Annotated in this window: 58 protein-coding genes and 1 pseudogene (2 of these 59 running past the window's edge); 15 read left to right on the top strand and 44 right to left on the bottom strand. The window is 71.8% G+C overall.

Annotated elements, in window-relative coordinates:
• From VFV67_RS16010 to VFV67_RS15985, 6 genes are all read right to left on the bottom strand, one after another.
• Window positions 1-917: the start of a hypothetical protein gene (locus VFV67_RS16010; protein WP_326470834.1), read on the bottom strand. 1606 nt of this gene lie to the left of the window's left edge; 917 of the gene's 2523 nt are visible here — the first part of the coding sequence; its start codon is at window positions 915-917; the stop codon falls past the left edge of the window.
• Between the two features lie 3 nt (window positions 918-920).
• Window positions 921-1229 carry a hypothetical protein gene (locus VFV67_RS16005; protein ID WP_326470832.1) on the bottom strand — a complete coding sequence of 103 codons (309 nt, stop codon included), beginning with the start codon at window positions 1227-1229 and terminating at the stop codon, window positions 921-923.
• Between the two features lie 150 nt (window positions 1230-1379).
• A complete protein-coding gene (gene glmM / locus VFV67_RS16000; protein ID WP_326470831.1) occupies window positions 1380-2714 on the bottom strand; it encodes a phosphoglucosamine mutase in 1335 nt (444 codons plus the stop codon).
• Window positions 2715-2858: 144 nt separating this feature from the next.
• Window positions 2859-3320, bottom strand: coding sequence for a 30S ribosomal protein S9 (gene rpsI / locus VFV67_RS15995; RefSeq protein ID WP_326470830.1), 462 nt, complete (start codon window positions 3318-3320; stop codon window positions 2859-2861).
• Window positions 3317-3763: a 50S ribosomal protein L13 gene (gene rplM, locus VFV67_RS15990; RefSeq protein WP_326470828.1), complete on the bottom strand. Its 447-nt coding sequence runs from the start codon at window positions 3761-3763 to the stop codon at window positions 3317-3319. Before rplM ends, rpsI begins: the two co-directional genes overlap by 4 nt.
• Before the next feature lie 128 nt (window positions 3764-3891).
• The gene (locus tag VFV67_RS15985) at window positions 3892-4632 is read right to left on the bottom strand and encodes an SDR family oxidoreductase (RefSeq protein WP_326470827.1); all 741 of its coding nucleotides are present in this window, start codon (window positions 4630-4632) and stop codon (window positions 3892-3894) included.
• 61 nt (window positions 4633-4693) lie between these two features.
• Between VFV67_RS15985 and VFV67_RS15980 the strand changes: the two genes are divergently transcribed.
• The gene (locus tag VFV67_RS15980; RefSeq protein WP_326470826.1) at window positions 4694-5584 is read left to right on the top strand and encodes a hypothetical protein; all 891 of its coding nucleotides are present in this window, start codon (window positions 4694-4696) and stop codon (window positions 5582-5584) included.
• Between the two features lie 63 nt (window positions 5585-5647).
• Here VFV67_RS15980 and VFV67_RS15975 read toward each other — a convergent pair whose 3' ends face one another.
• The 4 genes from VFV67_RS15975 to eccCa form a co-directional block, all read right to left on the bottom strand.
• On the bottom strand, window positions 5648-5944 hold the full coding sequence (locus VFV67_RS15975) for a WXG100 family type VII secretion target (protein WP_326470825.1): 297 nt from the start codon (window positions 5942-5944) through the stop codon (window positions 5648-5650).
• Window positions 5945-5997: 53 nt separating this feature from the next.
• The gene (locus VFV67_RS15970; RefSeq protein WP_326470824.1) at window positions 5998-6306 is read right to left on the bottom strand and encodes a WXG100 family type VII secretion target; all 309 of its coding nucleotides are present in this window, start codon (window positions 6304-6306) and stop codon (window positions 5998-6000) included.
• Between the two features lie 342 nt (window positions 6307-6648).
• Window positions 6649-8400 carry a type VII secretion-associated protein gene (locus tag VFV67_RS15965; RefSeq protein WP_326470823.1) on the bottom strand — a complete coding sequence of 584 codons (1752 nt, stop codon included), beginning with the start codon at window positions 8398-8400 and terminating at the stop codon, window positions 6649-6651.
• Window positions 8397-12395 carry a type VII secretion protein EccCa gene (gene eccCa / locus VFV67_RS15960; protein ID WP_326470821.1) on the bottom strand — a complete coding sequence of 1333 codons (3999 nt, stop codon included), beginning with the start codon at window positions 12393-12395 and terminating at the stop codon, window positions 8397-8399. The genes VFV67_RS15965 and eccCa overlap by 4 nt, the downstream gene beginning before the upstream one ends.
• A 159-nt stretch (window positions 12396-12554) precedes the next feature.
• Between eccCa and eccD the strand changes: the two genes are divergently transcribed.
• Both eccD and mycP read left to right on the top strand, forming a co-directional pair.
• Complete coding sequence (eccD, locus tag VFV67_RS15955) at window positions 12555-13952, top strand: type VII secretion integral membrane protein EccD (RefSeq protein WP_326470819.1); 1398 nt, start codon at window positions 12555-12557, stop codon at window positions 13950-13952.
• Between the two features lie 3 nt (window positions 13953-13955).
• Entirely contained in the window at window positions 13956-15386 is a 1431-nt protein-coding gene (gene mycP / locus VFV67_RS15950) for a type VII secretion-associated serine protease mycosin (protein ID WP_326470817.1), read from the top strand.
• Window positions 15387-15584: 198 nt separating this feature from the next.
• Here mycP and VFV67_RS15945 read toward each other — a convergent pair whose 3' ends face one another.
• The 13 genes from VFV67_RS15945 to VFV67_RS15885 all read right to left on the bottom strand — a co-directional run bounded on the left by VFV67_RS15945 (window position 15585) and on the right by VFV67_RS15885 (window position 28413).
• Window positions 15585-16439, bottom strand: coding sequence for an ESX secretion-associated protein EspG (locus VFV67_RS15945; RefSeq protein WP_326470816.1), 855 nt, complete (start codon window positions 16437-16439; stop codon window positions 15585-15587).
• Window positions 16440-16442: 3 nt separating this feature from the next.
• A complete protein-coding gene (locus tag VFV67_RS15940; RefSeq protein ID WP_326470814.1) occupies window positions 16443-16805 on the bottom strand; it encodes a hypothetical protein in 363 nt (120 codons plus the stop codon).
• A 19-nt stretch (window positions 16806-16824) separates the two neighbouring features.
• Window positions 16825-18612, bottom strand: a complete 1788-nt coding sequence (locus tag VFV67_RS15935; protein WP_326470812.1) for a WXG100 family type VII secretion target — start codon at window positions 18610-18612, stop codon at window positions 16825-16827.
• A gap of 97 nt (window positions 18613-18709) precedes the next feature.
• The gene (locus VFV67_RS15930; protein WP_326470811.1) at window positions 18710-19516 is read right to left on the bottom strand and encodes an ESX secretion-associated protein EspG; all 807 of its coding nucleotides are present in this window, start codon (window positions 19514-19516) and stop codon (window positions 18710-18712) included.
• 10 nt (window positions 19517-19526) lie between these two features.
• Complete coding sequence (locus VFV67_RS15925; RefSeq protein WP_326470810.1) at window positions 19527-20033, bottom strand: hypothetical protein; 507 nt, start codon at window positions 20031-20033, stop codon at window positions 19527-19529.
• A 24-nt stretch (window positions 20034-20057) separates the two neighbouring features.
• On the bottom strand, window positions 20058-21188 hold the full coding sequence (locus VFV67_RS15920) for a hypothetical protein (protein WP_326470809.1): 1131 nt from the start codon (window positions 21186-21188) through the stop codon (window positions 20058-20060).
• Between the two features lie 108 nt (window positions 21189-21296).
• The gene (locus tag VFV67_RS15915; RefSeq protein WP_326470807.1) at window positions 21297-22220 is read right to left on the bottom strand and encodes a hypothetical protein; all 924 of its coding nucleotides are present in this window, start codon (window positions 22218-22220) and stop codon (window positions 21297-21299) included.
• A 132-nt stretch (window positions 22221-22352) separates the two neighbouring features.
• Window positions 22353-23261, bottom strand: coding sequence for a hypothetical protein (locus tag VFV67_RS15910; RefSeq protein WP_326470805.1), 909 nt, complete (start codon window positions 23259-23261; stop codon window positions 22353-22355).
• 220 nt (window positions 23262-23481) lie between these two features.
• Window positions 23482-24000: a general stress protein gene (locus VFV67_RS15905; RefSeq protein ID WP_326470803.1), complete on the bottom strand. Its 519-nt coding sequence runs from the start codon at window positions 23998-24000 to the stop codon at window positions 23482-23484.
• Between the two features lie 38 nt (window positions 24001-24038).
• Entirely contained in the window at window positions 24039-25235 is a 1197-nt protein-coding gene (locus VFV67_RS15900; protein WP_326470802.1) for an acyl-CoA dehydrogenase family protein, read from the bottom strand.
• Between the two features lie 362 nt (window positions 25236-25597).
• Window positions 25598-26398 (bottom strand): slipin family protein, encoded by an 801-nt coding sequence (locus VFV67_RS15895; protein ID WP_326470800.1) that lies wholly within the window; start codon window positions 26396-26398, stop codon window positions 25598-25600.
• 55 nt (window positions 26399-26453) lie between these two features.
• Window positions 26454-27344 carry a CoA ester lyase gene (locus VFV67_RS15890; RefSeq protein WP_326470799.1) on the bottom strand — a complete coding sequence of 297 codons (891 nt, stop codon included), beginning with the start codon at window positions 27342-27344 and terminating at the stop codon, window positions 26454-26456.
• Complete coding sequence (locus tag VFV67_RS15885) at window positions 27337-28413, bottom strand: CoA ester lyase (RefSeq protein WP_326470797.1); 1077 nt, start codon at window positions 28411-28413, stop codon at window positions 27337-27339. The genes VFV67_RS15890 and VFV67_RS15885 overlap by 8 nt, the downstream gene beginning before the upstream one ends.
• A gap of 141 nt (window positions 28414-28554) precedes the next feature.
• Between VFV67_RS15885 and VFV67_RS15880 the strand changes: the two genes are divergently transcribed.
• Entirely contained in the window at window positions 28555-29835 is a 1281-nt protein-coding gene (locus tag VFV67_RS15880) for a magnesium transporter MgtE N-terminal domain-containing protein (protein WP_326470795.1), read from the top strand.
• Complete coding sequence (locus VFV67_RS15875) at window positions 29828-30370, top strand: DUF1003 domain-containing protein (protein WP_326470793.1); 543 nt, start codon at window positions 29828-29830, stop codon at window positions 30368-30370. Before VFV67_RS15880 ends, VFV67_RS15875 begins: the two co-directional genes overlap by 8 nt.
• A 7-nt stretch (window positions 30371-30377) precedes the next feature.
• Here VFV67_RS15875 and VFV67_RS15870 read toward each other — a convergent pair whose 3' ends face one another.
• The gene (locus tag VFV67_RS15870; protein ID WP_326470791.1) at window positions 30378-30833 is read right to left on the bottom strand and encodes a MarR family winged helix-turn-helix transcriptional regulator; all 456 of its coding nucleotides are present in this window, start codon (window positions 30831-30833) and stop codon (window positions 30378-30380) included.
• Window positions 30834-30921: 88 nt separating this feature from the next.
• On the opposite strand from VFV67_RS15870, the gene VFV67_RS15865 reads away from it, so the two are divergent.
• A complete protein-coding gene (locus VFV67_RS15865; RefSeq protein WP_326470790.1) occupies window positions 30922-32076 on the top strand; it encodes an Mrp/NBP35 family ATP-binding protein in 1155 nt (384 codons plus the stop codon).
• A 963-nt stretch (window positions 32077-33039) separates the two neighbouring features.
• Here VFV67_RS15865 and tatB read toward each other — a convergent pair.
• The 4 genes from tatB to sigE are packed head-to-tail and all read right to left on the bottom strand — an operon-like array spanning window position 33040 to window position 36261.
• Window positions 33040-33432, bottom strand: coding sequence for a Sec-independent protein translocase protein TatB (gene tatB / locus VFV67_RS15860; protein ID WP_326470789.1), 393 nt, complete (start codon window positions 33430-33432; stop codon window positions 33040-33042).
• A 44-nt stretch (window positions 33433-33476) separates the two neighbouring features.
• Window positions 33477-35042 (bottom strand): trypsin-like peptidase domain-containing protein, encoded by a 1566-nt coding sequence (locus VFV67_RS15855; protein WP_326470787.1) that lies wholly within the window; start codon window positions 35040-35042, stop codon window positions 33477-33479.
• Between the two features lie 47 nt (window positions 35043-35089).
• Window positions 35090-35689 carry a zf-HC2 domain-containing protein gene (locus VFV67_RS15850; protein ID WP_326470785.1) on the bottom strand — a complete coding sequence of 200 codons (600 nt, stop codon included), beginning with the start codon at window positions 35687-35689 and terminating at the stop codon, window positions 35090-35092.
• Window positions 35686-36261, bottom strand: coding sequence for an RNA polymerase sigma factor SigE (sigE, locus tag VFV67_RS15845; protein ID WP_326470885.1), 576 nt, complete (start codon window positions 36259-36261; stop codon window positions 35686-35688). Before sigE ends, VFV67_RS15850 begins: the two co-directional genes overlap by 4 nt.
• 222 nt (window positions 36262-36483) lie before the next feature.
• Here sigE and VFV67_RS15840 point away from each other — a divergent pair, with 222 nt between their 5' ends.
• Complete coding sequence (locus VFV67_RS15840) at window positions 36484-37131, top strand: O-methyltransferase (RefSeq protein WP_326470783.1); 648 nt, start codon at window positions 36484-36486, stop codon at window positions 37129-37131.
• Between the two features lie 8 nt (window positions 37132-37139).
• Here the strand turns inward: VFV67_RS15840 and VFV67_RS15835 are convergent, their stop codons facing one another.
• A complete protein-coding gene (locus tag VFV67_RS15835) occupies window positions 37140-37421 on the bottom strand; it encodes a hypothetical protein (RefSeq protein ID WP_326470781.1) in 282 nt (93 codons plus the stop codon).
• Window positions 37408-38634, bottom strand: a complete 1227-nt coding sequence (gene glgC, locus VFV67_RS15830) for a glucose-1-phosphate adenylyltransferase (RefSeq protein WP_326470779.1) — start codon at window positions 38632-38634, stop codon at window positions 37408-37410. The genes VFV67_RS15835 and glgC overlap by 14 nt, the downstream gene beginning before the upstream one ends.
• 57 nt (window positions 38635-38691) lie before the next feature.
• Between glgC and glgA the strand changes: the two genes are divergently transcribed.
• On the top strand, window positions 38692-39855 hold the full coding sequence (gene glgA, locus VFV67_RS15825; protein WP_326470777.1) for a glycogen synthase: 1164 nt from the start codon (window positions 38692-38694) through the stop codon (window positions 39853-39855).
• Here glgA and VFV67_RS15820 read toward each other — a convergent pair.
• Together VFV67_RS15820 and VFV67_RS15815 are read right to left on the bottom strand one after the other, a co-directional pair.
• Complete coding sequence (locus tag VFV67_RS15820; RefSeq protein ID WP_326470775.1) at window positions 39825-41363, bottom strand: M17 family metallopeptidase; 1539 nt, start codon at window positions 41361-41363, stop codon at window positions 39825-39827. The two genes, glgA and VFV67_RS15820, sit on opposite strands and share 31 nt — an antisense overlap.
• A 106-nt stretch (window positions 41364-41469) precedes the next feature.
• A complete protein-coding gene (locus VFV67_RS15815; protein WP_012783412.1) occupies window positions 41470-41637 on the bottom strand; it encodes a DUF3117 domain-containing protein in 168 nt (55 codons plus the stop codon).
• A gap of 181 nt (window positions 41638-41818) precedes the next feature.
• Here VFV67_RS15815 and VFV67_RS15810 point away from each other — a divergent pair, with 181 nt between their 5' ends.
• A complete protein-coding gene (locus VFV67_RS15810) occupies window positions 41819-42607 on the top strand; it encodes a PaaX family transcriptional regulator C-terminal domain-containing protein (protein ID WP_326470772.1) in 789 nt (262 codons plus the stop codon).
• A 16-nt stretch (window positions 42608-42623) separates the two neighbouring features.
• Window positions 42624-43418 carry an enoyl-CoA hydratase-related protein gene (locus VFV67_RS15805; RefSeq protein WP_326470770.1) on the top strand — a complete coding sequence of 265 codons (795 nt, stop codon included), beginning with the start codon at window positions 42624-42626 and terminating at the stop codon, window positions 43416-43418.
• A 7-nt stretch (window positions 43419-43425) separates the two neighbouring features.
• On the opposite strand, the gene VFV67_RS15800 is transcribed toward VFV67_RS15805, so the two are convergent.
• The 5 genes from VFV67_RS15800 to VFV67_RS15780 all read right to left on the bottom strand — a co-directional run bounded on the left by VFV67_RS15800 (window position 43426) and on the right by VFV67_RS15780 (window position 46980).
• Window positions 43426-43977, bottom strand: coding sequence for a DNA-3-methyladenine glycosylase I (locus tag VFV67_RS15800; protein WP_326470768.1), 552 nt, complete (start codon window positions 43975-43977; stop codon window positions 43426-43428).
• Window positions 43974-44291 carry a DivIVA domain-containing protein gene (locus tag VFV67_RS15795; protein ID WP_326470767.1) on the bottom strand — a complete coding sequence of 106 codons (318 nt, stop codon included), beginning with the start codon at window positions 44289-44291 and terminating at the stop codon, window positions 43974-43976. Before VFV67_RS15795 ends, VFV67_RS15800 begins: the two co-directional genes overlap by 4 nt.
• Window positions 44292-44327: 36 nt before the next feature.
• Window positions 44328-45239 (bottom strand): glucosyl-3-phosphoglycerate synthase, encoded by a 912-nt coding sequence (locus VFV67_RS15790; protein WP_326470884.1) that lies wholly within the window; start codon window positions 45237-45239, stop codon window positions 44328-44330.
• Window positions 45239-46108 (bottom strand): dihydropteroate synthase, encoded by an 870-nt coding sequence (folP, locus tag VFV67_RS15785; protein WP_326470765.1) that lies wholly within the window; start codon window positions 46106-46108, stop codon window positions 45239-45241. The genes VFV67_RS15790 and folP overlap by 1 nt, the downstream gene beginning before the upstream one ends.
• Window positions 46109-46194: 86 nt before the next feature.
• A complete protein-coding gene (locus VFV67_RS15780) occupies window positions 46195-46980 on the bottom strand; it encodes a TIGR00730 family Rossman fold protein (protein WP_326470763.1) in 786 nt (261 codons plus the stop codon).
• Between the two features lie 75 nt (window positions 46981-47055).
• Here VFV67_RS15780 and VFV67_RS15775 point away from each other — a divergent pair, with 75 nt between their 5' ends.
• Entirely contained in the window at window positions 47056-47517 is a 462-nt protein-coding gene (locus tag VFV67_RS15775) for a hypothetical protein (RefSeq protein WP_326470761.1), read from the top strand.
• Here VFV67_RS15775 and dapE read toward each other — a convergent pair.
• Window positions 47514-48593, bottom strand: coding sequence for a succinyl-diaminopimelate desuccinylase (dapE, locus tag VFV67_RS15770; protein WP_414636261.1), 1080 nt, complete (start codon window positions 48591-48593; stop codon window positions 47514-47516). The two genes, VFV67_RS15775 and dapE, sit on opposite strands and share 4 nt — an antisense overlap.
• A gap of 49 nt (window positions 48594-48642) precedes the next feature.
• Between dapE and VFV67_RS15765 the strand changes: the two genes are divergently transcribed.
• From VFV67_RS15765 to VFV67_RS15750, 4 genes are read left to right on the top strand one after another with little or no spacing between them, the layout of a single operon-like run.
• Complete coding sequence (locus tag VFV67_RS15765) at window positions 48643-48900, top strand: DUF6364 family protein (protein ID WP_326470758.1); 258 nt, start codon at window positions 48643-48645, stop codon at window positions 48898-48900.
• Entirely contained in the window at window positions 48897-49331 is a 435-nt protein-coding gene (locus tag VFV67_RS15760) for a PIN domain-containing protein (RefSeq protein ID WP_326470756.1), read from the top strand. Before VFV67_RS15765 ends, VFV67_RS15760 begins: the two co-directional genes overlap by 4 nt.
• A gap of 5 nt (window positions 49332-49336) precedes the next feature.
• Window positions 49337-50323: a 2,3,4,5-tetrahydropyridine-2,6-dicarboxylate N-succinyltransferase gene (gene dapD, locus VFV67_RS15755; RefSeq protein WP_326470883.1), complete on the top strand. Its 987-nt coding sequence runs from the start codon at window positions 49337-49339 to the stop codon at window positions 50321-50323.
• A 39-nt stretch (window positions 50324-50362) separates the two neighbouring features.
• Window positions 50363-51334, top strand: coding sequence for a CHAD domain-containing protein (locus VFV67_RS15750; protein WP_326470754.1), 972 nt, complete (start codon window positions 50363-50365; stop codon window positions 51332-51334).
• Between the two features lie 126 nt (window positions 51335-51460).
• Here VFV67_RS15750 and dapC read toward each other — a convergent pair whose 3' ends face one another.
• From dapC to VFV67_RS15720, 6 genes and pseudogenes are all read right to left on the bottom strand, one after another.
• Window positions 51461-52564, bottom strand: coding sequence for a succinyldiaminopimelate transaminase (gene dapC, locus VFV67_RS15745; RefSeq protein WP_326470753.1), 1104 nt, complete (start codon window positions 52562-52564; stop codon window positions 51461-51463).
• The gene (fdxA, locus tag VFV67_RS15740) at window positions 52561-52890 is read right to left on the bottom strand and encodes a ferredoxin (protein ID WP_326470751.1); all 330 of its coding nucleotides are present in this window, start codon (window positions 52888-52890) and stop codon (window positions 52561-52563) included. Before fdxA ends, dapC begins: the two co-directional genes overlap by 4 nt.
• A gap of 161 nt (window positions 52891-53051) precedes the next feature.
• On the bottom strand, window positions 53052-53423 hold the full coding sequence (locus VFV67_RS15735) for a hypothetical protein (protein WP_326470882.1): 372 nt from the start codon (window positions 53421-53423) through the stop codon (window positions 53052-53054).
• Window positions 53424-54298, bottom strand: a pseudogene (gene mshB / locus VFV67_RS15730) (N-acetyl-1-D-myo-inositol-2-amino-2-deoxy-alpha-D-glucopyranoside deacetylase); the annotation flags it as partial.
• Window positions 54299-54314: 16 nt separating this feature from the next.
• Complete coding sequence (locus tag VFV67_RS15725) at window positions 54315-55340, bottom strand: oligopeptide/dipeptide ABC transporter ATP-binding protein (protein WP_326470749.1); 1026 nt, start codon at window positions 55338-55340, stop codon at window positions 54315-54317.
• On the bottom strand, window positions 55337-55521 hold the final stretch of the coding sequence (locus VFV67_RS15720; RefSeq protein ID WP_326470747.1) for an ABC transporter ATP-binding protein. It continues 856 nt past the right edge of the window; the window shows 185 of its 1041 coding nt (coding positions 857-1041); its start codon lies off the right edge, out of view; the stop codon is at window positions 55337-55339. The genes VFV67_RS15725 and VFV67_RS15720 overlap by 4 nt, the downstream gene beginning before the upstream one ends.

Raw genomic sequence — 55521 nt, 5'->3', positions numbered from 1 at the left:
AACTCGAGCCCGGCGACGGCGGCGATCGCGCCGAGCGGTCCGCCGGCCAGGTAGCCCAGCGCACCGGTGATGAGCGAGAGCAGGTTTCCGGAGAAGTTCTCCAGGTCCGAGATCACCTCGGGCAGGCGCTCCTTGCCCTCGATGACGGCGTCCAGTTCGGCCGGGGTCAGCTGCGCCATCCGGCCGTCGCCCCACTGGTTGTGCAGATGCTTGGCGTAGTCGGTGACCTGCTTCTGAATGGTCTCCGACGCCGAGGTCAGCGCCCCGGGAACCGGCTTGATCCCGGCGTCCAGCGTGGCGATCGCGCCGTCGAACTTCGCCTTGTACTGGTTGGCCGACTCCGCCGCCGGGCCGGTCCACCCGGACAGGTTGGTCGACCACGCCTGCGCCAGATGGTTGCGCGAATCGTCCACACCGGACACCACCTCGTTCACCGAGGACGCGTCCGTCGCGAACGCCCGGAAGTCGATCCCGCGCAGCTCGTCGACGGCCCGGCGCAGCCCGTCCGGATCGACCGGTTGCTCGCCGCCGGCCGAACCGCCGACCCGGGTGAACCGCGGGTAGAACTCGTCGAAGATCTTCAGCCCGACGATGCCGTCGTCCAGGATCGCGTCCGAGGTCGGCGACGACGTGCTGTCCGTCAGGTTCGCCCAGCTCTGGCCCAGATCCTGGTCGATGTGGGCCTGCCGGATGTGCTCGTCGTGCGGGTCGAGATCGATGGTTTCGTCGACCAGCTCGACGGCATCGTGGAGGTCCGTCATCTCCTCTTCGGACATCCCCAGGTCCCGCGCGTACCGGCGCAGCTCGTCGTCGTTCGACTCCGTCATCGCGGCGAGGTCGCGCAGCAGCTGCTTCTTGGTGCCATTGGCGACGTGCGGATCGTCGAGCAGCCGGCGGATCTCGTCAGCGCTGGCCACGAATCAGCCCCCCTGCGCCTGCATGTTCCGCTGACCGCTCGCGTCGGTGCCGGAGTAGCTGGTCGCCACGTCGCCGAGCTGGACCGAGGTGGCCACGGCCGCCGACCCGAACGACTTCACCGAAGCGTTGATCAGCGCGAACATCTGCGCGTACTGCGGGACCACGGCCTGGAAGTGCTTACCGACCTGGCCCTTGCTCACGGCCGGATCTTCGACCTTGCCGGCCAGCTGACCGATCGCCTCCCCCTCGGTCCTGAACTGGTTCGCGCACTGCTGCACCTGTCCAGCCTCGACGCCGAAACCGTCCGCCATGACATCCCCTCGATTCCCACGACCGTCACCGGCACGATCCCTACGACGCACCCACCCGACCCGCGGTGCCGTCGCAGACGCAAACCGAAACTAGCCCACCGCCGGACGCGGGGGGACGGGGAACCGAAAGTTGCGAAAGTTCGCCGGGACTCAGCCGGCCGAGGAGACCACGCCGGCCAGCCGGTTGGCGGCGGCCTCCGCGGTGTCGTGGGTCGGCGCCTCGACCATCACCCGGATCAGCTGCTCGGTGCCGGACGGGCGGAGCAGCACCCGGCCGGTTTCGCCCAGCTCGGACTCCACCGCCGCGACCGCCTCGCTCACCGAGACCGACGCCGCCACCGCGGCCTTGTCCGCGACCTTCACGTTCACCAGCACCTGCGGCAGCCGGCGCATCACCCCGGCCAGGTCGGCCAGCGTGCGCCCGGTGTCGGTCATCCGCGCCATCAGCCGCAACCCGGTGAGCAGCCCGTCGCCGGTGGTCGCGTGGCCGGGCAGCACCACGTGCCCGGACTGCTCCCCGCCGAGCGAGAACCCGCCGCCCCGCAGTTCCTCGAGCACGTACCGGTCGCCAACCGCCGTGGTGCGCAGCTCCACGCCGTGCTCACGCATGGCCAGATGCAGCCCCAGGTTGCTCATCACGGTGGCGACCAGGGTGTCGTCGGCCAGGTCACCGGCCTCCCGCATGGCCAGCGCCAGCACCGCCATGATCTGGTCGCCGTCGATCAGCTCGCCGGCCGCGTCCACGGCCAGGCACCGGTCGGCGTCGCCGTCGTGCGCGATCCCCAGGTCGGCCCGCTCGGCCAGGACGGCAGCCCGCACCGCGTCCAGGTGGGTCGACCCGCAGCCGTCGTTGATGTTCTCGCCGTCCGGCAGCGCATGGATGGCGATCACCTCGGCGCCGGCCTCCCGGTAGGCCTGCGGTGCCGCGGCCCAGGCGGCTCCGTTGGCGCAGTCCACCACCACCCGCAGGCCGTCCAGCCGGTGCGGGGTGGCCTTCAGCAGGTGCGCGATGTAGCGGTCGAGCGCGTCGCTGATCTCGTAGATCCGGCCCACCCCGGTGCCGGTCGGCCGGGTGCCCGGCCGGCCAACCAGGGCCTCGATCTCGTCCTCGATGGCGTCCGGCAGCTTGTGCCCGCCCGCGGCGAACAGCTTGATGCCGTTGTCCGGCATCGGGTTGTGCGACGCGGAGATCATCACCCCGAGGTCGGCGTTCAGCTCGGCGACCAGGTGCGCGATGGCCGGCGTCGGCAGCACCCCGACCTGCATCACGTCGGCGCCGGCCGAGGTCAGCCCGGCGCACACGGCGGCCTGCAGCATCTCGCCGCTGGCCCGCGGGTCCCGGCCGACGACCGCGACCGGACGGTGCGAGCTGTCGTGCGCGACCAGCACCCGAGCCGCCGCGGCGGACACCGTCAGGGCCAGTTCGGGGGTCAGGTCACCGTTGGCGAGACCGCGGATTCCGTCGGTACCGAACAGGCGTGCCATGGTCGGTGTCTACCTCCTCGAATGCCGGGGACGCAGATGCGCCATGCCCGGTGCATCTGGTGCGGCGAACGTGGTGTTACCGACAGTGTCCAAGGCGACTCTGCCCACGCCCTGGAGCCGCGGGTGCGGTGCCGAGAAATCCGGTCAGCGCTTGCTGTACTGCGGCGCCTTGCGGGCCTTCTTCAGGCCGTACTTCTTGCGCTCCTTGACCCGCGGGTCGCGGGTGAGGAACCCGGCCTTCTTCAGGGTCGGCCGGTCGTCGCTGTCCAGCTGGATCAGCGCCCGGGCGATGGCCAGGCGCAGCGCACCGGCCTGCCCGGTGATGCCGCCGCCCTTGAGGTTGGCCCGGATGTCGAACGCCTCGGGCTTCTCCAGGATCACCAGCGGCTCACGGATGAGCTGCTGGTGCACCTTGTTCGGGAAGTAGTCCTCGAGGGACTTGCCGTTCAGCACGAACTGACCGCTGCCCGGGGTGATCCGCACCCGGACCACGGCTTCCTTGCGGCGACCCACCGTCTGCGCGGTCTCGGCGGTCACCCGGGGGGCGCGCGGCTCGGCCGGCGGCTCTTCGAGTTCGGGCGTGGTGGTCACGTACTCTTCAGTCACTGCTTCTCGACCTTCGCGATCTCGAACGGCTTGGGCTGCTGGGCGGCATGTGGGTGGTCCGGGCCGGCGTACACCTTCAGCTTCTTGCCCTGGGCGCGGCCGAGCTTGTTCTTCGGCAGCATCCCCTTGACGACCTTCTCGAGCAGCCGGTCCGGGCGGGTGTCGAGCAGCTCGCCGAACGAGCGCTTGCGCAGGCCGCCGGGGTAGCCGCTGTGCCGGTAGGCGAACTTGTTGTCGCGCTTGTTGCCGGTGAGCACCACCTTGCCGGCATTGACGACGATGACGAAGTCACCGGTGTCCACGTGCGGGGCGAAGGTCGGCTTGTGCTTGCCGCGCAGCAGCGTGGCGACATGCGTGGCAAGCCGGCCGAGCACCACGTCCTCGGCATCGATCACGTGCCAGGTGCGGGCCACCTCGCCGGGCTTCGGGCTGTACGTGCGCACGGGTCTACCTCGTCATCAATGTCTCTGGGGTCTGTGCGTGCCTCACTGAGCGTCGCGCTCCGCGCCGCACAACAACGTAAGAAGATACCCGGCGCGGCGGGACACGGTCAAAGCGGGGTGACCCATGCTCAGCCGCGGCCGATGAACGGCATGGTGGTGGCCGTGATGGTGAGGTACTGGACGTTGGCGTCCAGCGGCAGGCCGGCCATGTAGCGGACCGCGTGCGCCACGTGCACGGGGTCGAACACCGGTTCGGCCAGGACCGTGCCGTTGGCCTGGGGCACGCCCTCGGCGAACCGGGCGGTCAGGTCGGTGGCGGCGTTGCCGATGTCGATCTGGCCGCAGGCGATCCGGTACGGCCGGCCGTCCAGGGACAGCGACTTGGTCAGGCCGGTGATGGCGTGCTTGCTCGCCGTGTAGGCCACGCTGGCCGGCCGGGGACTGGTGGCCGAGATCGAGCCGTTGTTGATGATCCGGCCACCCTGCGGCCGCTGGTCGCGCATCAGCCGGAACGCCTCCCGGGCGCACAGGAACGAGCCGGTGAGGTTGGTGTCCACCACCCGGCGCCAATCCTCGACCGAGAGGTCGGCGGCGGTGCCGGGCAGGCTCAGGCCGGCGTTGTTGAACAGCAGGTCGAGCCGGCCGTGCTCGGCGCGGACCGCGTCGAACAGGGCGGCCACCGACTCGGCGCTGGTCACGTCGGTGGGCACCGCGGTGGCCGGCGCGCCGGCCGGGGCGGCGGCCACGGTCTCCCGCAGCCGTTCCGCCCGGCGCCCGGCGAGCACGACGGCGTACCCGGCGTCCAGCAGGGCGAGCGCGACCACCCGGCCGATCCCGGAGCCGGCCCCGGTGATCACGGCAACTGGCATGGGTCCAGTGTCACAGAAGATCGCCGGCGCGTTACCGTGATCGCGCCGAACAGGGGGTGCCATGACGAGCCGACGACCCATGCTCCCGGTCGCCGCCGCCGCGCTCACGATCACGCTGGCCGGCTGCGCCCAGGCGGTGCCCGGCACCGCGCAGCCCGACCAGGTGGCCGCCGCCAAGGCGATGGAATCCGCCTACACCAAGGGAATCAGCGAGTTCCAGACGCACTTCGGCCGGCTCGGCGACGAGCGCGCCAAGGTCTACAACTACCTGTACCTCGGGGACTCCAAGCACATCAACGAGTTCGAGTCGGCCAAGTTCGGCAACCCGCCGATGACCGTGGTGGTCAAGCATCCCGGCGCCGACGACAAGGACGTGCAGATCTTTCTGCACACCCCGAACTCCGATGTGGACCTGGTAAAGCTGGACAGCCGGCACGCCGCCCTCGCGCCGACGCCGTGGGTGTCCACGCCGACCTTCCAGCTCAAGGACGGCTTCGACCCGTACCTGATGCTCACCTCGTGGGTGGCGGTGAAGCTGGACGGCGCGATCACCCAGACCAAGCTGGACGCACCCGATCAGCAGCGGCGCTCGGTGACTCCGAAACAGGGCGGCGGTTACGAGCTGCGCACCGGGGTCACCCTCGAATCCATGATCGACGGCGGCATCGCGTCGGTGCCCGTGGCGCTGCGGGACAAGGTCACCGCGGAGATGAAGGCGACCGTCCTGCCGGTGCGGATGGACTTCGAGCCGGACTGGCGGTTCCGCGGGTTCGAGGTGCTCGGCACGGTGCCGGGCGATCCGCAGCTGCGCATCCAGCTCGGCTACGAGGTCACCGGCCGGGCGTCGCGCGAGGACTTCCCGCAACCGCCGGCGCCGCAGGAGATCACCGCGATCACCGACAAGGACGCGGTGGCCAAGTTCTACGACGACCTCGGCGACGCCGACGGCTGATGGACAAACAACGGCCCCGGGAGAATGCTCCCGGGGCTTCGTTGTCCGTAACCGAAGGGCGGCTCAGCCCCAGCGGCCGGTGTTCAGCCGCTCGGTGTTCTGGGCGTCCTCGTTGGTCTTGTTCACCGCGACCGCGATCCGGGCCAGCACAGCGTTGAGGCTGTCGGCCGCGGAGTTCCACGTGGTCCGGGTCTGCTGGAAGCCGGCCGAAGCGGCACCCTCGTACATGCTGGACAGGTTGTCCACCTTGGCCCGCAGGTCCTCGACCAGCGTCTGGATCGCCTGCACTCGGCCGTTGATGCTGCCGGCAAGCTCACCGATCGCGTTGAAGTCATACCGCATGTAGCCGTCGCCGTTCATACTTTCCTCTCTCAAGTCTCAGGTTGGGTTGTCGGGAAGGTTCGCGGAGCGGATCAGATGCCGTCGAGGGCGCTCGTGATCGCGGACAGGTCGCTCTGCGCCTGCTCGTCCTGAGCCTGGTAGGCGGTGGACGACGCGGCGATCTCCTCGGAGATCCGCATCAGGCTGTCGTTCAGCTTCTGGGTGTCCTCGGCGAACTTCGTCATCAGGCTCACGAACGCGACCTTCGCGGCACCATCCCAGACGACGGCGTCGATCGCCGCGGCGAGCTGCCGAGCCTGGTCCATGAGCTGCTCGTTGGTGTCCACCATTTCCTGGCCGGCTCGGGTCAGTTCCGGTGCTCCGGCGGCGAACATTGCCATGAGGTCAAGCCCCCTTCTTCGGGTCGGTACTCCGTACTCTGATCGTTTCGTACGGTGTTACGACGACACCCTGCCAGGTCCGGTTCCGCGCTGTCCCCGGTTACGGGCAGGTCGTTGCTAGCGTGAACGCCGCATCCGGTAACCGATGCCGCAACGATGGGCGAACGCGGCCGGTCCCAGGCGTGTGCGAAAGCGCACACTTCTGCCCCGGAAAACGCGGCGCAGGCCGGCTAGCTGCGGGTTCACCACCGGCGCGGATTGCCCTACCACATCGCAGATCGACGGAAATTGTCGGGCCCAATGGTCAACTGAGGGGCCGATTCGCGGTTGCGAAATGTCTCCTCATTCGGTGATCTTCATCGTCCGCACGACGGTCTCGCAGGCCGGCCGGACCGTCCGCGCACCGGACTCGGTGTACTGGCAACCGATGTTGACCTGGGTGTGCGCGTCAAACAGGACGTACCAGTCCACCCGGCTGTTCGGCAGATTCTCCCGATAGCTGATCACGTTCCGGCCGGCGAAGCTGGCGTTCTCCTGGTAGTCGCTGAACGAGCCGGCGTTCTCGAAGTCCGAACGCAGCTTGTTCAGCACCCGAGGCCGGTCGGTGCGGCTGTCGAAGGCCAGCCGCCGCTGGTCGACCAGGATCCGGTCCTGGCCGCTCTCGGCCCCCACCGGCTTGACCTCGGTCCGCAGCTTGCCGGCCTCGCCGCCGGTCTGGGTCCAGCCGGACGGCAGGCTGAACTGGTACTCGTACTGCGCGATCAGTCGGCCCGGCGGTGGCTCGTCCCCGCCGCCAAGGGTGAGCAGCAGGGTGATCGTGGTGCCGGCCAGCACCGCCACCGCGGCGGCGGCGAGCCAGACCAGCCGGCGGCGGCGCGGCGCGGACGTGGGCGGCGGCGGGAGCGCCGGGCCCGGTGGCGGCGCGGGCGCGCGGGCGGTGACCCGGGCGGTCGGCCGCTCGGCCGCGGCCACGGTTGCGGCCCCGACCACCCCGGTGCGGTCCGGCTCGGCGCCGACCGCGCGCAGCGCACCCCTGGCCACCACGGTTTCCGGCTGGTCCAACGTGGTCGGCACCACCCCGAGGCGCCGGTGCACCAGCCGGGCGATCATCGGGATCCGGCTCGACCCGCCGACCAGGAAGATCCCGGACAGCTGGGCCGGGGCGAGCCCCGCGGTCCGAATGGTGGCCTCGGTCAGCTCGGCGGCCCGGGACAGCTGGTCGCCGATCAGCCGCTCCAGGTCGGCCCTGGTGACGTGCGCGTCCGGGAACGGCGGCGGCAGCGGAACGTCGGTGTAGGCGTGCCGGGACAGGGTTTCCTTGGCACCGCGGACATCCTGGTGGATCACCCGCCGGCGTCTGCGGTCCGGCAGTTGCCGGCCCTCGATCAGGGACCGCCAGGCGTCCGGGTCGATGTTGGACACCAGCGCGCCGACGTGCTCGAGCAGCAACTGGTCCACGTCCGCGCCGCCGAAGCTGGGATCGCCGCGGGTGGCCAGCACCTGGTAGGCCGGCGGCCGGCCGCCCACCGCAGGCGCCCGGCGCACCACGCTCACGTCCACCGTGCCGCCGCCGACGTCGAGCACGGCCAGCGCCCGGTCCGGCGCGCCGCGGGTGGGTGGGAAGCTCGCCGCGTGGAACACCGCGGCCGCCACCGGCTCCGGCACCAGCACGATCGTCGTGGCCAGCCCGGTCGCCGCCGTCCGCAGCACCCGGGTGCGCACCCCGCCCCAGTCCGCCGGATGGGTGAGCACCAACTGGTCCACCGCCGCCCCGCCGGTCACCCGCCGGGCCTCGGCGACCGCGCGGCCGAGCACCGCGCGGATCACCTCGCGCACCGCGATCACCGTGTTGCCGAGCAACAGCTCCGGCTCGTCGATCCGGCGCTTGGGGTGCGGCTCGTAGCGCGACGGGTCGATCGCGGCCTGCCGGTCCGCCTCCTGGCCGACGAACAGCGTGCCCTGCGGCGCGGCGTAGACCGCCGAGGACATCAGCGGGTTTCCGTCCACCGCGACCACCTGCGGCTCGCGGCCGTTGACCGACACGGCGATGCAGGTGCTCGACGTGCCAAAGTCGACCGCGACCCGAACCGTCACTCGGGCTGGATCCAGGCGACGTGCATCAGCTGCTGGCCCACCTTCCGACTGACCAGGGTGCCCCGGCCGGGCGGCATCGCGGACGGCTTCACGTTGCCGAGCAACGGACCCTCGTCCTTGCTGCCGCTGCCGATCAGGCCGGGGCTGGCGATCTCCTTCAGCTTGCCGAGCACCGGGTCGTACATGGCCCGGCCGGCGCCACCGGTGCGCCGCACGGCCACCACGTGCAGGCCGACGTCCTTGGCCTGGGCCAGGAACTCCGCGATCGGCTGCAGCGGGTTGCCGGCCTGGGTGGCCACCAGGTCGTAGTCGTCGACCACCACGAACAGCTCCGGCCCCTTCCACCAGGACCGGTTGCGCAGCTGCTCCTGGGTCACGTCCGGCCCGGGCAACCGTTTCGTCATCGAGTTGCGGATGTCACCGACCATGCCGCCGAGCTGGTTGGAGGACACCGCGTAGCCGAGCAGGTGGTCGGACTCGACGAACCCGAGCATGGTCCGCCGGTAGTCGACCAGGATGATGACCGCCTCCTTGGCGGTGTACCGCTCGGTGATGCCGCGGACGATCGTGCGCAGCAGGTTGGTCTTGCCCGACTCGCCGTCCATGAACGCCATGAAGTGCGGCTCGGCGTCGAAGTCCAGGTACACCGGGGCCAGCGCGTCCTCGTTGACCCCGATCGGCACCAGCCGCGACTCGCCGCGCTTTCCGTCCTGGGCCAGCAGATCCGCGTACGGCAGCAGATCGGGCAGCAGCCGGACCTTGGGCGCGTGCCGGCCCCGCCAGCCGCCGCGGATCTTCGCGATCGCGTCCTGCACGCCGGCCGCCACGTCCTCGTCGTTGGACGAGCCGTCGATCCGCGGCAGGCCGACCAGGAAGTGCAGCTTGTCCCGGGACAGACCGCGGCCAGGGTGGCCCTCCGGCACGTTCACCGCGACCCGACGGTCCACTTCGGACTCGCTGGGATCACCGAGGCGCAGCTCGAACCGGGTGCCGAGCAGGTCCTTGAGCGCCGGCCGGATCTCCGCCCAGCGGTTCGCCGACACGATCACGTGCACGCCGTAGGACAGACCCTGGGACGCCAGGTTGACCACCTGCATCTCGATGGCCTCGAACTCCTGCCGGAAGTTCAGCCAGCCGTCGATGATCAGGAAGACGTCCCCCCACGGGTCCTCCTTGAGCTCACCGCGCCGCTTGCGGTTGCGGAAGTCGGTCATCGAGTCGATCGCCCGGTTGCGGAACAGCAGTTCCCGCTGGTTCACCAGGCTGGACACCTCGGCCACCATCCGGCGCACCTTGTCCGGCTCCAGCCGGCCGGCCACCCCGCCGACGTGCGGCACGCTCTCCAGCGTGCCCATCGTGCCGCCGCCGAGGTCGATGCAGTAGAACTGCACCTCCTCCGGCGTGTGCGTGAGCGCCATCGACATCACCAGCGTGCGCAACAGCATCGACTTGCCGGACTGCGGGCCGCCGGCCACGGCGGCGTGCCCGGCCGCACCGGAGAAGTCGGCCCACAGCAGGTCACGGCGCTGCTCGAACGGCTTGTCGATCAGGCCGAGCGGCGGCTGCAACCGGCCGTTGCCGAAGAACCCGACCGGCGACAGGCCGCGGTCCTCGGTGGGCTGCAACGGCGGCAGCAGCGTGTCCAGCGAGTTCGGGGTGTCCAGCGGCGGCAACCACACCTCGTGCGCCGGCGGGCCCTGACCGACCAGCCGGGACACGACCACGTCCAGCTCGCTCGGTTCGGTCGGGTTGCTGCTCTCCGGCTTCGGCGCCTCCTGCAGCACCTCGCGCGGCCGCTCCGGCTCCTTCGGGATCTCCACGTAGTCCGGCACGAACAGCTTCGCCCGCCGGTCGCCGGTGACCGGCGCGGACGGGCCGGCCGCGGTGATGCCGGCCGGGCGGTACGGGCCGGAGACGTAGGCCGCCTTGAACCGGACCATCGTGGAGGTGTCGAACTTCAGGTAACCGGAGCCCGGAATCGACGGCAGCTCGAACGCGTCCGGCACCCCGATCGCGGCCCGGGACTCGGCCGCGGAGAACGTCTTCAGACCGATCCGGTAGGACAGGTGGGAGTCCAGGCCGCGCAGCTTGCCCTCCTCGAGGCGCTGCGAGGCCAGCAGCATGTGCATCTGCAGCGAGCGGCCGAGCCGCCCGATCGCCACGAACAGGTCGATGAAGTCCGGCTTGGCGGACAGCAGCTCGGAGAACTCGTCCACCACGATGAACAGCGCCGGCAACGGATCCAGGTCCGCGCCGTTCTCCCTGGCCCGCTCGTACTCCCAGACGTTCTTGAAGTTGCCGCCGTTCTTCAGCGCCTCCTGGCGCCGGTTCATCTCACCGGCCAGCGCGTCCTTCATGCGGTCGACCAGGATCAGCTGGTCCTGCAGGTTGGTGATCGTCGCGGCGACGTGCGGCGCCTTGTCCAGGCCGAGGAACGTCGCGCCACCCTTGAAGTCGACCAGCACGAAGTTCAGCGTCGAGGACGAGTGCGTGGCCAGCATGCCGAGCACCAGGGTGCGCAGGAACTCCGACTTGCCGGATCCGGTCGCACCGATGCACAGGCCGTGCGGGCCCATGCCCTCCATCGCGGCTTCCTTGATGTCCAGCTCCACCGGCTGGCCGAACTCGCCGACCCCGAACGGAACCCGGTAGCGGTCCCGGATCGAGCGCGGTCGCCACGCCTGCTGCACGTCGAAGGTCATCGGGTCGCCGGCGATCCCGAGCAGCTCGAGCAGCGTCGGGTTGGACAGCAGCGGCTCCTCGTCCCCGACGTCGGCCGCGGCCGCGCCCAGCCGCCACGGGGAAAGCTTGCGGGACAAGGCTTCCGCCTCGGCCACGGTGAGCCGGTCCGGGCGGGCGAACCACTCGACGCCGCTCGCGCTGCGCGCCCCCAGCCGGTCCTCCTCCACCACGAGGCGCAGGCCGCGCCGCGCGGTCAGCGTGCCGAGGCACTCGGACAGGTCCAGCAGCGTGACGCCGACCAGGCCCTCCTCGAGCAGGATCTGCTCCTCGCGGGTCACCTCGCCGTCGTCGATCACGATCAGAATGTGCGGCTGGTCCGGCTGCGGCGGCGCGTTGCGGGTGAACCGCTGCCGGTCCCGCAGCTCCTCGTCCAGCCACTCCTCGACCTGGCTCAGCGAGCCGGCCATCATCCGCAGCTGACCGATGCCGTCGACCATGAGCGGGTGCTGCACGTGCGGCAGCCACTTGGCCCACTCCCACTCCTGCTTGGCCTTGCCCGCGGTGACCACGGCGATCAGCACGTCGTCCGGGGTGTGGAAGGTGACCAGCTGCGCGATCAGCGCGCGGGCCAGACCCCGGGTCAGCTCCCGCTCACCGGACAGACCCACGGCGGCGAAGCCGCGGATGGCGATCTGGATGGGCAGCTCGGGGACGATCGAGTGGGCCCGGACGAACCGGCGCAGGGCCAGCGTGGCGATCGGCTCCAGCTCGTCGACCGGGCCGGTCTGCGGCGGCACCAGCCGGGTGGCCAGCCGCTGCGAGCCGCGGCCGGCGCGCAGGTGGCAGAAGTCCGCGTCGGACTGGCGGCGCTCCCACATCCGCCGGCTGGTGGCGATCGACCACAGCGCCTGCGGGTCCGGGTGCACCCACTCCAGCGCGGCCCGCTGATCCAGCGCGGCCTCCCGGGCGCGGTCCCGCATCTGGCCGAGGTAGCGCAGGTAGTCCTTGCGGTCCTCGTTCATCTCGGCCTTCTTCTGGCCGCCGCCGCGCCCGCCGCCGCCGGCCATCATGCCGACCATCGACATCAGCATCATGCCGCCGAACAGCAGGGAGGTCGGGTTGCCGCGGAACGCGACGAACATGAACGCCATCATTCCGATGGTCGCCACGATCATGACCGCCGGTAGCAGCTTGAGCACGATGTTGCCCGGGATGACCCTGGGCACCTCGGGTGGCGGCTCGAGGTGCACCTCGCCGCCCGGCTGGCGCGGCGCGGACAACCGGGGCGATCGCTTGAACTGCAGCGTGCTCACCGCGGGGGACCCCTCTTCGTTCGACCATCAGTTGCCGGAACCCACACACAGGGTGCGACCGGCAAGGCCATACTAGGGGCGTCGCGACCGGCCGGGGTGTGCAACGGCAAACCTGGTCGGTGCGGGAACAGCACGGAACGAACTGATAGGGGACTTGCGGTGGCGACCGGTACGACCGTGTTCAGCCGGGTGACGGTGGTGGCCCCGAGAACGCGCATCGACGTGGCGCTGCCGGCCGACGTCGCCGTTGCCGATCTGCTGCCGATGTTGCTGGAGATGGCCAAGGAGGCCACCCCGGACGGCGGCGCCCGGCACGGCGGCTGGTGCCTGGCCAAGCTCGGCGAGGGCACCCTCGACCCCAGCCGGACGCTGGCCTCGCTCAGCGTGGTCGACGGCGAGATGCTGCAGCTGCGCCGCCGCTCGGAGACCCCGCCGCCGCCGCTGTTCGACGACGTGGTGGACGCCATCGCCGAGTCGTCACCGGACAGCTACCGGCCGTGGACCAAGCAGACCGCCAACCGGATCGGCTATATCGGCGCCACGCTGGCGCTGCTCACCGCCGCCGTCACCGTGCTGCTCACCGGGCCGATCGGCGGCGGCGACCGGATCGGCGCCGCGATCGCGGCCGGCGCCACCGCCGTGTTCGCGGTCGCGCTCGGCGCCGTGATCGCCCGGGCGTACCAGGCCGAGACCGCCGGCGTGCTGATCGCCGCGGCCGGCGGGCTGCCGATGGCGTTCGTCAGCGGGCTCTACATCGTTCCCGGGGAGACCGGCCGGGCCAGCCTGCTGCTGGCCTGCGCGCTGGTGCTGATCATGGCCGCCGCCTCGATCATGCTGATCGGTTCCGGGGTCACCACGTTCGTCGCCGCCGGCAGCGCGGCCGCGCTCGGTGTGATCGCGTTCACCGTGGCCACCCTGGTCGCGCACCCGGCGCCGGGCATCGCCGCCGGCACCGTCGCGGTGGCGCTGGCCGCCCTGTCCCTACTGCCCCGGCTGACCATCCAACTGGCCCGGCTGCCGCTGCCCAACGTGCCCGGCAGCGCCGAGGATCTCAAGGAGGACACCGGGTTCCCGGACTACCGCTCGATCGAGAAGCGGGCCGGGCTCGCCCACGAGTACCTCACCGGCATGATCGTCGGCTGCGGCGTGGTCACCGCGATCGGCGCGATCATCACGGCCGGCGCGCGCGACGTGTGGGGGGTCAGCCTGGCCATCATCGCCACGCTGGTGCTGCTGCTGCGGGCCCGCACGTACGCCAACGGCAGCCAGGCGATCGCGCTGCTGGCCACCGGGATGTTCGCCGCGGCCGGCATCGTGGTCGGCTGGCTGATCGGGTCCGACCCGGCCGACCGGCTGCTGTGGGTGTTCGGCGCGCTGATCCTGATCGCGGCCGCGTCGCTGGTGCTCGGGGTGATCTTCCCGGAACAGCGCTTCTCGCCTCCGCTGCGGCGCACCGTGGAGATCATCGAGGCGATCTGCATCGCGGTGGTGCTGCCGCTTGCGCTGGCCGTGATGGGGCTGTACAGCACGTTGCGGCACCTGGACCTGGGTCTGTAGCTCATGCGGACACCGTCGACGATCCACCGGCTCGCCGCGGCGGTCGCGGCCGGCCTGCTCGCCCTCACCCCGGCGGTCGCCTCGGCGCAACCGGGCCGCGAGGACGGCTTCGCCAAGCCGCCCCCGCTGCCCGCCGGCACCCCGGTGCCGAACGACACCGGCCGGCCCGACCTGCCGTACGAGCAGAAGACGCTGTGTGTGAAGTCGCTCAACGAGGGCGTGGTGCTGCCCAACAAGCCGTGGGGGCAGACCCAGCTGCGGTTCGACGAGCTGCACCGGTTCGCCACCGGCAAGGGGCAGAAGGTCGCGGTGATCGACACCGGGGTGAACCGGCACGACTTCCTCGGCGACCGGCTCGCCGGCGGCGGTGACTACGTGGCCGACAAGAACGGCCTCGAGGACTGCGACGGGCACGGCACCGAGGTCGCCGGGATCATCGCGGCGAACCCGCCGGCGAACAGCAACATCGGGTTCAAGGGCATCGCGCCGGACGCGGGCATCGTCAGCATCCGCCAGTCCAGCGCCAACTACGAGGGCAAGGACCCCACCGATCCGAACGCCCAGACCCGGGCCGCCGGCAACCTGCTCACCCTCGCCCAGGCGATCGTGCGCGCGGCGAACCAGGTGCCCAAGGGCGTGATCAACATGTCGGTGGACAACTGCCGGCCGGCCGGGCCGATCACGTCGGCCGAGGTCGCGGTTCAGTCCGCGTTGCGGTTCGCGGTCGAGGATCGGGACGTCGTTGTGGTCGCCTCCGCCGGCAACCTCAAGGAGAACGACTGCAACCAGCAGAACGGTCCGGACGCCAACCGTCCCACCACGATCGTCACCCCGCCGTGGTTCGCGGACTATGTCGTCTCGGTCGCCGCCATCGACCGTCGCGGTGACCCGGCCCAGTTCTCCGTCCAGGGTCCCTGGGTCACCGTCGGCGCCCCCGGCACCGAGATCACCTCCCTCGACCCCGGCAACAACTCCGGTCTCGCCAACCGCCTGCTGACCAAGGACGGCCAACCCTCGGAGATCCAGGGCACCAGCTTCGCCGCCCCCTACGTCGCCGGCATGGCCGCCCTGATCCGCGAACGCTTCCCGAACCTGACCGCCCGCCAGGTCATGGACCGCATCAAGGCCACCTCATCGCACCCCGCCGCCGCCGGGGGCCGGGACAACCTGGTCGGCTACGGCATGATCAACCCGATCGCCGCCCTCACCGCCATGGTCCCCAGCGAACAGGGCATCAACCCGGACCAACCCACCAACATCACGTTCGACATGCCCCCCGCCGACCCCAAGGACTGGACCCCGGTCACCGTCGCCCTCATCGGTTCCCTCGGCGGCGTCGGCGCCCTCGTCCTCACCGTCTTCGTCGTCCACACCGTCCGCCGCAACCGCCGCGAGGACGACCCCACCAACCTCCGCCGAATCACCAGCGCCTGACCGTCCGCCTCTCCGGGTTTTACTGCTGTTGTTGCGTTCCAGCCGGTGGTGCGGTTCGCGGGTTGAGTGTGGCTGGGTGCCGTCACGGTGCCCCTGAGGTTGCGTTGGTTGGGGGGCCGGGACTTCTTGCACCCGATCCCGCCTCGGGCAGCCGGGTTGCCGGGCGTGGCAGGGGGGTCATTCCGGAGAGGCGGGTTATTAGCGGATGGTGGCGGCCAGGCGGCGGAGGGCGGAGCGGAGGTCGTCGGTGGGGAGGGGGTTGACGCTCATCCAGTCGCCGTCTTCGGCCAGCCGAAAGCGGCCGCGTTGGGTGTCGAGCCAGCGGAGTTCTTCGCCGTGGCGGTGCCACTGGTCCTCGGTGTTGTCGCGTTTGGCGAGGCCGGCCTGGCCGTTGCCGCGCACGGGTTGCAGGTGCGAGACCATCCGGCGGACCGTGCGCTCGTCGATGCCGTGCGCGCTGAGCAGGTCGTCGATCTCATCGGTCTGCATGCATTGTGGTGGGCGGCGGATCTCCACCGTGGTGTCCAGATCGGACGACGGGTTGGCGGGTTCGGGGATCCGCTGGCGCATTTCGTTGTAGGCGTTCTCGATCGCCGCGCGAGGCAGGCTGAACGGGGCGCTGTTGGCGGCGTCCGTCGCGGGGATGAGGTGGATCAGCTCCTCGACGAGGTCGTCGAGGGACCCGGGGATCATCATGATCGTCCGCTCCGGGTCGGTCATGTCCTGGGTGACCAGCAGCGCCTCGTCCCGGTAGCTCAGCACCACCGCGCCGAACGTGGCGCGTTCTTCGGCGAGCACCAGGTCCAGTACACCGGTGGCGTTGCGCAGCAGGTAGACGAAGTCATCGGCGACGCCGAGCGGGCCCGCCTCGTCGGCAAGGCCCCGCTCGGTCATCAGCTCCCGCGCGCCGCCGTACATCACCAGGCGCTCCACGTCGGTCACCCCGGAGGACGGCACCTCCAGCGGGAACGGCGCGGCCACCTCGGCGAACGTGCACAGCAGCTCGACCTCGACCGGATGCAGCGCGTGCCCCCGGTCCACCCCTGTCGCCATCGATCAGCTGTACCGGTAGTTGCCGGCGCCGTCGGCGTCGGTCTGCTCGTAGGCCGCCACCGTGCGCTCGGCGCTGGCGACGAACTCCTCCATGTTCTTCAGGGCCACCTCGAGCTGCCCGCGCAGCCCGCCCGTGCCGCCAAGCCGGTCGGTGAACTTCTCGGACAGCTCCTGGCCGACCGGGCTGGTGCCGAGCATCGGGGCGAGGCTCGGGTCGCCCATGTCGGTCACCTCGGTGGACACCGCGTCGAGGTTGGCCCGGACCTGCGCGACCGCGGCCGCGAAGGCACGCACCTGATCGGCATCGACCTGCCAACCGCTGCCCGGGGCCATCGCGCCACCGGCGCTCTGCTCCTCGAGGTACATCTGTCTTTCCTCCTCGCGTCTACAGGCCGATGACCGGCGGCGCGGCCTTCAGGTCCGAGGACGAGAAGGGATCCTCCTCGACCGGGAACTTGCGCACGTGCTCGTCGTCCTCTTCGTCCCGCGCACCGGCGGCCCCGGGCGCGCCGTAGCCCGACCCGTGCGGGTCGAGCGCACCGCCGCGACCGAACCGGCCGCGCGCACCGCCGCGCTCGGCGTCGGCGCCGATCCCGCCGCGGCCGCCGGGCCCACCGCCCGGGCCGTAGCTCTCCATGCCGCCCATCAGGTCCGAGCTGCCGTCCACATCGAGGCCGGGACGGCGCTTGTGCTCACGGTCCTTGCCCGCGCCACCGCGACCCGCACCGGCACCCATACCGCCGGCCGGCATGCCACCACGACCGGCCATACCGGCCCGGCCGGCACCCGAGGCGGTCGTTCCGCCGCGCGCACCCAACCCGCCGGGGCCGTAGCTGTCCGGGCCACCGACCAGATCGGTGCCGTCCACCTCGAGACCGGGGCGCCGCTTGTGCTCCCGGTCCTTGCCCGCGCCACCGCGACCCGCACCGGCCCCGGCACCCATGCCGCCACCGGGCAGCCCGCCACGACCGGCCAGACCCGCCCGGCCGGCACCCGCCGCGCGGGTGCCACCGGTACCCCGGCCACCCGCGCCGACCCCGCCGACGCCACCGCGACCGGCGGCACCGCCCCGGCCGGTCGTGCCGCCGCGTCCACCGGCACCGATGCCACCCGGCACCCCGCCGCGGCCGACGCCACCCCGGCCACCGGATGTGCCGCTGCGGCCGGGCGGCACCGCGCCCAGCCCGGGACCGCGGGATCCGGGCGTTCCGACGCCCCGGCCCGGGGGCAGGAACCCGCCGGGAAAACCGCCGAGGCCGGTGCCCGGCAGGCCACCGCCGCCGGGAATCGGGTTCATACCGCCGAACGGTGGCGGCGGGGTCAGCCCGCGCCAGCGCGGCTCGGGACCATCGGTGAACGAGGGAATCGTGCCGATCCCCGGCCCGCCGACACCGGGACGCAGGTCCGGACCCGTGCCGCCGGGCGGGGTCGGACCGGTCCCCGGCGTGCCGACGCCGGGCCCGGGGTTGGCGCCCTGGCCGGGACCGGGGTTGGTGCCGTTGGACGGCAGACCGAACTGCGGGGTGGTCCCGTCGATGCCGAGCAGCGCGGTCTCGTAGCGCTGCATCGTCTGCACGGCCTTGCGCTTGAGCTTCTTCTTGCTGCTGCCGAAACCGAACGCGCTGGCGATGCCGCCGATGGCGGCGCCGAACGCCGCGCCGATCGGACCGGCGACCGCGAAGCCGGCCAGCGCGCCGCCGCCGGCGCCCATGTACCAGGCATCATTCGGCTTGCCGGGCATGGTGCTCTGCGCCGACCGCAGCGCCCCGCCCGCGTCCTGGATCGGGTCGGCCATCTGCGCCGCGGTGTCGCCGAGCTCGCCCATCCAGACCGCGTTGTTGGTCACGATCTGGTTGGCCTCGACCGCACTCGAACCGGACCAGAACTGCATCAGGGTGTTCAGCGAGCGCTGCAGGTCCGCCGAGGCCTGGGTGACCGAGCTACCGTGCCGGCGCCATTCGCCGGCCAGCGCGTCGAGCTGGTTGGGGCTGGCCCGTTCGGCCACCATCTTGATCAGTGTCTCGAGCCCGTACCCGTCCCAGTGCACGCCGCCGGTGACCCAGCGGTCGTTGTACTGGCGCCGCTCGCGCCGTTCACGCTCGGCTTCGGCTTGTGCGTTGGCCGCCGTCTGCCGCAGACTCGCGAACACCGCGCCTAAGTCAAAGATGGCCATGTGGTGACCCCACTCGGTGACAAATCGTCGCTTCCGACCGTTACGTTATCGGATCGGACCGACAGCGGGCACCGAATCGGTTGAACAGGTTGCGAACCTAGCCGATCACTGCCGCCAAATGGCGGATCGAGGCATACAACTCGTTGGCGAACAACGGGTTCACACTTGTCCATTCCGCATCGCCGCCGAGCTTGTAGCGGCCGTGCTCGGTGTCCAGCCAGCGCAGCTCGGCCCCGACCCGCCGCCAGGCCCCGGCGTAACCGCGCCGTTCGGACAGTCCGGCCTGGCCGTTGCCGAGTACCGGCTGCAGGGCGGTGCTCATCCGGCGGGCCAGCCGCTCGTCGATCCCGTGCGCGCCGAGCAGCTCGTCCAACTCGTGCGCCTCGAGCCAGCCCCGGCGACTCCTGGCCCGGTCCATCAGCACGGCGTACACCTGGCCGACCGCGCGCCGCGGCAGGGTGAACGGGGTGGTCATGGCCGCGTCCAGCTCGGGTAGCAACCGCAGCAGCTCGTCCACGGCGTCGTCGATGGGCAGCGCGACCAGCCCGGTGAACAGCTCGTCGGCGTCCGGCTCGGTCACCGCGAGCAGCGCGGCGCCGTTCACCCCGAGCAGCACCGCGCCCAGCCGGTCCACCCCCATGGTGAGCAGCAGATCGAGGGATGCCCGGCTGGACCGCAGCAGGCGCACGAACTCCTCGGCGACCCCGCACGGCCCCCGATGGTCGGCCAGACCGCGGGCGGTCAGCCGGTCCCGGGCGGCGCCGAACAGCGCCCGGCGCTCGGTGCCGTCGGCGCCCACCGACGGCACCCGCAGCGGGAACGGCGCCGGCACGCCGGCGAATGTGCACAGCAGGTCCATCTCGACGACGTCCAGCGACGCGTCGAACCCGTCTCCCAGCGTCATTGTCGTGCGATCAACCCGCCTGGCCGGCCCGGTCGATCCGGTTCGCGGCCTCCTGGTCCTGCTCGCGGTAGTCGCGCAGGGCGGCCTCCGCGGTGGCGACGAACGCCTCCATCCGGCGCATGGCCTCGCTCAGCATCGGGCGCAGGCCGCCAGTGGTCGGGCGCTGCGGGTTGTCAAGGGCGGCGTCCAGCCGGTCGGCGAACTTGCGCTCCAACTGGGTGGCCACCGGGCTGGTCCCGAGCTTCGGCGTGTACTCGTCCGACTGCATTCCCTCGACCCGCTCGCCCACCACCCGCAGCCACTCCCGGACCTGGTCGATCGAGCGGACGAACGCGCGCATCGAGTACGGGTCGATCGACCAGCCGCCGGACGGCTCCGGCTCGACCGCGGCGGCGGTCGACCGGTCGGCCATCGGCTTGCTCGCGGTCGGCATCGGCGGCGGTGCCGGCGGTGTGTTGACCGCCTCGGCGGCCAGCTGACCCCGCAGCGTTCCGATGTCCGGCGTCTCGTTCTCCATGACCGTCATTCCTTCGTGTTCCACTCAGAGCCCGATCACCGGTGGCGAAGCCTTCTTCTCCAGCCCGAACGGATCGTCCGCGTCGACCGGGAACCGCCTGCGGTGGTCGCCCGCCGTGCCACCGGCCCCGGCGGCCCCGCCCATCGGGGCCATCGGGGTCCCGCCGGCCGGGCCGTGCCGCCCGTCCGGATCGGCCAGTGCGCCCGCGCTCATGGCCGGCACCGTACCGGCGAGCCGCTCCGGGGTGGGCACCGCGCCGGTGCCGGGCGAGCCGCCGGCCCCACGACCACCAACGCCGGCGCCGCCACCGCCGATGCCGAATCCGCCGCCCGGCGCGAAGGTCGGGCCGAGCCCGCCGACCGACCCGCCGCCGGCGCCGACCGTGATGCCGCGGTCGAGACCGCGCCCACCGGAGCCGCCCTCGTGCCGGGCCGCGCCGGTGCCGGAGTCGTCCCGGCCGGTCAGGTCGTCCCAGTCCCGCCCGGGGCCCGGGTCCACGATGATCGTCACCGGCGGCTCCCCGCGCCCTCGGCGGGGCGGCTCCGACGGCGGGCGCAGCACGTTGTCCGGACCCTCGAACTGCGGGATGGCCGCGTCGATGCCGATGGCCGCGGTCTCGAACCGGCGCATGGCCTCGACCGCCTGCCGCTTCAGGTCCGCCTCCGCCAGCGCCGCCTCGGCCGCGCTCTGCGTGCCGGCGGCGGTGGCGCCGATCGCGGCGCCGAGCGGCCCGCCGGCCAACTGGCCCACCGCGGCGCCGTCCGGCGCGGAGCCGGGCGCGATCGACGGGTCGACGTCCGGCACCACCGGCATCTGGTCCTGGGCCGCCTTCAACGCGCCCGCGGCCTCCTCGACCGGGCTGCCGATCTCGTAGGCGGTGGCGCCGAGGTCGGCCAGCCACTGGGCGTTGAGCGCCACGTCGGTGCGGGCCTGCCGGGCCGAGGCGCCGGACCAGAACTCCATCAGCCCGTCCAGCGCGGCACCCAACTCGTGCGCGGCGTCGACCAACCCGTTGCCGGTCCAGCGCCAGTCGTCGGCCAGGCCCATCAGGCCACGCAGGTCGACCTGCTGGGTCACCATCGCGACCAGCTGTTCCAGGTCGTAGGTCTCCCAGTTGGTGTCGCCGGTGACGTACCGGTCATTGCGCGCAGGCATGCTCTGAGGGTAACGGCATCGACACCCGGAATTGGTCCGTACGCGTGGATCGTGGCAAAGGTCGTCGGCGACGGCGAGTGCTCGTCGCAACGATCCGTGGATCCGGCACTAGTTGCTCTCGCCGGCTTTGGGTTGGGCCTTGCCGACGACGTTGTCGGCGTAGGTGTCCAGGAACCGGGTGCCGACCTGTTGGGCGTAGCCGAGAACGAGGGCGGCGACCAGGAGGGCGGGCCGGTTGGCGATGACGTCCTGGAACAGGCCGGTGGCGGTGATGAGGACGCCGACCACGGCGAGCACCGCGCCGAGCATGATCTTGATCGCGGCCTGGTACGGGGTGAGGGTGTAGGCCACGACCGAGGGACGGGTCCGCAGCAGCAGGATCACCACGGCGACGGCGCCGCCGAGAGCGCCGAGCAGCTGGATGAGCCAGATGTCGCCGCCGGTCGGGGTGCTGCCGCCGGTGGCGCAGAAGCCCTTGACACACAACGGAAGCAGCGTGGGGAAGACGGAGCTGAGCACGCCGAGGACGACGTTGAGCAGCAGCATGAGGATGCCGAAGAGCACCAACCGGTTGCGCAGACTGCGCACGGCGCTGTGCGAGTTGTCCGAGGTGGCGTAGGCGCCGCGCAGGGCTTCGGCGATGACGGCGCGTTCCACGTCGCCGATGTTGGTGGAGCGCACGGCGAGCAGGGCGCGGACCCGTTGGTCCTTGGGGTCGAGGTCCTCAAGGACGCGTTCCCGGATGGCGGGCAGGCGGCCGACCAGGTCGGGACTGGTGGCGATCACCCGGGTCTCGGCAAGGTGCAGCGCGCGCCAGGAGCGTTCGATGTCCGAGCCGGAGTACCAGGTGGCCAGGTTGGTACGGACCCTGGTCGACTGGTGCGCGATCTCCATCGCGGCGACCACGCCGGGCGGGTCGTCGTCCTCCCGGCTGTCCAGCTCGGCCTGTAACCAGGTCAGGCGTTCACCGACCGGTACCCGCCAGGAGGAGAACCGGGATCTCGGGATCTCGTCGGACCAGTTCCGCGTCATCGGCACCACCGGCTCCGGCCCGCCGGCATCGGAAATGGGGATCGGTATCGCTGCCATCACGTTCGCCCAGTACTGATCGCAGTTGTCGGACACGCTCCGTTGATCGTGGCATCGTGGCACGGCCGCGCACCATTACGCACCGGGTTCGGCGGAACTGCGCGCCGTAGCACCGGAATTCGACCCGCCGGCCCGGCGCATCGCGTCCGGATGATGCCTGGCCAGCACCGCAACCCCGGCGATCGCCGCCAGCGCACCGGCGGCCAGGCCGAGGCCGCGCCAGCCGCCTGCGTCCACGGTCTCGTCCAGCAGCCCGATCCCGATCGCCGTGGCCACCAGCGGGTTCAGCACGGTCTGGCAACCCACCACCACATCCGGCGGCCCGCTGGAGTAGGCCAGTTGGAGCAGCCAGGATCCGGCACCGAACGCCAGCACCAGACCGGTCATGGCCAGCGGGGACACGGCGGAGAGGCCGCCCTGCTGGAAGCCGAAGGTGACGTCGCGAACCAGGATCGACACCAGGCCGTAGGCGCAGCCGGTGGCCGCGGCGAACGCCACGCACCGCACGATCCCGTGCCGCAGCGCGCCCGCGACGCCGAGCACCAGCACGGCCACCGCGACGATCTCACCGGCCCGCAGCACCGCACTGTCCGGGAACTCCACGGACTTCGCCGCACCGGCGACCAGCACCACGAACAGCGCGACGCCGCCGGTGCTGGCCACCACCGCGAACAGCGCGGCGGCGTCCAGTCGGATCCCGGTGGCCCGCGCGTTGATCACCACGCTGACCGGAAGGGCGAGCACCACGATCGGCGCCACCACGGTGACCGGTGCCAGGGCGAGCGCCAGGATCTGCAGCACCGCGCACACCGAGAGCACGGCGAGCCCGGCCAGCCAGCGTGGGTTGCGGGCCAGTCGGGCCAACCCGCGCAGTTGCAGCCCGGAATCCCGCGACTCGTCCCGCACGCCTGCGGCCTGGAACTGAACGCCGACCGCGGACAGGGTGGCGCCGAGCACCGCGAACACGATGGCGAGCGTGATCATCCGGCCACCTCAAGTCCACAAAGGACCCTCCGGGCCGGCACCACCGGACGACTGCCGGTCCCCCTCGACGTCATGGCCGCTCCGAGATCGCAGGTAGCGGTTCGTTGAACCTCAACGAAACCACCGCGCGGTCCGTTCCCGGCGACTGAGAGTCCTCTCAACCGCCCGGATGCGACTCGGCCCGAACATTGTGGACGAACACCAGTCCAGTATGGACAGCTCAGGTGCTCGGTCGCATGGCGAGCTTGGCCAGCAGATCCCTGGCCTTCTCGGCGTTGCGCGGCTGGGCGAGCACGTCGTAGCGGCCGGCGACCAGTTGGCTGGCCGAAGCGATCTCCCGGCCGCTCCGGGTTGTCGCGTAGCCGACCGCGGCGAACACCATCCCGAACAGGACACCCGAGACGAGGCCGACCAGGATCGGCGCGAAGGACATGGCCTGCTGGCTGAACACCCCGAGCAGCAACCCGACGAACAGGCCGAACCAGGCACCGGACAGCGCACCCGTGGCGAGCACCTTGGGCCAGCTCAACCGCCCGATGACCCGCTCGACCAGCATCAGGTCGACCCCGACGATGGTCACTTCCTGCACCGGGAAATCGTTGGTGGCCAGGTACTCCACCGCCCGGTGGGCTTCGGCGTACGTGTCATAGGAGCCGATCGGCCACCCGGACGGCGGCGTCGGCACCCTCGGTAGGCCCTGGCCGCCTCGCGCCGAGCCGGAAAACGCACCGCTCACCATTGCAATGATGCCACGATCGTCCCATTCGGGACGCCTGGTTAGCCCCGCGACCGGTATTCCCGGAGCAGACCTCGGCTGATGATGGTCTTCTGGATCTCGCTGGTGCCCTCGCCGATCAGCAGGAACGGCGCCTCGCGCATCAGGCGCTCGATCTCGTACTCCTTGGAGTAGCCGTAACCGCCGTGGATCCGGAACGCCTCCTGGGTCACCTCGGCGCAGTACTCCGAGGCGAGCAGCTTGGCCATGCCGGCCTCGACGTCGTTGCGCTCGCCGGAGTCCTTGAGCCGGGCCGCGTTGACCATCATCAGGTGCGCGGCCTCGACCTTGGTGGCCATCTCGGCCAGCTTGAACGCGATGGCCTGGTGCTCGGCGATCGGCTTGCCGAACGTGCGGCGCTGCTGGGCGTACTCGACGGCCAGCTCGAACGCCCGGATGGAGATGCCGCACGCCCGCGCGGCCACGTTCACCCGGCCGACCTCCACGCCGTCCATCATCTGCGCGAAACCGCGGCCCGGCGCCTCGCCGAGGATCTTGTCCGAACCGATCCGGTAGCCGTCGAACACCGCCTCGGTGGTGTCGACGCCCTTGTACCCCATCTTGTCGATCTTGCCGGGGATGGTCAGGCCGGGCGCCACCTCGCCGAACCCCTCCGGCTTCTCCACCAGGAACGCGGTGAGGTTCTGGTGCGGCTTGTCGGCCCCCTCGTCGGTGCGCACCAGCAGCGCGATCAGGTTGGAGCTGCCGCCGTTGGTCAGCCACATCTTGGCGCCGTCGATGACGTAGGAGTCGCCGTCCCGCTTCGCCCTGGTCTTGATCGCGGCCACGTCCGAGCCAAGGTCCGGTTCGGACATGGAGAACGAGCCCCGGATCTCGCCGGTGGCCATCTTCGGCAGGAAATGGTCCTGCTGCGCGTCGGTGCCGTGCTGCTTGATCATGTGCGCGACGATGAAGTGTGTGTTGATCACACCGGACACGCTCATCCAGCCCCGGGCGATCTGCTCCACCACCAGCGCGTAGGTGAGCAGCGACTCGCCGAGCCCGCCGTAGGACTCCGGGATGGTGAGGCCGAACAGCCCCATCTCCTTCATTCCGTCGACGATGTCCGCCGGATAGCTGTCGGCGTGCTCGAGGGCCTGTGCGTGCGGGATGATCTCCTTGTCCACGAAGTCGCGGACCGTCGCGAGAATCTCGCGCTGAACGTCGGTCAGTCCTGCGGTCTGGGCAAGGCGGGCCATCGGAGCTCCCTTTTCGGGGACGGGGTTACCGGTCAGTATCTCGCGGTTAACGCCCGTTCGCGCAAGGAAGGTGCGCAGCACCACTCAACGGCCGCGGTGCTCCACCCGGTGGCCGCACTCGCGGCAGTCCTCGGCCAGTACGTACACGTCCACACCGCAACCGTGGCAGCTCTTGAAACTGCGCTCGAAAAGGTCGTCGTGGCGGCGTCCCCGGCCGAACAAACGCGAAGTTCGGCGGTCCTTGACGACGCTGTGTCTACCCATGGCCTACAGCCTCACCCGAATGGGTGGGCAAGTGGCAACCCCGGGCCGTGATCTGTGCGTTATCTCACGGCAACCTTTGACGCGCTGCGACGTCCTTATTAACCGTCCGTGACGTCCTTGGCGGATTGTGACCGTTCGGTCACCGCCCGGCTCGACGCCTCAAGGAACCGCAGCAGCTCCACCGGGAACGGCAGCACCAGCGTCGAGTTCTTCTCCGCCGCCACCTGCACCACGGTCTCCAGCAGCCGCAGTTGCAGCGCGGACGGCGTGTCCGCCATCGTCGCCGCCGCCTCGGCCAGCTTGTGCGAGGCCTGCAGTTCGCCGTCGGCCGAGATCACCCGGGCCCGCCGCTCGCGCTCGGCCTCGGCCTGCCGGGACATCGAGCGTTTCATCGACTCCGGCAGCGCGACGTCCTTGATCTCCACCCGGTCGATGTGCACGCCCCACTCCAGCGCCGGGCTGTCGATCATCATCTCCAGCCCCTGGTTGAGCTGCTCCCGGTTGGACAGCAGATCGTCCAGGTCGCTCTTGCCGATGATCGACCGCAGCGACGTCTGGGCCACCTGCCCGATCGCGAACCGGTAGTCCTCGACGTTGACGATCGCCAGGGTCGGATCGATCACCTTGAAATAGACCACCGCGTCGACCTTGACCGTCACGTTGTCCTTGGTGATGCCCTCCTGGGCCGGCACCGGCATCGTGACGATCTGCATGTTCACCTTCTCCAACCGGTCGGAGACCGGCCGGAGGAACTGCAGACCCGGCTCCCGGACCCGGGTCTGCACCCGGCCGAACCGGAACACCAGCCCGCGTTCGTACTGCTTGACCACCCGCACGGTGGAGCTCACCCAGAGGACGACGAAAACCAGGACACCAAGCAGGATCCAGCTCAGGAGCATGGCGAACTCCCAACCAGGCGCGGGAAACTCGACAACCCGCGGCTACCCCTCGATGCTACGCCGACAGATCCGCGACGGCGGCGGCGAGCGCGAGCACCCGGCGGGCGTTGGCCACGTGCAGGTGCTCGATCATCCGGCCGTCCACGGTGACCACGCCCCGGCCGTCCCGCATCGCCTCGTCGAACGCGTCGATGATCCGGCGCGCGCCGGCCACCTCCGCCTCGGACGGCGCGAAGATCCGGTTGCACGGCTCGAGCTGCCCCGGGTGGATCAGCGTCTTGCCGTCGAAGCCGAACTCCCTGCCCTGCCGGCATTCCGCCTCGAACCCGGCCAGGTCGCGCACGTCGTTGTAGACGCCGTCCAGGATCGCCTTGCCGGTCGCCCTGGCCGCGAGCAGCGCCAGCGACAGGCCGCCGAGCAACGGCGCCCGGCCGGGCACGTGCTCGGCGTGCAGTTCGTTGGCCAGGTCGTTGGTGCCCATGACCAGCACGGTCAGCCGGGCACTCTCCCGGGCGATGTCATAGGCGTTCAGCATCGCCACCGGGGTTTCCAGCATGGCCCAGATCGCCGTGTCCTCGCCCGCCCCGGCCGCGCGCAGCGCCCGCTCGATCGCGTGCACCTCGCTGGCCGAGTTGACCTTCGGCACCAGCACGGCGTCCGGCCCGACCGCCGCGGCGGCGCGCAAATCGTCTGCGTGCCACGGGGTGTCCAGCCCGTTGACCCGAATGGCCACCTCACGACGGCCGTAGCTGCCCGCGGCCACCGCCGCGCACACCCGCTCGCGGGCGTCGGCCTTCGCGTCCGGCGCCACCGCGTCCTCCAGGTCGAGGATCAGCGCGTCGGCGGGCAGCGTCCTGGCCTTCTCCAGCGCCCGCTCGTTGGCCCCGGGCATGTACAGCACCGAGCGGCGGGGCCGGGTGGTCGGCTCGGGCAGTGGCTCAATCACCGGCCAGCGCCTCCTTCGTCGCGGTCTCGTAGGCGTGCGCCAGTTCCGGGTCCCGGGCGGCCAGCGCGTCGGCCAGTTCGGCCACCACCCGGCACTGTTTCACGGTGGCGTCGTCCTGCATCTTGCCGTCCAGCATCAGCGTGCCGGTGCCGTCGCCCATCGCCGCGAGCACCCGGCGGGCCCAGGCCACATCGGCCGGATCCGGCGAGAACACCTTGCGGGCGATGGCGATCTGCGCCGGATGCAGGCTCCACGCCCCGACGCAGCCGAGCAGGTAGGCGGCGCGGAACTGGTCCTCGCAGGCCACGGTGTCGCGGATGTCGCCGAACGGCCCGTAGAACGGCAGGATCCCGGCCGCGGCGCAGGCGTCCACCATGCGGGCGATCGTGTAGTGCCACGGATCCTGCTGGGAGGTGACCCGCCCCTCGGTCAGGTCGGCGGAGACCGGGTCGGTGCGGACCAGGTAGCCCGGATGCCCGCCGCCGACCCGGGTGGTCTTCATCCGCCGGCTGGCCGCCAGGTCCGCGGGCCCGAGCGAGAGGCCCTGCATCCGCGGGCTGGCCATGGCGATCTCCTCGACCCGGGCCACCCCGCTGGCGGTCTCCAGGATCGCGTGCAGCAGCAGCGGCCGGGACAGGCCGGCCCGCGCCTCCAGCTGGGCCAGCAGCCGGTCGGCGTAGTGCACGTCCTCCGGCCCCTCGACCTTCGGGATCATGATCACGTCGAGCTTGTCGCCGACCTCGGTGACCAGCGTCAGCAGGTCGTCGAGGACCCACGGCGAGTCCAGGCTGTTCACCCGAGTCCACAGCTGGGTGTCGCCGAAGTCGGTGCCCCGCGCGATGGTGACCAGCCCGGCCCGGGCGGCCTCCTTGCGGTCGGCCGGGACGGCGTCCTCCAGGTTGCCCAACAGCACGTCGACCTGAGGCGCCAGGTCCGGAACCTTGGCCACCATCTTCGGGTTGCCCGGGTCGAAGAAGTGGATCATCCGGGACGGCCGCACCGGGATCTCCCGCACCGGGGCTGGCGCGCCGACGGCGAGTGGGCGGAAGAAGTCCTTCGGGGAACGCATCTTGCCTCCATCCGGCGGTCCGCTACCTACCGGTAACCCTAGGACCGGAACCACCCGCCGCCGGCACGGTTGTCGGCAACGCCACCCCGCAGACCAACCGCCCGGGTGTCCGAACGAGTGCCGGCAACTAGCCTGATCACCGTGGCCACCACGTCAAAGGTGTACGTCGCGCAACTCATCGGCCTGCCGGTGTTCGGACCGGACGGCGAATCGATCGGCAAGATCCGCGACCTGGTGGTGGCCCTGCGGATCGACCACGCGGCACCGCGGGTGCTCGGCATGGTCGTCGAGCTGGCCACCCGGCGGCGGATCTTCGTGCCGATGCTGCGGGTCACCGCCATCGAACCCAACGCGGTCACGCTGGCCACCGGCTCGGTCAACCTGCGCCGGTTCACCGCGCGCCCCAACGAGGTGCAGGTGATCGGCCAGCTGATCGACGCCCGGGTGACGATCCGGATGACCGGGGCGACCGCCACCGTGCTGGACGCCGCGATCGAGCCGACCAGGACCCGGGACTGGGTGCTGGCCCGGCTGGCGGTCCGCGAGAAGGTGGGCCGGATCGGCCGGCGCGGCCCGGTGAAGGTGCTGTCCTGGGACGAGGTCGACACGCCCGCCATGACCGAGCTGATCCACGCACCACAGGGTGCGGTGCACCTGCTCGCCCTGTTCGACCGGATGCGCGCCACCGACGTCGCCGCCGCACTGCACGACCTGCCGGCCAAGCGGCGCTACGAGGTGGCCGAGGCACTCGACGACGAGCGGCTCGCCGACGTGCTCCAGGAACTGCCGGACGACGACCAGAAGGACGTGCTGTCGCGTTTGGACGATGAACGGGCGGCGGATGTACTGGAGGCCATGGATCCCGACGACGCGGCCGACCTGCTCGCCGAACTGTCCGAGATGGACAAGAACCGGCTGCTCGCGCTGATGGAACCGGAGGAGTCCGCGCCGGTGCGCCGGCTGCTGGAGTACGAGACCTACAGCGCAGGCGGGCTGATGACCCCGGAGCCGATCGTGCTCACCCCGGACGCGCCGGTGGCCGAGGCGCTGGCCCGGGTGCGCAACCCCGATCTCACCCCGGCGCTGGCCAGCATGGTGTTCGTCTGCCGGCCGCCGACCGACACCCCCACCGGCAAGTACCTCGGCTGCGTGCACACCCAGCGCCTGCTCCGCGAGCCGCCGTCCAGCCTGGTCGCCGCGGCCGTGGACACCGAGCTGACCAGCCTGCGCCCGGCCGACTCGCTGGTCCGGGTGGCAAAGTACTTCGCCGCCTACAACCTGGTCTGCGCGCCGGTGCTGGACGACCAGGAGCACCTGCTCGGCGCGGTCACCGTCGACGACATCCTGGACCACCTGCTCCCTGAGGACTGGCGGGAGAGCGACGCCATGGACAGCGAGGTCGGGGAGACCGCCGATGCCTGAGCTGCTGCCGCGCCGCCGGCTGGACCAGCCCCGCCGCCCGCGCGCGCTGCGCTTCGAGCTGGACCCCGAGGCGTTCGCCCGGTTCTCCGAGCGGCTCGCCCGGTTCCTGGGCACCGGCAAGTTCCTGTTCTGGCAGACCGTGCTCGTGATCGCGTGGATCACCATCAACCTGCTCGCGGTGCAGTACCGCTGGGACCCCTATCCGTTCATCCTGCTCAACCTGGCCTTCTCCACCCAGGCCGCGTACGCCGCGCCGCTGATCCTGCTGGCCCAGAACCGCCAGGACGACCGGGACCGGGTGGCGCTCGAAGAGGATCGGTCCCGGGCCGCGCAGACCAAGGCGGACACCGAGTTCCTGGCCCGCGAACTGGCCGCGCTGCGGCTGGCCGTCGGCGAGGTGGCGACCCGGGACTACCTGCGCAGCGAACTGGACCGGCTGCGCGGCGACCTGGTCAGCAAGCCGCGCGGCCGGTCCCGACCGGCGGCCGACGCGGTGCGCGCCGACCCGCGGTGGGACGACGGGGGGCAGGGCTGAGTCCGGCTCAGTCGCCCACCAGGCGCTCGCACAGCCGGCCGATGGCGGTCAGCTCGTCCTGGTCGAACTTGGCGACGAAGTGCTGGGAGACGCCCGCCAGGTGCACCCGGGCGGCGTTGCGCAGCCGTTCGAGGCCGGCCTCGGTCAGCTCGGCGATCACGCCCCGGCCATCGGCGACCACCCGCTGGCGGGCCACCAGGCCGGCTCGTTCCAGCCGGTCGACCAGGCGGGTCACGCCGGACCGGGACAGCAGTACCCGGTCGGCCAGCTCGGCCATCCGCAGCCGCCTGCCCGGCGCCTCGGCCAGTTGCACCAGCACGTCGTAGCTGACCAGCGACAGGTTCTGATCGGCCACCAGCTCCGCCTCCAGGCTGCGCATCACCCGGGCGTGCGCGGTGAGGAAGGACCGCCACGCGTTCAGCTGGGTTCGGTTGGGCGCCGGGAAGAGGACTGGCTCCGCCATGATCAGATGTTACGTAACTCACGGCGGTCACGCGGGATGACCTCCCCGGCGCGCCCGGGCGATCCGGCGCCGGCCGAGCGCTCGTAGCATGGATCGCGTGACCGACACCAAGACTCCCAGCGTCGAGGCGGTCCGAGCGGCCCTGTCCGGGGTGCGGGACCCGGAGATTCACCGCCCGATCACCGACCTCGGCATGGTCAAGGACATCCAGGTGCACCCGGACGGCGGGGTGAGCGTCGGTGTCTACCTGACCATCGCGGCCTGTCCGCTGCGCGACCGGATCACGCAGGACGTGACCACCGCGGTGGCCGCCGTGCCGGGCGTGACCTCGGTGCGGGTGGACCTGGACGTGATGAGCGACGAGCAGCGCGCGGAGCTGCGCCGGTCGCTGCGCGGCGACGCCGCCGAGCCGCGCATCCCGTTTTCCGAGCCCGGCTCGCTGACCCGGGTGTACTGCGTCGCGTCCGGCAAGGGCGGGGTCGGCAAGTCCAGCGTGACGGTGAACCTGGCGGTGGCGATGGCCGCCCGCGGGCTGTCCGTCGGCATCGTGGACGCCGACATCTACGGCCACTCGGTGCCCCGGATGCTCGGTACCACCGACCGGCCGACCCGGATCGAGGAAAAGATGATCATGCCGGTGCAGGCGGCCGGCGTGAAGGTGATGTCGATCGGGATGTTCACCCCGGGCAACACGCCGGTGGTGTGGCGCGGTCCGATGCTGCACCGCGCGCTGCAGCAGTTCCTCGCCGAGGTGTTCTGGGGCGACCTGGACATCCTCCTGCTCGACCTGCCGCCGGGCACCGGGGACGTGGCCATCTCGGTGGCCCAGATGTTGCCCACCGCCGAGATCCTGGTGGTCACCACGCCCCAGCAGGCGGCCTCCGAGGTGGCCGAGCGGGCCGGCGCGATCGCGCTGCAGACCCGGCAGCGGCTGGCCGGTGTGATCGAGAACATGTCCTGGCTCGAGCTGCCGGACGGCACCCGGATGGAGGTGTTCGGCTCCGGCGGCGGTGCGGCGGTGGCCGAGTCGCTGTCCCGATCGCTGGGCGCCGAGGTCCCGCTGCTCGGCCAGATTCCCCTCGACCCCCGGCTGCGCGAGTCCGGCGACACCGGCACACCGCTGGTGCTCACCGACCCCGAGGCACCCGCCGCTGCCGTACTCCGCGAGATCGCCACGCGGCTGTCCACCCGGGCCCGCGGCCTGGCCGGACGGATGCTGTCGGTGACCCCAGCGGGCCGCTGAGAGTCGGTGCGCCGCGCCGGGCGCCTGCGGCGCCCGGCGCCGCAGGCGCCGAGCCAGCAGTTCGGTGCCCAGAACGAACTCGGTAACCGGCACCGGGAACTCGCCGGCCGGAAACGGAAACACAGCGACCCGAATCGGCCACTCGATAACCCCACCCAGCAACGCGGTTACCCCAGCCAGGAACTCGGTGACTGGCCCCGGGGACTCGCCGAGCCCGAATCGGCCACTCGATTGCCCCAGCCGGCAACTCGGTGACCCCGGTCGGCAACTCGGCCACTGGACAAAGGGACTCGCCGGCCCCGCAGCGGCAACTCGCTTGCCACAGCCGACAACTCCGTAACCGGAGCCGGCAACTCGGTGACTGGCCCCGGGGACTCGCCCGTTCCGAATCGGCAGCTCAGTTGCCACAGCCGGCAACTCGGTGACCGAACCGGGAACTCGGTAACCGGCACCGGGAACTCGCCCGGCTGGAAACGGAAACACAGCGACCCGAATCGGCCACTCGATAGCCCCAGCCAGCAACTCGGTTACCCGGTCGGCAACTCGGCCAACTGGACAACGGGGACTCGCCGGCCCCGCCGGCAACTCGGTTGCCCCAGCCGGCGGTTCAGTTACTGGAATCGGTGACACGGTGGCTGGACTCGGGTACTCGCCGGCCCCGCACCGGCAACTCGGCTGCCCCGGCCCCCGGTTCAGCTACTGGAATCGGCCACTCGGTTGCCCCAGCCGGCGGTTCAGCTACTGGAATCGGGGACACGGTGGCTGGGATCGGGGACTCGCCGGGCCCGAATCGGCGGCTCAGTTGCCGCAACCGGGAACTCGGTGACCTGAGCCGGTAACTCGATGACGCGGTGACTCGGTGGCTGGAATCGATGACTCGGTGGCTGGGATCGGGGACTCGCCGGGCCGGAGTCGGCGGCTGGGTTGCTGGAGCCGGGAACTCGGCGATGTGGGGGCGGGTGCTCAGGTGGCGTCGGGGTCGATGGGGGGTTTTTCGCCTGCGGAGAGGGCGGGCGGGTCGACGGCCGGCGAGGGGGACGGGGGCGGCGGGGTGTAGCCGTTGGGCTTGCCGCCGTTGGTGTAGCCGTTGTCGTCGTCGAACAGGTGCCGGGCTACGGCGCGCTTGGGGTCGAAGCCGCGGAGCTGCTGCAGGTCCTGCAGGGGCTTGCGGAGGTCGTCGAACTCCGGGCCCATCTCGTTGCGCAGCTGGTCGCGGGCGCCGCTGGCGAACTCGCGCAGCTTGCGCAGGTTGCGGCCGAGCCAGGCGGCGGCCGTCGGCAGGCGTTCCGGGCCAAGGATGAACAGGCCGGCAACGCCGAGGACCAGGATCTCGGCCCACCCGATGCTGTCGAACACCCCGGTCTCCCTCCCTACACCGCGATCGTCACCAGAGTAACCGCTCAGTCCGAGCCGAGGGTCACCTGAATCGTCAGTTCCCGACCCTGCCGGGCCAGCACGATCGGCACGGTCTGGCCGGGTTCGTACTGGCGCACCGCCACGGTCAGCTCCGGCGCGTTGCGCACCTGCCGGTCGCCGACCTTGACGATCACGTCACCCTCGACCAGACCGGCCTGCTTGGCCGCACCGTTGTCGGCCACGTTGACCACCTGCGCACCCTCGGCGGTGTCCGCGGACACCGACCGCGCGGACAGGCCGAGGTCGGCGTGCTTGACCCGGCCCTGGCTGATCAGCGACTCGGTGATCCGGCGCATCGAGTTGACCGGGATCGCGAAGCCCAGCCCGATGCTGCCGGTGCTGCCCTCCGCCGTCCGGATCACCGAGTTGATCCCGACCAGGGCGCCGGTGGAATCCACCAGCGCGCCGCCGGAGTTGCCCCGGTTGATCGCGGCGTCGGTCTGGATCCCGTCGTACACCACGGGATCGTCGCCGTTCTCGCCACCGGCCACGACCGGCCGGTGCACCGCGCTCACGATGCCCTCGGTGACCGTGTTCTCCAGGCCGAGCGGCGAGCCGATGGCGATCACCGCGTCACCGACCGCCAACTTGTCCGAGTCACCGAGCTGCAGCACGGTCGGGTTGGACACCTCGACCTTGATCACGGCGAGGTCGGTCTTCGGGTCCCGGCCGACCATCCGGGCCTCCGCCCGCTGGCCGTCGAAGAACACCACGGTGATCTTCTGGCCCTCGACGGCCCGCCCGGCCAGCGTGACCACGTGGTCGTTGGTGACGATGTAGCCCTGGCCGTCGATCACCACGCCGGATCCGGTGCCGGCGTCCTGACCGCCCTTGACCTCGATGGACACCACGCCGGGCGAGACCCGGGTGGCGATGTCGGCGACCGACCCGCTCGGGCGCTCCTTGCCGGGCTGGACCTGGGCCAGGGTCACGTCGCTGGTCAACACGTCACCGCCCCGCGCAACGGCCCAGCCGACCAGCCCGCCGGCCGACCCGATCAGCAACGCGACCAGGCCGAGCAGCAGCAGCGCGGTGGGCTTCACCCGCCGGCCGAACAGGACCTCGGGCAGGCTGAGCAGCGCGCCGGACGGGCGCCGGGGCACCTCCGCCGCGTCCGCGTCCTTGCCCACCGCGGGCGGCCCGATCACCGCGCCTGCGGCCGGGTCGCGCCACGGGTCGGCCCCGTTCTCCGAACTCCACAACGGGTCTTCGGCGCCGTCGCCGTCCGGGCTTGGCCGGCCCGGCGGGCGCTGCAGCACCTCGTCGGCGTCCGGCGGCCGGCGAAACGCCGTGGCCAGCGCCTCCGGCGGCGGCAGGGTGATCTTGAGATCGGCGAACGCGTTGCGGGTGCCGAGCAACCCGCCTGGTGGCGGGGCGAACGCACCGGCCACGCCGGCCGGGCGGCCGAACACGGCGGCCGCGGTCGGGTCGGCGGGCGGGCGGTCGAGCGGACGCGGCCCGAGCCGGTCGGGCCGGTCGCGCGACTCGGGCGACTCGGTTGGCTCGGGTTGTTCGGTGCCGGGTGGATCCGGCTGGGACGGCTCGCTCATCGACTCACAGCCTGCCTGGTGAACGGTGAAGTTGCCGTTCTGCGGGCTCAGTGCGGGGCGATCAGGCCGAGGGTGTGGGCCACGTATCCGACGGGCTGCACGTTGCTCGCCGGCCGGTCGTCCGCCGGCTGCTCCTCGCTCTGCTCCGACACCGGGCCGCCGGCCGTGTTGACCAGGGCGAGCGCACCGAGCACCAGCCCGGAGACGACTACCCCGGCGCCCTGGGCGGTGCGCCGGGTGAACCGGCCGAGCACCGCGCGGCCCTCACCGAGCCGGGGCGAAGACCCCAGCGGAGTGCTGGAACCGAAAGGGACGCTGCCCGCCCGGTCCGGTCGCTGCACCATGACCAGCTGGCCGTCCTCGGTGACCGCGAGCCCGTCCGGCGAGCCGGGCAGTTCGACCTCCTGCGGGATGGCCCGCAGCGTGGCAAGAAGACCCGCCGGCACCGGCGGGGAGTCCGCGGCCTGCACGGCGGCGGAGGCCTGCCGCTGGGCGGCGATGTCCGCCGCGCAGCCGGGGCAGCGGGCGATGTGCGACGTGGCACGCTCGACCGCGGTCAGGGACAACTCGCCATCGACGAACGCGACGACCGCGTCCGGCAGCAGGTGCTGCTCGGACAGGCCCCAACCGCCGCGCCGGTCGGTCATGCCATGGCCTCCAGTGCCAGTTCCCTACGCCGCTCCAGCGACGCCCGCAATGCCTGCCGGCCCCGGTGGATCCGGCTGCGAACGGTACCGAGTTTAACTCCGAGGGTCGCGCCGATCTCCTCGTAGGACAGACCCTCCACGTCACAGAGCACCACGGCGGCCCGGAACTCCGGGGGCAGCTCGTCCAGCGCGTCCTGCAGGTCCGGGTCCAGGTGAGTCTCCGACCAGACCTGCTCGGGGCTCGGGTCGTCACCGGCCAGCCGGTCGGTGTCCTCCGGGAGGCCCTCCATGCGCAGCCGGGACCGCCGGCGCGCCATGTCCAGGAACAGGTTGGTGGTGATCCGGTGCAGCCAGCCCTCGAAGGTGCCGGGCTTGTACGAGGCGAGCGAGCGGAACACCCGGATGAAGGTCTCCTGGGTGAGGTCCTCGGCGTCGTGCGGGTTGCCGGTCAGCCGGTAGGCCAGCCGGTACACCCGGTCGGCGTGCTCCCGGACCACCTCGTCCCAGGACGGCGGCGTCCAATCCGGCTGTTCGCCCGGAACCACCTCGGGCATCGTCGACTGGGCCAGCATCGGTGGCGCCTCAACCTCCTGCACAACGGCTACTTCTCTGCTCGACTCAACGCTTGTGTTGTCCACCTTGTTCCCCTACCCCGACCACAGCCGACACAACCGCTTGACCACAATGATCGGCCGCCTGGCTATGACGTTAGTGAAATCCGCCTGAGAGCCGACTGAGAATTCGCCGGTGCGGTTACCGGCGATTTCCGCCGGCGGGCGCTAATCTCACACTCCGTGACGCTGGATCCACCGGCGACCGACCCGGCCGCGGTGCGTGAGTACCTCGACGCCTACCTCGTCGAGGACGACGCGCTGACCTCGGCCCGGCTGCGCGGCGAGCAGTTGGGCTGCGCCCCGGTCCGGCCGGACGGCGGGGCGGCCCTGCAGTTCCTGGCCGCGGCGGTGCGGGCCCGCGCGGTGGTCGAGATCGGCACCGGGGCCGGGGTGAGCGGGCTGTACCTGCTGCGCGGGATGGCCGCGGACGGCGTGCTCACCTCGATCGACGTGGAGCCGGAGCATCAGAGCGCGGCCAAGCGGACGTTCGCCGACGCCCGGATCGCCCCCGGGCGGACCCGGCTGATCATGGGCCGGGCGCTGGACGTACTGCCCCGGCTCACCGACGGGGGCTACGACCTGCTGTTCGTCGATGCGGCCAAGCCGGAGTACCCCAGCTACCACGAGCAGGGCGTGCGGCTGCTCCGGCCCGGCGGGGTGCTCGTGTTCGACAACGTGCTGTGCTCCGGCCGGGTGGCCAACCTGGCCCGGCGGGACACCGAGACCATGGCGCTGCGCGAGGTGGCAAGGGCGGTGCGCGACGACGACCGGCTGGTTCCGCTGCTGCTGCCGCTCGGCGACGGGATGCTGGTCGCCGCGAAGGCCTAGACACACACCTAGGACCGGTCCGCGGCCACGAACGCGCCCATCGAGAACGCGCCGGCCAGCCCGATCAGCGCGACCACCCAGCCGCCGGCCGTCGCGTCCCACTTGAGCCACAGGAAGCCGGCCAGGATCGCGAACGGCAGCAACACCACCACAGCGGCGATCAGGCCGGGCAGGATCCGCAGCTCGGTGCGCCGCTTCCCGCCCGACGCGGCCGCCACCTCGGACATCTGCCAGACGGCGTGGTACGGGTCGTCCGCCCGCTGCTGCGGCTGCTGCTCAGGTAGTTCCATCCGCTCTCGCCCCCTTGCCAAGCACCACGACCCCGCCCGCGCTGACCGTGTACCGGTCCCGGTCGGCCTCCGCGTCCACCCCGATCCGCGCGCCGTCGGCGACCACCACGTTCTTGTCCAGTATGGCCCTGCGGACGGTCGCGCCCTTGCCGATTCGCACACCCGGCAGCAGCACGCTGCCCTCGACCGTGGCGCCGTCCTCGATCACCACGTCGCAGCCGATCACCGACTCGCGCACGGTGCCCCCGGAGATGATCGACCCAGGCCCGACGATCGACTCCTTGGCGTGGCCGGAGTTGACGAACTTGGCCGGGGGCAGCGGCGGCGTCGCGGTCCGGATCGGCCAGGCGTGGTTGTAGAGGTTGAACACCGGGTGCACGGACACCAGGTCGAGGTGGGCGTCGTAGTAGGCGTCCAGGGTGCCGACGTCGCGCCAGTAGCCGCGGTCCCGCTCGGTCGCCCCGGGCACCTCGTTGTCGTCGAAGTCGTACACCGCCGCGGCGCCCGCGCCGACCAGCATCGGGATGATGTCGCCGCCCATGTCGTGCGCGGAGTCCGGGTCGGCCGCGTCCGCGCGCAGCGCCTCGAGCAACACCTCGGTGCGGAAGATGTAGTTGCCCATCGACGCGAACGTCACGTCCGGATCGTCCGGCACGTGCGGCGGGTCGGCCGGCTTCTCCAGGAATCGGGTGATCTTGCCGGTGGCGTCGGAGTCGATGCAGCCGAACGCCTTCGCCTCGGCGCGCGGTACCCGGATGCCGGCCACCGTCACCCCGGCGCCGCGCGCCACGTGCTGGGCGAGCATCTGCGCGGGATCCATCCGATACACGTGATCGGCGCCGAACACCACGATGTGGTCCGGTTTCTCGTCATGCACCAGGTTGAGCGACTGGAAGATCGCGTCGGCGCTGCCGGTGTACCAGCGCGGGCCGAGCCGCTGCTGGGCCGGAACCGGGGTGATGTACTGGCCGAGCACGCTGGACAGTCGCCAGGTGGTGGAGATGTGCCGGTCCAGCGAGTGCGACTTGTACTGGGTCAGCACGCACAGCCGGTGGAACCCGGCATTGACCAGATTGGACAGCACGAAGTCGACCAGGCGGTAGTTTCCGCCGAACGGGACGGCCGGCTTCGCGCGGTCGGCGGTCAGCGGCCACAGTCGCTTGCCCTCGCCGCCGGCGAGCACGATCCCGAGCACATGAGGCTGGCCCTGCACAACCCACCCTAACCCGGTGCGGGGCGGGCCCGCTGTTCCTCACCTAAGGTTCTCGGCGTGCGGATCGGCCTGTTGACACGCGAATACCCACCGGAGATCTATGGCGGCGCCGGGGTGCACGTGGGCGCGCTGGTGCCGAAGCTGCGCGAGCTGATCGAGGTGGACGTGCACTGCTTCGGCGGGCCTCGGCCGGACGCGACGGCACATCCGGTGGCGCCCGGGCTGGACGGGGCGAACCCGGCGCTGCGCACCCTGTCCGTGGACCTGGCGATGACCGCCGCCACGACCGGCGTGGACCTGGTGCACTCGCACACCTGGTACGCCAACCTCGGCGGGCATCTGGCCCGGCTGCTGCACGGCGTCCCGCACGTGGTCACCGCGCACTCGCTGGAACCGCGCCGGCCGTGGAAGGCCGAGCAGCTGCGCGGCGGCTACCGGCTGTCCTCCTGGGTGGAGCGCACCGCCTACCGCGACGCGGACGCGATCATCGCGGTGAGCAAGGGAATGCGCGCGGATGTGCTGGACTGCTACCCGGAGCTGGACCCGGACCGGGTGCGGGTGGTCTACAACGGCATCGACACCGACTTCTACCACCCGGTCACCGACACCGAGGTGCTCGCCAGGTTCGGCATCGATCCGGACCGGCCGGTCGTGCTGTTCGTCGGCCGGATCACCCGGCAGAAGGGCGTCGCGCACCTGGTGGCCGCGGCGCACCGGCTGGATTCCGGCGCCCAACTGGTGCTGTGCGCCGGGGAGCCGGACACCCCGGAGCTGGCGGCGGAGATCGGCACCGCGGTCACCACACTGTCCGCCGCCCGGCCCGGCGTGTTCTGGATCCAGCGGATGCTCGACCCGGTCGAGCTGCGCGCGCTGCTCAGCCGAGCGACCGTGTTCGCCTGCCCGTCGATCTACGAGCCGCTGGGGATCGTCAACCTGGAGGCGATGGCCTGCGGCACCGCGGTGGTGGCCTCGGACGTCGGCGGTATTCCCGAAGTGGTCGCGCAGGCGCGGACCGGGCTGCTGGTGCACTACGACGAGCGCGACGTCGAGGCGTTCCGGGACGGGCTGGCCGACGCGATCAACCAGCTGGTCGCCGACCCGGCGCGGGCGGCCGCGTTCGGCGCCGCCGGGCGGGACCGGGCCCGGACCGAGTTCACCTGGGCCGCGGCGGCCCGGCAGACCGTGGAGATCTACGAGTCGGTCCTCGCGGCGGATGCGTAGGAGCTGACCAGCTCGATCAGGGTGCGGGCGGCGAAGCCGGTGGCGCCGGGCACGACGTCGTCGTAGGGCTTCTCGGCCCGGGCCGGGCCGGCGATGTCGAGGTGCGCCCACGGCAGGCCGGCGGTGAACTCGCGCAGGAACGCCGCGGCGGTGATGCTGCTCGGGCCGGGCGGGCACTGCCGCACGTCGGCGATGTCGCTCGGCACGGCGTCGATCAGCTCCGCGGCGAGGCTGTCCACGTCGCCCGGCAGTGGCATCCGCCACCACGCCTCGCCGGCCAGATCGCCGGCCGCCCGGACCCGGTCGGCCAGCTCGTCGGTGTTGCTGAACACGCCGCCGGTGCGGGTGCCGAGCGAGACCTTCATCCCACCGGTCAGGGTGGCCACATCGACCAGCACGTCGGGCCGCAGCCGGGCGGTGGCGTAGGCCAGGGCGTCGGCGAGGACCATCCGGCCCTCGGCATCGGTGTTGGTGACCTCGGTGGTCCGCCCGCCGAAGTGCCGGACCACGTCGCCGGGCCGGTAGGCCGAGCCGGACATGTGGTTCTCCGCACACGCCACCAGGCCGGTCACCCGGACGCCGAGCCCGAACCGGGCCACCGCGACCAGCGCGGCGATCACCGCGGCGCCGCCGGCCATGTCGGTGCGCATCAGGTGCATGCCCTCGGCCTTCTTCACCGAGATGCCGCCGGTGTCGAACGTGATCCCCTTGCCGACCAGGATCAGGTGCGGCGCGGCGCCCCGGGGTCGCCAGCTCAGCTCGATCAGCCTGGGCGGACTGGCCGACCCGCCGCCGACCGCCAGCATTCCGCCGAAGCCCTGTTCGGCGAGCCAGCGTTCGTCGCGCACCTCGACCTTCAGGCCGCGCACGCCGGCCGCGGCCCGGGTGGCCATCCGGCTCAGCCAGGCCGGATCCTTCACGTTGGACGGGGTGTTGGCCAGATCCCGGGTGAGCGCGGTGGCCTCGGCCAGCGCGGCCGCCCGGCGCGCCACCTCGGTCAGCTCGGCCACCCGGCCGGCCGGCACGACCAGCCGGATCGTGCGCAGCCGCGGCTTCGCCGCCGCCGAGGCGACCTTGAACTGGTAGCCGCCGAGGCGCACCGCGCGCACCAGTTCGCGCACCTCGTCCGGGCCGGCGTCCTGCGGCAGCAACACCGACAGGGTCCGGTCGACCGCCCGGCCGGCCTCCTCGTCGGCGGCCATCCGGGTGTGCACGGCCCGCACCAGCGCGCTGCCGGCGGTCCGCCACTTGGCGCCGGTACCGGTGCCGATGCCCACCACCCAGCGCGCCGTGGCGCCGACCGGTCCTATGTGGACCTCGCCGGCCTTGCCGGTCAGGCCCATGGCGGCAATCCATTCGCCGCTGATGCCGGCGCTGCCCGGGCCGAGCACCAGCGGCTCGGCCTCCTCGCCGGGCCGGACCACGACCGCGGCCGGGCCGCCGCGGGCCCGGTCGACCACCTCCACGGAGGGCAACGGGGTGGGTAGGGCGGGCAACGTCGACGGCACGGCGGGTTCCTCCGGATTCACCAAGAAACGGCTAGCCCCGGCCTCCACGTTGGACCGTGCGTGCGGCACGGCCAGCGCGGACCGGGGCAGCGGACGAGCAGAGCGGTCAGCCCGCGGCGGCCTTCAGCGCATCGCCCAAGGCGTTGGCCTCGTCCGCCGACATCTCGACGACCAGGCGACCACCACCCTCCAAGGGGACGCGCATCACGATGCCCCGACCCTCCTTCGTCACTTCGAGGGGACCGTCGCCGGTCCGGGGCTTCATGGCCGCCATAGCGTGCTCCCTCCGTCTGTGCCTCCCACTCCGGCCGGTGCGCCCGGTCAGAGCCCAGCACATTCTCCCCCATCGCGTCTCGGCGGTGAAATCGAACCGATCAACGCGTGTCGCGTGACGTGCCGCAATGGCTTGGCATGAGGTGGCGCTGTGTGGCACGCAACTGCCAGACTCGGATGGTGTGCGGGCTCGTTCGGCGCTGTTCGATGTGTACGGGGGCTATCTGCGGGCCCGGGGTGGGTCGGCCGCGATCGCCGCGCTGGTCCGACTGCTCGAGCCGCTCGGCTTCGGCGCCCCGGCCATCCGCACGGCCGTGTCCAGAATGGTCCGGCAGGGCTGGCTGACGCCGGTCCGGCTGCCCGAGGGTCCCGGCTACGCCCTGACCAGGCGGGCGGAGCTGCGCCTTGACGAGGCCGCGGCGCGCATCTACCGAACCCGTCCATCCACATGGGACGGACGGTGGCATGTGGTGGTGCTCACGGCGTTGCCCACCCGGGGCGACCGGGACCGGCTGGACTCCTCGCTGCGCCTGCTCGGCTACGCCCCGCTCGGCCCGGCCACCTGGATCGCGCCGCGACCCTCACCGGAGCTCGCCGACGTTCTCGGCGACGCGCCGGCCAGCGTGTTCCACGGTCCGCACGACGGAATGGACACCGAACTGGCCACGCGGGCCTGGGACCTGGCCGCGCTCGGCGCGGAGTACGCGGCGTTCGTGCGGGAATGGGAACCGCGAGTGTCGGTTGTGGACGGTTCGGACCCGGCCACGGCGTTCGCCGAGTCGGCGCTGCTGCTGCACGCCTGGCGGCGGTTCCTGTTCCGGGACCCGGGGCTGCCCGGCGAGCTGCTGCCGGACGGCTGGCCGGGCACCGTGGCCGCGGAGTTCTTCGACCGGCACACCGCCCGGCTCGCCCCGGCCGCCGAGCGGTTCCTGGACCATTGCCTCGGCCGTCGCACCCGATCGACGGCATGACCGTGGAGGAGACCCGTTGTCCACCGATGCCCCACTTTTGACCGAGGACGCCGACGGCGTGCGCACGTTCACGCTGAACCGGCCGGACGCGTTCAACTCGTTGACCACCCAGCTCAAGTCGGACCTGCTGACCGGCCTGCGCGCGGCGGCCACGGACGACACGGTGCGCGCGGTGGTGATCACCGGCACCGGCCGGGCGTTCTGCGCGGGGCAGGACCTCAAGGAGCACGTCGCGCTGCTGCAGGCCGGTGACCCGGCGCCGCTTTCCACCGTGGTCGAGCACTACAACCCGATCATCGCCACCATCACCGGGATGCCCAAGCCGGTGATCGCCGCGGTCAACGGCATGGCGGCCGGCGCGGGCGCGTCCCTCGCCTACGCCGCCGACCTGCGCATCTGCGCGTCCTCGGCGAAGTTCCTGATGGCCTTCGCCAACGTCGGCCTCACCGCCGACTCGGGCGCGTCCTGGACCCTGCCCCGCCTGATCGGCTACGGCCGGGCCATGGAGATGATGCTGCTCGCCGCCCCGGTCACCGCAGATGCGGCGTTGGCGCTCGGCATGGTCACCCAGGTCGTCCCGGACGCCGAGGTGCTCGCCACCGCGCACGAGCTGGCTACCCGAATGGCCGCCGGCCCCACCACGGCGTACGGCAAGATCAAGGAGTCGCTGCTCGCCGGGGCCGGCGGCACCCTGGACGACGCCCTGGCCACCGAGGCCCGCACCCAGGCCGAGGCCGGCGCCACCGCGGACCACGCCGAGGCCGTCGCGGCCTTCGTGACCAAGCGCACGCCCACGTTCACCGGGAACTGAGCCCGGGCTATCCGGTGGCGCGCCAGCAGGTGGCGATGTGGTCGTCGACCATGCCGGTGGCCTGCATCATGGCGTAGCAGGTGGTGGGGCCGACGAAGGTGAACCCGCGCCGTTTGAGCTCCTTGGCCATGGCCGTGCTCTCCGGGGTGCTGGCGGGGACGTCGGCGAGGGTGGCCGGGCGGGGGCGGCCGGCCGGGTCGGGGGCGAACGACCAGAGCAGCTCGTCGAGGGGGGTGTCCAGGGCGGCGATGGCGTTGGCGTTGCGGATCGCGGCGTCGATCTTGGCGCGGTTGCGCACGATGGCCGGGTCGGCCATCAGCCGGGCGACGTCGTCGGGACCGAAGGCGGCCACCTTCTCTGGTTGGAAGCCGGCGAAGGCGGCCCGGAAGCCCTCGCGCTTGCGCAGGATGGTCAGCCAGGACAGGCCGGACTGGAAGGCTTCCAGGGTCAGGCGTTCGAACAGGGCGGCCTCGCCGTGCAGGGCGACGCCCCACTCGTCGTCGTGATAGGCGACGTAGTCCGGGGTCGAGTTGGCCCAGCCGCAGCGCTGCCGGATCATCGCGGTTCGGGCTCGGCCGGCGCGTCCCGGCCGGCCTCCAGCTCGGCGATCCGGGCGTGTAAGGCCTCCAGCTCGGTGCCCAGCCGGCCGAGCACCCAGTCCACCTCCGACATCTTGTAGCCGCGCACGACCTGCTGGAACCGCACGGTCCGCAGGTCCGCGGCGGTCACCCCGGACTCGGGCAGGCGGGTGGGCGATGCGCCCGGCGGCAGCGGCGGCAGCTCCTCGCCACGCCCGAACAGCACAGACGCCAGCAGGAACACCACGGCCGCGACGAGCACCATCACGACCAGGTAGATCAGCGCGGTGGTCACGGCATGCATCGTGGCACGCCGCACCGACACCGGGTATCACCGGCCGACCAGCAGCTCCCGCATCGGCGGCCGGTCGGTGGCGGCCACCCGGCTGGTGTCCGGCAGCCACTCGCCGGCCACCTGGAGGAACTGGGTCAGCTCACCGGCCGCGGCGTCGATCCCGCACCGGGACAGCACGGTGTCCAGGATCTGCCCGGCCATCCGGCCCAGCTCGGCCAGCGACCGGTTGCGGTGCGCCCGCACGCCCAGGTTGACCTGCGCCAGGCCGGCCAGGCCGACCCGCGCGTGCGCGTCGAGCAGCAGCCCGATCTCCACGCCGTACCCGGCCGCGAACGGCACCGACTCGAGCAGCGTCCTGGTGCCGGCGAACTCGCCGGCCAAGGGCTGGATCACCCCGCACAGCTCCGGGCGCAGCGCCGCGAGCAGCGGCCGGGCCATCAGCTCGGTCACCCGCCCGCCGCCGGCCGCGTCGCCGGCGATCGGACGCCGGTAGAACGCCTTCACCAGCTGCACCTCCGGCTCGCGGAGCAGCGGCCCGAGCAGCGCCGGGACGAACCCCGGATCCGGCTCCACCAGGTCGGAGTCGACGAACACCAGCAGGTCACCTGAGGTCGCGGCCAGCGAGCGCCACAGCACCTCACCCTTGCCGGGCAACGGTTCCAGCTCGGCCAGCACGTCGGTGCGGCGGACCACCCTGGCCCCGGCCGCTGCGGCCGCCGCGACGGTCCGGTCGGTCGAACCGGAGTCGACCACCACCAGCTCGTCCACCAGCGTGCCGATCAGCGGCCGGATCGAGGCCACCACCGCGCCAACCGTCGACTCCTCGTTCAACGCCGGCAGCACCACGCTCACCGTTCGGGAACCCTTGGCCCGCAACAGATCCGGCACCGGGGCGCCGGCATCCCGCCAGGTCCGGGCGGCGAACCAGGCGGCCGCGTCCGGGTGCATCACGCCAGCGCCCGCAGGCACAGGGCCGGCGGGCGGGTACCGGCGATGCTGGCCACCATCTCGACCACCCTCCTGGTCTGCCGGACCTCGTGCGCGCGGAACACCCGGGCACCGGCGAACGCCGCGATCGAGGTCGCCGCCAGCGTGCCGTCCACCCGGTCGGCCAGCCCGACCCCCAGCGTCTCGCCGACGAAATCCTTGTTGGACAACGCCATCAGCACCGGCCAGCCGGTGTCCACCAGCTCGCCGAGCCGGCGCAGCAGCTCCAGCCCATGCCAGGTGTTCTTGCCGAAGTCGTGGGTGGGGTCGATCAGCACGCCGGCCCTCGGCACGCCCAGCGCCACCATCCGCTCGGCCCGCTCCACCAGTTCGGCCGCCACCTCGGCGACCACGTCCAGGTAGCGCACCCGGTGCGGGTCGGTGCGCGGCCGGGCGCCGCCGGTGTGCGAGCAGACGATGCCCGCGCCGAACTCCGCGGCCACCTCGGCCACCAGGGGGTCGGCGCCGGCCCAGGTGTCGTTGATCAGGTCGGCGCCCGCCGCGCAGGCGGCCCTGGCCACCTGATGCCGCCAGGTGTCCACGCTGATCACCAGGTCCGGATGGCGCTCCCGGACGGCGGCCACGAACGGCACCACCCGCCTGGTCTCCTCGTCCGGGTCCACCTGCTCGCCGTGTGAGCCGGCCCGCACGCCGCCGATGTCGACCATGTCGGCACCCTCGGCGACCACTCGGTCCACCGCCGACATGGCCGCCCGGTCGTCGAAGGTGGCGCCGCGGTCGTAGAACGAGTCCCTGGTGCGGTTGATGATGGCCATCACCAGAGCGCGGTCCGCGGCCACCGTGCGGGTACCGAACCGGAGGGTTTCCACGCCCCGATCGTGCCATGCGCCGCCGGACCGGGGTGACGCCGATACACAGTGGACACCATCCGTGACGGGCCGGCGATCCCGGCTGGTCAGTGCGTCTCGGTCCAGGCCTGGTACGCCTCCTCGACCACCCGGACGGCGTCCTCGATGTCGTCGGTCACGTGCAGCAGCGCCAGGTCCCGCTCGCCGATCTTGCCCTGCCCGTAGACGAAGTCCCGGACCCAGGCGTGCAGACCGCCCCAATAGGACTGTCCGAACAGGACGACCGGGAACTTGGTCACCTTCTTGGTCTGCACCAGGGTGAGCGCCTCGAACAGCTCGTCCAGCGTGCCGAACCCGCCGGGCAGGCAGATGAACGCCTGGGCGTACTTGATGAACATGGTCTTGCGGGTGAAGAAGTACCGGAAGTTCACCCCGAGATCGACCCACGGGTTGAGGCCCTGTTCGAACGGCAGCTCGATGCCGAGGCCGATGGACAGCCCGCCGGCCTCGGAGCAGCCCCGGTTGACCGCCTCCATCGACCCGGGGCCGCCGCCGGTGATGGCCGCGAAGCCGGCGTGCGCGAGCGCGGCGCCGATGTCCCGGCCCAGCTGGTACTCCGGATGGTCGCGCTGGGTGCGCGCGGAGCCGAACACGGTCACCGCCCTCGGCACTTCGGCCAGCGCCCCGAAGCCCTCGACGAACTCGGCCTGGATCCGCAGCACCCGCCACGGGTCGGTGTGCACCCAGTCGGTCGGCCCGCGCGAGTCGAGCAACCGCTGGTCGGTCGTGGTCAGCTCGGCCCGCCGGCCCCGGCGCAGCACCACAGGTCCGCGCTGTTTCTCCCGCGGGTGCTCCTCGTCCTCGGGCACCTCGACCGGATCCTGGTTGGTCACGCCGGGAGTCTAGGGGGATCCAGGCGGCTACCGTCGGCGTCCTACCCCCCGTCAGAACGATCACCGGAGGGTGCCATGACGACGCCGGACCAGACCGACCGGGTGCTGCGCGCGCTGCGCAAGGACGTCGCCGCGCTGGAGAACCGGCTGCTGCGCGCCGAGACCGAATGGCGCCGGGGGGCGGCGGTCAGCGGTCTGGCCGGCGGGATGCTGGCGCTCCTCGCGGCGCCCTGGGTTTCCCTCGAGGACGGCGACCAGCCGCGCCACCTGTTCCAGCTGGTGGAGGACAACCCGTTCACCCTGGCCTGCCTCGGCCTGGTCCTGGCCCTGGGCCTGCTGTCGTTCAACCTGACCGACAGCCGGCTCTTTCACGGCATCGTGGCCGGCATCGGCGGGGCGGCCGAGCTCAGCCTGCTGTTCGCCGGGGCCGGCGCGGACTCCGAGTACACCGCGGCGGTCGGCCGGTGGCTGATGTTCTTCGCCGTCGCCGGGCTGATCGGCCTGCACGCCACCTGGGCCGGCGACAAGCGGTACTAGCGGCCGAGGAACCGGCCGAGCACCTCGACGCAGCGCCGGATCTGGGCCACCGGGACGTGCTCTTCCTTGGTGTGCGCCAGGGTCGGGTCGCCCGGACCGAAGTTCACCGCGGGCAGCCCGGCCGCGGCGAACCGGGCCACGTCGGTCCAGCCCAGCTTGGCCACCGGATCCCCGCCGGCGGCGGCGACCAGCTCGCGGGCGGCCGGGGCGGACAGGCCCGGCATGGCCCCGGCGGCGCAGTCCACGACGGTGAGCAGGTAGCCGTCGAACACCGCCCGCAGGTGCTCGGTGGCCTGCTCGACCGAGCGGTCCGGGGCGAACCGGTAGTTCACGGTCAGGACGGCCTCGTCCGGCACCACGTTGCCGGCCACGCCGCCGCGGACCGCCACTGCCTGCAGCCCCTCCCGGTACCGGCAGCCGTCGATCTCGGCGGTGCGCGGCTGGTACTCGTCGAGCCGGTACAGCGCGCCGCCCAGTGCGTGGATCGCGTTGACCCCCATCCAGGCCCGGGCGGTGTGCGCGCGCCTGCCCTCGGTGCGCAGCTCGACCCGCATGGTGCCCTGGCAACCGGCCTCGACCACCGCGTTGGACGGCTCGCAGACGATGGCCAGGTCGCCGGCCAGCCACTCGGGCTGCTCCCGTTCGATCCGGCCGAGCCCGTTGCGCGCGGCGTCGAGCTCCTCGCAGTCGTAGAAGATGAAGGTCAGGTCGTGCACCGGGTTCCTGGCGGTCGCCGCCAGGTGCAACATGACCGCGTCGCCGCCCTTCATGTCCACCGCGCCGCACCCGGCCAGCTCGGCGCCGTCCCCGTCGCCGTCCCAGCGGACCGGCAGGTTCCCGTTGATCGGCACGGTGTCCAGGTGCCCGGCCAGCACCACCCGCGACCCCCGCCCGAGGTTGGTCCTGGCCAGCACCGCGTTCCCGGACCGGACGACCTCGAGATGCCCCGCCTGCTCCCGCAGCGCCCCCTCCACTGCGGCCGCCAGCTCCCCCTCCTGCCCCGACACACTGGGAATGTCCACCAGCGCCGCGGTCAACTCCACCGGATCGCCATCGAGTCGCAGGATCACGGTCAGTAGCCTAGATCCACAGTCGTTCACGTGGACCACGCACTATCCTGTGGCCATGGCGAAGCGGAACCTCACGGTCCAGCTCGACGAGGAGACCATCCGGGCAGTCAAGGAACTCGCCGCCCGGCGCGGCACCTCGGTCAGCGGACTGGTCGCCCAGAAGATCCATCAGATGGTGGCTGCGGACGATCGCTACCAGGTAGCCATGGAAGCCGCGCTCGAGGCGATGCGCAACGCGAAGCCCAGGGGCGGCCGCAACTGGACGCGGGCCGAGATCAACGAGGATCGATTCAACGGGACTCGCTACGAGTGAACAGCGGAACAAACCTGGTCTTCGTCGACACGAACGTGCTCGTCTACGCGCATGACCTCGACGAGGGTCAGAAACACGACATCGCCGTCGCCGTGTTGAACAAGCTGTGGCGGGACGGCACCGGGGTGCTCAGCACCCAGGTGCTGCAGGAGTTCTACCGAGTGGCCACGCGGAAGATGAATCCGGCGATGACCAAGTCCGAGGCGCGCGCGATCATTGCGGAATACGGCCAATGGTGCTCGATGGACACGAACCCACAGCTACTCGTGTCGGCCAGCATCCTCGATGAGCGGTATCAGCTGCCGTGGTGGGACGCGCTCGTCGTGGAGGGCGCCGTGCGGAGCGGAGCGAGCCTGTTGCTGTCCGATGACCTGCAGAACGGGCAGCGGTTCGGGACGTTGACCGTGCGGAATCCGTTCGTTGGGCCCTGATTTAGATTTGCGGTGTGAGCAGCAGTCTTGAGACGACCGGCGCGGTGGGTGTCGGGTTGGCGACGGTGACCGAGGACGGGACGGTGCTGGACGCCTGGTTTCCGCGGCCGCGGTTGGGGTCGGCGGTGACGCCGGGGACCCAGGATCTGTCCGAGCAGGAGGCGGCCGACGAGCTCGGGCCGGAGGTGTCCGCGTTGCTCGGGCCCGATCCGGCGCGGCGGGTGGAGGTCATCCCGGTGCGCACCGGGATCACCCGGCTGGCCGGCGCCCCGGTGGACGCCTACGACGTGTACCTGCGGCTGCACCTGCTGTCCACCCGGCTGGTCCAGCCGAACGGGCTCAGCCTCGACGGGCTGTTCGGGCTGCTCGCCAATGTGGTGTGGACCAATCGCGGTCCGTGCCCGGTGGAGGGGTTCGAGGCGACCAGGATGCGGCTGCGGGCCGGCGGGGCGGTGACCGTGCACCTGGTGGACAAGATCCCGCGGATGGTCGACTACGTGGTGCCGTCCGGCGTGCGGATCGCCGACGCCGACCGGGTGCGGCTGGGCGCGCACCTGGCCGCCGGCACCACGGTGATGCACGAGGGCTTCGTCAACTTCAACGCCGGCACGCTCGGCGCGTCCATGGTGGAGGGTCGGATCTCCCAGGGCGTCGTGGTGTCGGACGGCTCGGACATCGGCGGCGGCGCGTCGATCATGGGCACGCTGTCCGGCGGCGGCCGGGAGACGATCACCATCGGCAAGGGCTGCCTGGTCGGGGCGAACGCCGGGATCGGCATCTCGCTCGGCGACGACTGCATCGTGGAGGCCGGGCTGTACGTCACCGCCGGCACCAAGGTCACGTTGCCGGACGGGACGGTGGTCAAGGCCCGGGAGCTGTCCGGCCGGTCCGGGTTGCTGTTCCTGCGCAACTCCACCACCGGCGCGGTCGAGGCGCGGGGCCACGGCGGCACCGGCATCGAGCTCAACGCCGCACTGCACGCCAACGATTGAGCCGTTTCACGGCACCTTCGGGTCACATACCATGGGAAAATGGCCCCGACAGCGACGGCCGCCTCGGCGGAGCAGCCGGCAACCCCGCGTCCTGTCGACTTAGGACTCGACGAGTCACCGCGCCGGGCCGACCCGGCCGACCCGCCCGCGGTGCACGTGCGCGCCCGGCTGGACGAGCAGATCCGCGCGCTGCTCGAGCACGAGGCGATCGCCAGGACCGGCACCGATCCCGAGGGCGTGCACCAGATGCGGGTGGCCGTGCGGCGGATCCGGGCGGCGCTCAAGGCCGGCGGCGCGGACCTGGGCGAGCCGGCCGCCACGCTGCCGGACGGGCTGCGCTGGCTCGGCGGCGTGCTCGGCGCGGTGCGGGACCTGGATGTGCAGCTCGAGCACCTGCGCGGGCTGGCCGAGGACTTCCCGCCGAACGAGCGGGAGGCGGCCGAACGGCTGCTGCTCGGCCTACGGGCCGCCCGGCGCACGGCCCGCACCGCCCTGCTCGCCGCGCTGCGCGAGCCGCGGTACCGCGGCCTGCTCACCGCGCTCGCCGCCGCCGCGCGCTCCGAGCCGGCGCCGGCCGGCGTGCCGGCACCGCGCGACGAGCCGGAGCCGGCCATGATCGACGTGGTGCGCAAGCCGTACCGCAGGCTCAGCCGGGCCGCCGCCGCGCTCGGCGCGGACCCGCCCGACGACGACCTGCACGAGCTGCGCATCCACGGCAAGCGGCTGCGCTACGCCGCCGAGCTGGCCGTGCCCACCGCCGGCCAACCAATACAGGCGGTGATCAAGGCGACCAAACGGCTGCAGGACATACTCGGCGACCACCAGGACGCCTGCGTGGCCGAGCAGCAGATCCGCCGCCTACTGGCCGAACTAGGCCCCGACCCGCAGGCCGCGTTCGTCGCCGGCCGCCTGGTGGAACGCGAACGCGCCCGCCGCGCCGACTGCCGGGCCCGCTGGCGCGCCGCGATGGCCGAGGTCGAAGCAACAGCCCACGCCCTCCTGAACGCTTAGAGCCCGCCACAGTGGATCACTGAGAAAAGTCTCGGCCATACCAAAGCAACCTCAGGGGCACCGTGACGCAACCCAGCCACCATCACCCCGCCAACCGCACCACCGGCTGGAACGCAACAACAGCAGTTAAATCCCGGAGAGGCGGGTCAGCGCGGCGGCGATGCGGTCGTCGGGGGCGGTGAGGGCGATGCGCACGTGCCGGCCGCCGGTGCGGCCGTAGAAGGTGCCGGGGGCGACCAGGATGCCGCGCTCGGCCAGCCAGCCGACGGTGTCCCAGGCGTCCTCGTCGCGGGTGGCCCACAGGTACAGGCCGGCCTCGGAATGGTCGATCCGGAAACCGGCACGGGTGAGCGCGGCGCGCAGCACGGACCGGCGGGCGGCGAACCGGGCCCGCTGCTCGGCGACGTGGGAGTCGTCGGACAGCGCCGCGGTCATGGCCGCCTGCACCGGGCGCGGGACGATCATCCCGGCGTGCCGGCGCACCGCGAGCAGCGCGGCGACCAGGGTCGGGTCACCGGTGACGAAGCCGGCCCGGTAGCCGGCCAGGTTGGAGCACTTGGACAGCGAGTGCACGGCGAGCAGCCCGTCGAACACTCCGCCGCAGACCGACGGGTGCAGGATCGAGACCGGCTCGGTCTCCCAGCCCAGGGTCAGGTAGCACTCGTCGGACACCACCACGGCGTCGCGTTCCCGGGCCCAGGCGAGCACCTTGCGCAGGTGCTCGGCTGGCAGCACCCGGCCGGTCGGGTTGCCCGGGGAGTTCAGCCACACCAGCACCGGCCGGGCCGGGCCGAGCGCGAGCAGGCCGTCCGCGCGCACCGGTTCGGCGCCGGCCAGCCGAACCCCGACGTCGTAGGTCGGGTAGGCCAGTTCGGGAAGCACCACGACGTCGCCGGGCCCGACCCCGAGCAGGGTGGGCAGCCAGGCGACCAGTTCCTTGGATCCGATGGTGGGCAGGACCGCGTCCGGCTCGACCCCCTCGACGCCGTGCCGCCGGCGCAGGGCGTCGACCGCCGCCTTGCGCAGTTCCGGCGTGCCGTGCGTGGCCGGATACCCGGGTGCGTCCGCGGCCGCGGCCAGCGCGGCCTGGATGACCGACGGCACCGGGTCCACCGGCGTCCCGATGGACAGGTTGACCAGCCCGTCCGGGTGCGCCGCGGCCCGCGCCGAGTGCTCGGCCAGGGTGTCCCACGGGTAGTCCGGCAGCGCGGCCCCCCGGCGTGGGATCAAGCGTGGTCCTGGTTCATCGGCGGCAGGTCCTTGATCAGCGGTGGGTCCGCACTCACCTTGCCCACCTTGGCCGCGCCGCCCGGCGAACCGAGCTCGTTGAAGAAGTCGACGTTGGCCTTGGTGTAGTCCTTCCACTGATCGGGCACGTCGTCCTCGTAGTAGATGGCCTCAACCGGGCAGACCGGCTCACAAGCGCCGCAGTCGACACACTCGTCGGGGTGGATGTAGAGCATCCGGTCCCCCTCGTAGATGCAGTCGACCGGGCACTCTTCGATGCATGCCTTGTCGAGCACGTCGACGCAGGGCTCGGCGATCACATAGGTCACTGCGCTTCTCCTGCTCCTTTTTCACGTTGGCGTGCAGGCGGGAAGATTACCGGCTGCGCCTAGTATCCCTCTGAATAGCCGATGACCCAGCCCGGGTGCCGCACACCTCACACGATCTCAGCAGGTGGAAGCTCGGGTTTCGGTCGTGGCCCGGCGCCGGGTCAGGAGCGCACCCCGCCGAGCGTGAACGCCGCCGGCAGCGCCCCGCCGGCCAGCAGCAACAACGCCCGCCAGTCCTCGGCGAGCACCCGGTCGCCGCCGGGTCCGGCCAGGCCGAACACCCCGACACAGAGCAGCCACACCAGCAGCGGCGAGGCGGCCACGACGGTCCGCGGCGAGATCCGGCCGGCCAACAGCACCAGCACCGGCAGGGTGAACGCGGCCAGCAGCGCCGAGACCGGCAGCGGCACCCCGCCGAGGTCGGGCAGCAGGGCGCCGTCGAAGCGCAGCGGCAGGTAGAGCAGCTCGAGCGCGGCGAGCACCGCGCTGTCCACCAGCAGTACCAGCAGAAACAGCCGATCCCGAACCTTCATGGCGGTACCCGATGGTTCGCTCGCGCTCATCCGAGCCCGCCGAACAGGTCGGTTCCGGCGCCGGTCGCGTCGCCGCGGGCCAGCACGTAGTACTCCTCGGCCACCACCGGCTGGGCGATCCCGTTGGACAAGGCGTAGCCGTACTCGCCGTCGCCGCCCTGCCACACGCTGACCTGGGTGGCGTGCGCCCGCATCGCGCCCAGCTTGGCCGGCAGCGACTCGGCCACCGGGATGGCGGTGGTGATCTCCGCGTCGTCGGTCACCGGCAGCTCGCCCGGCGCGGGCAACCGGTAGGGCAGCCCGGCCATCCGGCCGAGCGCTGCGATCCCGTCCTCGGTGGCCCGGCGCGAGTTGACCGTGTAGAACACCCGGTCCACGCCGGAAGCGGCGGCGCTGCCCGCCATGGTGATCTCGTGCGCGCGGATGTGGTCGGGGTGCCCGTAGCCGCCGTCCGGCCCGTAGCTGACCACCACCTGCGGCCGCACCTCGGCCAGCACGCCGGCCAGCGCGGCGGTCTGCTCGTCCCGGTCGCCCGCGGCGAACGCGCGCGGGTGGGCGTTGGCCGAGGTGCCGGCCATCCCCGAGTCCCGCCACCGGCCGATCCCGCCGAGGTAGCGCTGGTCGGACAGGCCGAGCGCGGCGCACGCGGCCCGCAGCTCGCCGACCCGGTACCCGCCGAGCTGGTCGGCCGCGCCGACGGCCAGACCGGAAAGCGACTCCGGGATGACCTCGCCCTCCTCGCCCAGCGTGCAGGTGACCAGCGTGACCGCCACCCCGGCGGCCGCGTACCGGGCGATGGTGCCCCCGGTCCACAGGCTCTCGTCGTCCGGATGTGCGTGCACCAGCAGCATCCGGGACGGGGCGGTCAGGGTCACCCGATGAGCGTAATGGCTAGGCGCGCACCACTTCGCGCACGGCGGCGTAGTGGCAGGCGGCCCGGTGGCCGGTGCCGCCGGGCACCTCGGCCAGCGCCGGACGGTGCTCGACGCACACCATCCGCTCGGCCTCGGTCAGCTGCTCGAACTTCCAGCAGCGGGTGCGGAACCGGCAGCCCGACGGCGGGTTGGCCGGGTTGGGCACGTCGCCGCGCAGCACGATGGTCTCCCTGGCCCGTTCCACCCGCGGGTCCGGGATCGGCACCGCCGAGATCAGCGCCTGGGTGTAGGGATGGTACGGGCGGTCGAACAGGTCGTCCCGGTCGGCGATCTCCACGATCCCGCCCAGGTACATCACCGCGACCCGGTCCGAGATGTGCCGGACCACCGACAGGTCGTGCGCGATGAACAGGTAGGTCAGCCCGAGCTCGTCCTGCAGATCCTCGAGCAGGTTGACGATCTGGGCCTGGATGGACACGTCCAGCGCGGAGACCGGCTCGTCCAGCACGACGAACTTGGGGTTGAGCGCGATCGCCCGGGCGATGCCGACCCGCTGGCGCTGGCCGCCGGAGAACTCGTGCGGGTAGCGGTCGGCGTACTCCTCGGCCAGGCCGACGGTGTCCAGCAGGTCGGAGATCGTGGACCGGGTGACCGGGGTGCCCATCAGCTGGTACTTCTCGGACAGGATCTGCCGGATGGTCATCCGCGGGTTCAGCGAGGCGTACGGGTCCTGGAAGATGATCTGCATGTCCCGGCGGGCCCGGCGCAGGTTCTCCTTGCCCAGCTTGAGAACCTCGACTCCGTCCAGGACGACCCGGCCGGAGGTCGGTTCGGTCAGCCGGAGGATGGCCCGCGCGGTGGTCGACTTGCCGCACCCGGACTCGCCGACCAGGGCGACCGTCTGTCCTTTGTAGACAGTGAAGGACACGCCGTCCACGGCCTGGACCTGGCCGACCGTGCGCTTGATGAAGATGCCGCTGCGGATCGGGAAGTGCTTGACCAGATTGGCGACCTCGAGCATCGGCACCTCGGCCCGGGTCATAGCGCCAGCCTCTCGTCGTTGGCCATGCCGACCCGGTCGCTGTGCACGCAGGCGGCCAGATGCCCGGCGCCGGCCACCGGTTCCAGCGGCGGCACCGCCGCCACGCACTCGTCGGTGGCGAACCGGCAGCGCGGGTGGAACGGGCAGCCCTTCGGCACGTTGGCCAGGCTCGGCGGCACCC

Origin of the sequence: Actinophytocola sp. (genome assembly GCF_035762905.1) — a bacterium.
Taxonomy (GTDB): Bacteria; Actinomycetota; Actinomycetes; order Mycobacteriales; family Pseudonocardiaceae; genus DASYTH01.
This window is presented reverse-complemented; position numbering and strand designations above follow the sequence as displayed.

What these genes read in the sequence shown, in the direction of transcription:
- VFV67_RS15900 (WP_326470802.1), bottom strand. Translation starts at nt 25,235, where the DNA reads ATGGCCCGCCTTGCCCAGACCGCAGGACTGACCGACGTTCAGCGCGAG.
- VFV67_RS15885 (WP_326470797.1), bottom strand. Translation starts at nt 28,413, where the DNA reads ATGCGTTCCCCGAAGGACTTCTTCCGCCCACTCGCCGTCGGCGCGCCA.
- VFV67_RS15940 (WP_326470814.1), bottom strand. Translation starts at nt 16,805, where the DNA reads ATGTACCTCGAGGAGCAGAGCGCCGGTGGCGCGATGGCCCCGGGCAGC.
- VFV67_RS15750 (WP_326470754.1), top strand. Translation starts at nt 50,363, where the DNA reads ATGGCCCCGACAGCGACGGCCGCCTCGGCGGAGCAGCCGGCAACCCCG.
- VFV67_RS15935 (WP_326470812.1), bottom strand. Translation starts at nt 18,612, where the DNA reads ATGGCCATCTTTGACTTAGGCGCGGTGTTCGCGAGTCTGCGGCAGACG.
- VFV67_RS15725 (WP_326470749.1), bottom strand. Translation starts at nt 55,340, where the DNA reads ATGACCCGGGCCGAGGTGCCGATGCTCGAGGTCGCCAATCTGGTCAAG.
- VFV67_RS15815 (WP_012783412.1), bottom strand. Translation starts at nt 41,637, where the DNA reads ATGGCGGCCATGAAGCCCCGGACCGGCGACGGTCCCCTCGAAGTGACG.
- VFV67_RS15855 (WP_326470787.1), bottom strand. Translation starts at nt 35,042, where the DNA reads ATGAGCGAGCCGTCCCAGCCGGATCCACCCGGCACCGAACAACCCGAG.
- VFV67_RS15895 (WP_326470800.1), bottom strand. Translation starts at nt 26,398, where the DNA reads ATGCTCCTGAGCTGGATCCTGCTTGGTGTCCTGGTTTTCGTCGTCCTC.
- VFV67_RS15925 (WP_326470810.1), bottom strand. Translation starts at nt 20,033, where the DNA reads ATGGAGAACGAGACGCCGGACATCGGAACGCTGCGGGGTCAGCTGGCC.
- sigE (WP_326470885.1), bottom strand. Translation starts at nt 36,261, where the DNA reads ATGCTGGCCCAGTCGACGATGCCCGAGGTGGTTCCGGGCGAACAGCCG.
- VFV67_RS15945 (WP_326470816.1), bottom strand. Translation starts at nt 16,439, where the DNA reads ATGGCGACAGGGGTGGACCGGGGGCACGCGCTGCATCCGGTCGAGGTC.
- VFV67_RS16005 (WP_326470832.1), bottom strand. Translation starts at nt 1,229, where the DNA reads ATGGCGGACGGTTTCGGCGTCGAGGCTGGACAGGTGCAGCAGTGCGCG.
- VFV67_RS15905 (WP_326470803.1), bottom strand. Translation starts at nt 24,000, where the DNA reads ATGGTGAGCGGTGCGTTTTCCGGCTCGGCGCGAGGCGGCCAGGGCCTA.
- VFV67_RS15915 (WP_326470807.1), bottom strand. Translation starts at nt 22,220, where the DNA reads ATGACGCGGAACTGGTCCGACGAGATCCCGAGATCCCGGTTCTCCTCC.
- VFV67_RS15970 (WP_326470824.1), bottom strand. Translation starts at nt 6,306, where the DNA reads ATGGCAATGTTCGCCGCCGGAGCACCGGAACTGACCCGAGCCGGCCAG.
- VFV67_RS15835 (WP_326470781.1), bottom strand. Translation starts at nt 37,421, where the DNA reads ATGGAACTACCTGAGCAGCAGCCGCAGCAGCGGGCGGACGACCCGTAC.
- VFV67_RS15800 (WP_326470768.1), bottom strand. Translation starts at nt 43,977, where the DNA reads ATGATCCGGCAGCGCTGCGGCTGGGCCAACTCGACCCCGGACTACGTC.
- VFV67_RS15735 (WP_326470882.1), bottom strand. Translation starts at nt 53,423, where the DNA reads ATGAAGGTTCGGGATCGGCTGTTTCTGCTGGTACTGCTGGTGGACAGC.
- VFV67_RS15980 (WP_326470826.1), top strand. Translation starts at nt 4,694, where the DNA reads ATGACGAGCCGACGACCCATGCTCCCGGTCGCCGCCGCCGCGCTCACG.
- VFV67_RS15920 (WP_326470809.1), bottom strand. Translation starts at nt 21,188, where the DNA reads ATGCCTGCGCGCAATGACCGGTACGTCACCGGCGACACCAACTGGGAG.
- VFV67_RS15850 (WP_326470785.1), bottom strand. Translation starts at nt 35,689, where the DNA reads ATGACCGACCGGCGCGGCGGTTGGGGCCTGTCCGAGCAGCACCTGCTG.
- VFV67_RS15975 (WP_326470825.1), bottom strand. Translation starts at nt 5,944, where the DNA reads ATGAACGGCGACGGCTACATGCGGTATGACTTCAACGCGATCGGTGAG.
- VFV67_RS15985 (WP_326470827.1), bottom strand. Translation starts at nt 4,632, where the DNA reads ATGCCAGTTGCCGTGATCACCGGGGCCGGCTCCGGGATCGGCCGGGTG.
- VFV67_RS15790 (WP_326470884.1), bottom strand. Translation starts at nt 45,239, where the DNA reads ATGCACCCGGACGCGGCCGCCTGGTTCGCCGCCCGGACCTGGCGGGAT.
- mycP (WP_326470817.1), top strand. Translation starts at nt 13,956, where the DNA reads ATGCGGACACCGTCGACGATCCACCGGCTCGCCGCGGCGGTCGCGGCC.
- VFV67_RS15930 (WP_326470811.1), bottom strand. Translation starts at nt 19,516, where the DNA reads ATGACGCTGGGAGACGGGTTCGACGCGTCGCTGGACGTCGTCGAGATG.
- VFV67_RS15910 (WP_326470805.1), bottom strand. Translation starts at nt 23,261, where the DNA reads ATGATCACGCTCGCCATCGTGTTCGCGGTGCTCGGCGCCACCCTGTCC.
- VFV67_RS15765 (WP_326470758.1), top strand. Translation starts at nt 48,643, where the DNA reads ATGGCGAAGCGGAACCTCACGGTCCAGCTCGACGAGGAGACCATCCGG.
- VFV67_RS15875 (WP_326470793.1), top strand. Translation starts at nt 29,828, where the DNA reads ATGCCTGAGCTGCTGCCGCGCCGCCGGCTGGACCAGCCCCGCCGCCCG.
- glmM (WP_326470831.1), bottom strand. Translation starts at nt 2,714, where the DNA reads ATGGCACGCCTGTTCGGTACCGACGGAATCCGCGGTCTCGCCAACGGT.
- VFV67_RS15865 (WP_326470790.1), top strand. Translation starts at nt 30,922, where the DNA reads ATGGATCGCGTGACCGACACCAAGACTCCCAGCGTCGAGGCGGTCCGA.
- VFV67_RS15870 (WP_326470791.1), bottom strand. Translation starts at nt 30,833, where the DNA reads ATGGCGGAGCCAGTCCTCTTCCCGGCGCCCAACCGAACCCAGCTGAAC.
- VFV67_RS15775 (WP_326470761.1), top strand. Translation starts at nt 47,056, where the DNA reads ATGACGACGCCGGACCAGACCGACCGGGTGCTGCGCGCGCTGCGCAAG.